Genomic DNA, 56,161 nt, shown 5'->3' with positions numbered 1-56,161 from the left:
TCCGGATGGCCCTCGGACACGGACTCGCTGGTGAAGAGATAGGACGCGCGCATCAGTAACCCCTTGTTCCGCCGCTAGCCGGCGGGCGTTTGCGATGTTTACTTTTGGTGATGTCAATCACGCCGACGCGAGATGACGTAGGATTCGTCGAGAAACCAGAGCCCATTGTACTTTCGCAGCACGTCCCTGGCGGCATCCAGAGTGCGGCCGTTTTGAGTCATTTCTGTCAATCGGTCGTCCTCAATCTGAGCGACATACACCGCCGCATTCCACGCTGCAAAGGCCGTCGAGGTCCCGATGGTGCCGGTGACCTCGTTGGGCAGCGCTTCCATATCATACCTGAAGATCGAACGGTTATCCGCGTATGCATTAAAATTTAAGTCGCGGCCCACCGATCCAAGTTCATACTTAACTGCACGCAGTAGCTCATGACGGCTGACCGAGAAAGGATTTTCTCCAGGCCAGATCGCCTGGATCATTTCCATGCCCGGATCCTGCCCATGGGAGTGGATTCCGATCAGCCTGCCGCCCGGCCGAAGCGCCCGTGCCAGCGGTGCAATGATCCGCTTGGCCCGGAAATTGACCGATGACAGGGCCCGGTAGGGCTGGGATGCGATGACGAGGTCGAAATTGGCCTCAGTCTGGCCCGGCCGCGGAATGGTCGAATCGAGCAGGAACCTGTGGTCCTCGCGATAGAGCACGAGGACGACCGGCCGCTCGTAGAGCGGCATGGCCGTGCGTGGGCTGATTGCAGCGCGCCAGTTCTGCTCCAGAAAAGGCCTCAGCTCCGCGATCTGCTGCTCGAACTCGCCCGACGAAGCGCCGCGGAGCGGCACCTCGTGCCAGACGGTGGCCGCCGCTGCAGCAGGCGAAGCCGGCGTCAGCCAAGGCGCCTCCGCGTAGAACATGTTGGTGAACACGAACACCGACGCCGGATGCTCGAAAATACGGTCCGGCACCTTCTCCAGCGTCAGGCGCAAATCCTCCAGGCTGAGCTCCTTGCCCGCGACGTAGAACGGCATGTGCGGAAAGCGCTGGTGCGTGGCGCGCAGCACCCGCGCCAGCACCGTGCCGTCGCCGACGCCGGCGTCGAACAGGCGCAGCGCCGGCGGGCGCGGATGGATCGAGGCAAGCTCCAGCGCGACGCGGTCCGCGATCACCCGCTTTTCGCTGCAGGTGTGGACGAACAGCAGGTATTTCTGGCGGTTCTCGAAGAAGCGGAAATTGCCGCGCGGATCGCGCTTCTCGGGGGGCACCTGAAGTCCCCGCGGCGGCGGCACGCCGCCGGCCATCGATGCGGCCATATAGGCCTGGATCCGCTCCAGCGTGTCGATGGTGATGCGCTTTCCCTCGCGCAGGCGATGCACCAGCTTCCCATCGTTCACCGCGCGCCGGCCGAACGTCGATTCCGCCATGTCCGCCTTGCGGCAGAAGTCGGTGATCTGGCTCAGGATTTCGTCGTTCTTCATGAGTGGGAGGTCAGTGGGCAGGAAGGTTGGGACCAATCTCTTAGCAAATTCTGCCCACTCAGGGAATAGCGGATGCGAGAGCCCGATGCTCACCGGGTGCGGTGAACCCCTGCACTTCGCCGGGCAACAAACAAGCGCTTCTCCTCTCGCATGAGACCACCACCATGCGCCGCCTCCTCGTCACGCTCAGCCTGCTCATCCTCGCGCAATGGTCCGTGCCGGCGGTGGCCCAGCCGCGCAACCAGCTCGGCCCGCTCTGCACCACCGAGACCACGCCGGCGGACAAGATGGTTGACGCCTGCACCAAGATCATCGCGCTGAAGGTCTTCAAGGGCGAGCAACTCGCCACCGTCCATTTCTGGCGCGCGGTGGGCTGAAACAAGAAGGGCGATTACGCCAAGGTCATCGCCGATGCGACGGAAGCGATCCGACTGAAGCCGAGCCAGGCGGCCTACAATCTGCGGGGATCGGCCTATTACGACAAAGGCGAGTACGAGATCGCGATCAGCGATTTCGACGATGCGCTGAAGCTCGGCCCGCCCAGCGGCACCATCTTCCACAATCGGGGCAACGCCTGGCGCGGCAAGCACGATTATGCCAAGGCGATCGCCGACTACGACATGGCGATCAAGGCCGATCCGAAATCGGCGTTCTCGTTCCAGAACCGCGGCATCTCCAAGGAAGCGCTCGGAGATCTCGACGGCGCGCTCGCCGACATCAACCAGGCGATCCGGCTCGATCCCTCGCTACCGCAGCCACTGATCAACCGCACCGCGATCTGGCGCGCCAAGGGCGATCTCGATCGCGCCATCGCCGACGGCAGCGAGGCGATCCGGCTCGCCAAGGAGAAGCCTCCGGTCAACATCATGACGCCGCCCAACAGCGTGCTGATCTCCGGCTACATCCATCGCGCGCTGGCCTATGAAGCCAAGGGCGATTACGCCCGTGCCGGCGAGGACTACAAGGCGACGCTGGCGATCGTGGCATCCGACGCCGGCAGCAAGGCCAACCAGGCCACCGCGAAGGTGCGCCTGTCGCTGCTGACGGAGCCGGCCGCGCCGATCCCGCGCGATGCGCCGTCCCCGACGACGCAGCCGTCGCCGTCCCCTGCTCCGCAGCAGACCGGCGCGGCACCGACACCATCGCCGGCCCCGGCCGGCCGCGGCACGCGCATGGCGCTGGTGATCGGCAACGGCGCCTATACCCACGTCAAGGCGCTGCCCAATCCACCCAACGATGCGCGGGCGGTCGCCAAGAGCCTGCGTGACATCGGCTTCAGCGTGTCGGAGGGCGTTGATCTCGATCGCGCCGCGATGCAGAAGATGACGCGCGACTTTCTTCGCGCGGCTGCCCGGGCGCAGGTGGCATTGGTCTATTATGCCGGCCATGGCGTGCAGGTCGACGGTCGCAACTATCTCATTCCGGTCGACGTCGCGCTCAAGCCGGGCGCCAGCCTGACGGAGGCGATGATCGACATGGACGCGATCATGGCCGGCCTCGACGACCAGGTCCGCACCAACATCCTGATCTTCGATGCCTGCCGCAACAACCCGATGGCGCAGCAGGTCGCATCTGCCAGAAACAATCGCGGCATCGAGGGCGCCTCGGGCCTCGCCGCGCCGACGAGTCTCGGCACCGGCGCGACATTGGGGGCCGGCACGCTGATCGCATTCGCCACCGCGCCGGGCCAGGTGGCGCTCGACGGCGAAGGCGCCAACTCCCCGTTCTCCGCCGCCCTGTCGCGCCATATCGGCACGCCCGGGCTGGAGGTGCAGCAGATGCTCACGCGGGTGCGGGCCGAGGTGGTCTCGACCACGAAGAACAAGCAGGTGCCGTGGTCGAATTCGTCGCTGCTGGGTGAGGTCTATCTGGCGGAGAAGTGAGGGCGAGAATGCGACTGGTTTTGAACGCCGCGCTGTTCGCCTAACACTCAGGTGTCATCGCCCGGCTTGACCGGGCGATCCAGTACTCCGAGACAAGTGTGGGTTAGATCGATGGGCCGCGGCGTACTGGATTCCCCGCTTTCGCGGGGAATGACAGTGAGCAAGCGGAGACTTACTGTCCCCACACTTCCTTCGCGATCTCGACCGCAAGGCTGAGCTTGGCCCACTGCTCCTCCTCGGAGAGGATGTTGCCCTCTTCCGTCGAGGCAAAGCCGCATTGCGGCGACAGCGCGAGCTGCTCCAGCGGGGCAAACTTGGCGGCTTCTTCCAGACGGCGCTTGATGTCGTCCTTCTTCTCGAGCTCGCCGAACTTCGAGGTGATGACGCCGACCACGACGACCTTGTTGCCCTTGGGCAGGAAGCGCAGCGGCTCGAAGCCGCCGGCGCGATCGCTGTCGTATTCCAGGAAGTAGCCGTCGTAATTGGTGCCGGCGAGCATGGTCTCGGCAACAGGCTCGTAGCCGCCCGAAGAAATCCAGGTCGAGCGGAAATTGCCGCGGCAAACATGCGTGGTCACAACCATGTCGGCCGGCTTCTCCGCCAGCGCATAGTTGATGATGCGGGCATAGATCTGCTGCAGGCCATCCGGGTTATCGCCGCGCTCGCGCGCCTTCTGCAATTCGTCCTGCGAGCAGAGATAGGCCCAGACGGTATCGTCGAACTGGAGATAGCGGCAGCCGGCGTCGTAGAACGCCTTGACGGCCTTGCGGTAGGTCTTGCCGAGATCTTCGTAGAAAGCGTCGAGATCGGGATAGACGTCCTTGGAGATCGACTTGCGCCCGCCGCGGAAGTGGAGCACCGCCGGCGAAGGGATCGTCATCTTGGCGGTGACGTGGGCCTGGTCGGCGACCTTCTTCAGGAAGCGGAAGTGGTCCAGCATCGGGTGACTATCGGGAAAGTCGAGCTTGCCGATAACGCGGACCGCATCGTGACGGGTCTGCACACCCGTGAACTGGATGCCGGTGTCGGGATGAAACAACTCGCAGCCGGTGAGCTTGGCCAGGAAATCGAAATGCCACCAGGAGCGGCGGAATTCGCCGTCGGTCGCGAGCTTCAGCCCAATCGAGGCCTGCTTGTGCACGACCTTCTCGATCTCCATGTCCTCGACCTTGCGCAGATCGTCGGCCGAGATCTCGCCCTTCTCCAGCCGGCTACGGGCTTCCTTGATCTTGGGCGGACGCAGAAGGCTGCCAACCTCGTCGGCGCGGAAGGGGGCTTTGGTTCGCTGCATGTGTCACTCCCTGGACATCTTAGTGGGCCCTCGCCCCGGCGACGCCGAGATGGCGTTCCAAGACAGAGGGGTCGGTCTTCAGCGCGGCGCTCGGAGCGTCGTGGACGATCGTTCCGCGCTCCAATATCACAACGCGGTCGGCGAGCCCCAGAATCTTTTGGGCGTTCTGCTCGACGATGATCGAGCAAATACCTCCGGACCGGGTGATGGTCCCGATCGCCTTCAAGAGTTCCTCGACGATGATCGGCGCAAGGCCCTCGGTCGGCTCGTCCAGCAGCAGGACTTTCGGATTGAGGGTGAGTGCGCGGCCGATCGCCAACATCTGCTGCTCGCCGCCGGAGAGCTGGTTGCCGAAATTGCTCCGCCGCTCCTTCAGCCGCGGAAACATCTCGTAGACTTTCTCGACCGTCCAGGGGCCGGGCTGCGCCACCGAGGTCATGTTCTCTTCCACCGTCAGCGAGCGGAAGATGTTGCGCTCCTGCGGCACCCAGCCGATGCCGGCGCGCGCCCGCTGGTCGGGCCGCATCGCCGTGACGTCGGTGCCGGCAAGTGCAATCGAGCCGGCGAAGCGGCGCGTGACGCCGACGATCGAGTTGATCAGCGTGGTCTTGCCGGTGCCGTTGCGCCCGAGCAGCGCCAGCACCTGTCCTTCGGCGAGGCGGAGCGTCATCTTCGGCAGCACCACCGCCTCGCCGTAGCCGGCACGAAGTGAATCGATCGCGAGCAGGTCAGACATTGACCGCCTCCTCGCCGAGATAGACGGCCTTCACTTGCGGATCGCGCGCGACTTGCTCGGGCGGGCCTTCGGTCAGCAGCGCGCCCGAGACCAGCACCGAGATGCGATCGGCAAACGAGAACACGAGGTCCATGTCGTGCTCGATCAGGAGCACAGTGACGTCCCGCGGCAGGCTGCCGACGACGGCGAGAATATCGTGGCGCTCGCTCTCGGGCACGCCGGCGGCGGGCTCGTCGAGCAGCAGCACGCGCGGCTTGGCCGCAATGGCGACCGCGATCTCGAGCAGCCGCTGCTTGCCGTAGGGCAGCGTCACGGTCTCTTCGTTCATGACGTCGAGCAGGTGGAAGCGGGAGAGCAGATCGGCGATCTCGCCATTGACGTCGCTGCGCGTGCCCATGCGCCGCCACCAGTCGCCGCCATGGCCGAGACGCTCGGACACCGCGAGCCCGATGGTCTCGAGCGGGGTCAGGTCCGGGTAGAGCTGGTTGATCTGGAAGGTGCGTGACAAACCGCGCAGCACGCGCTTGTGCACGGGCAGATCGGTGATGTCCTGGCCTTCGAGCAGGATGCGGCCCGAGTTCGGCTTCAGCACGCCGGTGAGCTGGTTGATGACCGTGGTCTTGCCGGCACCGTTGGGGCCGATCAACGCGTGGCGGGCGCCCTGCTCGACCTTCAGCGACAGATCGCGGGTGACGCGCAGGCCGCCGAACTGCTTTTCGAGATTCTGGGTTTCCAGCGCGATGGTCATGAATCGCTCTCCGGCACGGCGACGATCGCCTTGCGGCCCGCAATCTGCCTGATGATCAGGTTCGGCACATACAGCACCCAGCGATGCAGGCGCTGGCGGCCGACCAGCACGATCACGACCAGCACGAGGCCGATCCAGAACTGCCAGTATTGCGGCGTGATGGTCGAGAACAATTCCTGGAGCATGCGGAAGATCACCGCGCCGATCAACCCGCCATAGAGATAGCCGGTGCCTCCGATGACCAGCACCAGCATCAGGTCCGCCGAGCGTTCGAAGGCGAACACGTCGAGCGAGGCGATCGCGGTCGTCTGGGTGAACAGCGCCCCCGCAATGCCGGCATAGAACGCGGCGAGCGTATAGATCGCGATCAGGCGACGGTTGACGGGAATGCCAATGGCGGAGGCCCGCAGGGGATTGTTCTTGATGGCGCGCAGCGACAGGCCGAACGGGGAATGCACGACGCGGCGGGCGAACAGGAACAGCACGAACAACACGGCTAGCGAATAGAAGAAGCCGGCCTTGCCGAACATGTCGAACGGGATCTCGCCGAAGATCGGCTGCATCTCGATGCCCTGCAGGCCGTCGGTCCCGCCGGTGATGTTGGAGAAGCGTTCGGCGAGCGCTTCCAGCAGCAGCGCGATGCCGAGCGTCACCATCAGGCGCGTCAGGTCGACGCCGCGGATCACCAGAAAGCTGGTGGCGAAGCCGAGCACCATGGCGGCAAGGCCGGCGACGATCAGCGCCAGCACGGGCTCCTTGACGATGCCGTGAAGCGCCAGCAGCCCCGCGGCATAGGCGCCGACGCCGAAGAAGGCGGCATGGCCGAGCGAGACGATGCCGGCATAGCCGAGGATGAGATCGAGCGACATCGCGAACAGCGCGAGGCGCAGAATGTCGGTCATGATCAGATAGCGCGACGGAAATGCGAAACCGCAGGCCAGCACGATCAGCCAGAAGGCGATCTCGCCGTAGTGCCAGCGCGCCTGGCGCTGCGCATGATAGCCGACCTCGGAAGCAGCGCTCATCGGTGAACTCAACGCGCGGCCGTGCGGCCGAACAGGCCGTTCGGTCGCCAGATCAGGATCACGATCATCATGGTGTAGATCACGAAGGGGCCCATCTTCGGCACGTAATATTTGCCGGCGACGTCCCCGATGCCGAGCAGCAGCGAGGCGAGGAACGGGCCTGTTATCGAGGACGAGCCGCCGACGGTGACCACGATCAGGAAGTAGATCATGAACTTCAGCGGGAAATACGGATCGAGGCCGAGGATCTCGGCGCTGAGGGCGCCGCCGAGGCCGGCGAGCCCGCAACCGAAGGCAAAGGTGAAGGCGAACACTTGCGGGACATTGATGCCGAGACCGCTCGCGGCGCGGGGATCATCGACCGCCGCGCGCAGGCGGCTGCCGAAGCGCGTCTTCGCCAGCACCATTTGAAGCGCGATGGTCAGCAGGCCGCAGATCACGATGATCATGAGCCGGTAGCGACCGATGCCGACGCCGAACAGGTCGAACTGGCCCTGCAGCGCAGCGGGCAGATTGATGAAGACCCGCGAGGAGCCCTGGATGTAATCGACGGCCGCCACCGACATGAAGGTCAGGCCGATCGTGAACAGCACCTGGTCGAGATGGCTGCGGGTGTAGAGATGACGGTACAGCGTCCGTTCGAGCGCGATGCCGATTGCAGCCGAGGAGACGAAAGCGAGCGGCAAGGCGGCGAAGAACGGCCAGCCCATCCGGTTGACCAGCACCATGCAGATATAGCCCCCGGCCATCGCGAAGGCGCCGTGGGCGAGATTGACGAAGTTCATCAGGCCGAGCGTGACCGCGAGCCCGCAGGCGAGCACGAACAGCAGCATGCCGTAGGCGACGCCATCGAACAGGTTGGTGAGGATTGCGGTCATCAGCAGTCGAGGGTCATCTCAAATTGGCCAAGGGCCGTGCTGCACTCCCTCTCCCGCTTGCGGGAGAGGGTTGGGGAGAGGGTGCTTCAACACGAAGACTCCCCCAGAGGAGAGAGCCCTCACCCGGCGTTTTGCGCCGACCTCTCCCGCAAGCGGGAGAGGTAAGGCGAGCATGCCGAGAGAGCCCCGGGATGACGCGCTATCGCGCGTCACTTCTTGGTCTTGCCGAGATCCTTGACGGCCTCGAAGGTCGCGAACTCGACGTTGTAGAGTTCGCCATCCACCTTCTCGACCTTGCGGATGTAGATGTTCTGAACGATGTCGCGGGTCTCGGGGTCGATCGAGATCGGACCGCGCGGGCTCTCCCACTTCTGGCCCTTCATCGCCTCGATCAGCTTGTCGCCGTTGGTGTCGCCACCGGTCTTCTTCAGCGCCTCGTAGATCAGGTGGATGCCGTCGTAGCCGCTCACCGCCATGAAGCCGGGACGGTTGCCGAAGGCCTTCTTGTAGGCCGCGACGAAGTCCTTGTTCATCGCGGACGGATGCGCCGCAGAGTAGAGATGCGCGGTGACCGTGCCGAGCACGGCGTCGCCCATATTGTTGAGCAAATCGTCGTCGGTGACGTCGCCGGGCCCAATCACCTTGATGCCGGCCTTGTCGAGGCCGCGCTCGGCATATTGCTTCATGAAGTTGCCGCCCTGGCCCGCCGGCACGAACACGAAGATGGCGTCGGGCTTGGCATCCTTCATGCGCTGCAGGAACGGGGCGAAGTCGGGGTTCTGCAGGGGGACCTTGACCTCTTCGACCACCTCGCCGCCGCCGGCGGTGAAGTTTTGCTTGAAGAAGTTCAGCGCGTCATTGCCCGGCGCGTAGTCCGAAGTCAGCGTCGCGACCTTCTTGATGCCGTTCTTCACCGCCCAGTCGCCGATGATGGTCGAGGACTGCGCCAGCGTGAAGCTGGTGCGCACGATATAGGGCGAACGCTCGGTGATGATGGAGGTGCCCGCAGCCATCACGACTTCCGGGATCTTGGCCTGCGTTGCGAGCGGCGCTGCGGCGAGCGCGGCCGGAGTCACGCCGAAGCCGGCGATGAAATTGACCTTGTCGTTGACGATCAGCTCCTGCGCGGCGGTCTTGGTCTTGTCCGGGATCGCAGCGTCGTCCTTCAGGATGATCTCGACCTTCTTGCCGGCGACGGTGTCGCCCTTCTGCTGCATGTAGAGCTTGATCGCGTTCTCGATCTGCTTGCCGGTCGAGGCCTGACCGCCGGTCATCGGCAGGATCAGCCCGATCTTGACCGCGTCTTCCGCCTTGGCGGGCGCGACGGCCGCAAGTCCCGCGATGGCAACGACCGCTGCGGTGCGTGAAAAAATCCTGCGTTCGAACATCAAATGTCCCTCCCCTTCATTCCTCACCTCTTGTGCGCCGGACCGAGTGCCCGGTCCTTGCCGCGCTTCACTCACGGACAAGCCATGCCGTGCGGCCACATGGCGTCCTCTGCAACCCCGTTGTCAATCGGACGTTGGGCGACCATTCGGCGCAAGCCGCACGATCTGCCTCAACGACGGCGGGATGATATTTGTACGATTGTACAAATAAACTGGTCCTGTCAACGAAAAAGCCCCTGTGCGGGTATCGAACGACAAATACGCAATGTATACCGTACCAACTGCAGCCACCCCATCAAGCGCTAAGATCGCCTACTATAATACCTTATCTGTATACAGCTTCGCCCACCCTCGAATAGGCCAATTTTACATATTGAGAGCTATGGTTCGCCGCTGACGCCTATCCAGCGCTCCTCCATCCGTGCCCGATCGGCACGACCAGAGATGTCTATGAGTTCCCGCTCGCTTTCGATCGCCGCTGCAGTTGCCCTGTTAGCTCCCATTCTTGCGGGCTGCGGGACGGTCAATGAAAAGCTCTCCGCCGGCATGGGCGACTACGTCCCGCAATGGGCCGGCGGCCTGCCCGCCGATGCGCCGCCGCGACCCGGCACGCCGCAATACGACGCCTACATGAAAGAACGCGAGCGCAAGCGGCTGATGCCGGCGGCCGATCGCGAGAAGGAAGAACAGGCCCAGAAGGGCGCGCCAGGGACAAATCCGGGCAACGCGGTGCGCTAATCCACGAACACCACGGTCTTGCGGCCGTTGAGGATGACGCGGTCGTCGAGATGGTAGCGAATGGCCCGCGCCAACACGCGGCGTTCGATGTCGCGCCCTTTGCGGACCAGATCTTCCGGCGTGTCGCGATGGCTGATGCGCTCGACGTCCTGGTCGATGATCGGGCCCTCGTCGAGGTCGCGCGTGACGTAGTGCGCGGTGGCGCCGATCAGCTTGACGCCGCGCTCATGGGCCTGGTGATAGGGTTTGGCGCCCTTGAAGCCCGGCAGGAACGAGTGGTGGATGTTGATGCAGCGCCCCGACAGCTTTGCCGAGAGATCGTCGGACAGGATCTGCATGTAGCGGGCGAGCACCACCAGATCAGTCTTCGTCTTGCCGACGAGGTCCATGATCTGCGCCTCCTGCTCGCGCTTGGTCTCCTTGGTGACGGGCAGGTGGTGGAACGGGATGCCGCCGAAATCGAGCCCGGCATAGACCTCGCGCGGATGGTTGGAGACGATCGCGGTCGGAACCATCGGCAATTCGCCGGTGCGCCAGCGATAGAGGATGTCGACCAGGCAGTGGTCGGACTTCGACACCAGCAGCATCACCTTGCGATGCGCGGCGCGGTCGCGCATCTGCCACTCCATGCCGAAACGCTCGGCGATCGCGGCAAAGCCGGTCTGGAGCGCCGACAGCTCCACGGCAAGGTCGGCCGCGGTGAACACCACCCGCATGAAGAATTTCTTGGTCTCGACGTCGTCGAACTGCTGGGCGTCGAGGATGTTCTGTCCGTTATGAGCAAGAAACGTCGACACCGCCGAGACGATGCCGGGGCGATCCGGGCAGGACAGGGTCAGAACATATTGATGGTCGGGCAAGGCTCGGCTCTTGATGAAGGTTTGTGCAGCGGAACGATCCAGCGATTTGCGCCCTGCTCTAGCACCGACCCCGCCCTTGCGCCAATCCCAAGCGCGGAGTCAGGATGAACGGACAATTGCGAATTCTCACCGGAGCATCCCCATGGCCGACCGCTTGAACGGCTACCGCATCCTGATCCTGGAAACGCGCGAGGAGGCGCAGTTCTCCAAGCTTCTGGCCGAGCAAGGCGCCGAGGTCGTGCAGTGCCCGATGTTCACCATCCGCGATGTACCGGACCCGGCTCCAGTCGAGGCCTGGATCCGCCGTGCCATCGACAAGCCGTTCGACGATCTCGTGCTGATGACTGGCGAAGGCCTGCGCCGCATCATGAAGCTCGCCCGCGCCCGTGGGCTCGACGCCGCCCTTATCGCTGTGCTCGCCCAAGCGCGAAAATTCACCCGCGGCCCGAAGCCGGGCAAGGCACTGCGCGAGATCGGCCTCGAGGCGCAGCAGACCACTGAGAAGCCGACCTCCGAAGGCGTGATCGAGATGCTGGCCAAGCTCGACCTGAAGGGGCGGCGCCTCGGTCTCCAGCTCTATCCCGACAAGGACCACAGCGCGCTGACCGGCGCGCTGGCCGCGCAAGGCGCCACCGTCGATACCGTGCTGCCCTACGTCTACGATTCCAAGGCCGCCGATGCCAGCATCGTCGCCGCCATTGACGACATGGCAGAGGGACGCATCGATTCGATCGCCCTCACCAATCTCGGCCAGGTCCGCCGGCTGATCGAGGCTGCCAAGGCGCACGGCAGCGAGACGAAGCTGCGCGCAGGTCTCGAACGCACATTGATCGCATCGGTCGGCCCGGCGGTTTCCGGCGAGCTCGCAGCGCATGGCTTGCGCACCGACGTCTCGCCGGCTGACGAAGCCTATTTCATGCGTCCCCTGATCTCGGCCATGGCAAGTGCGTTGGCCGACAGGAAGGCGGCAAGCGCAGCGAGATAAGAGCCGAACGCGGAGGCGGCCTGCGGCGGCCGCGATTGACACCGGCATCGCCAGCGTTAGGTTGCGCGACCGCAAGAAGAAACAACAAACGTTAAGGGAATCGCCGTGACACGCGTCATCGCGTCGTGAGCGCCACCGCACGACCTTCGGCGCTCGCGCCATTCCGCATCCGCAACTACCGCTTCCAGTGGCCGTCCGACCTGCTCACCTCCTGGGCCTTCGAAGTCGAGACGCTGGTGCTCGGCTGGTACATCATCGTCCAGACCGGCTCGGTGATGCTGCTCACCGTGCTCGCTTCACTCCAGTTCGTCGGAACATTGGTCGCGCCCGTGTTCGGCATGATCGGCGACCGCATCGGCCATCGCGATCTCCTGGTTGTGATGCGTCTTGCCTATACGGCGCTCTCGTCGACCATCGTGGTCCTGGCGCTGAGCGGTCATCTGTCGCCGCTGAGCGTCATGATCATCGTCACGATCATGGGCTTGATTCGCCCCTCCGATCTCGGCGTTCGCGGCGCGCTGCTCGCCGATATCATGCCGGCCGAGCAGCTGGTGGGCGCCATCAGCGTTGCGCGCACGACCCAGGACAGCGCGCGCATTGCCGGAGCGTTGACGGGCGCCGGACTGTTCGCCGTGCTCGGTATCGGCCTTGTCTATGTGGCGGTCGCCTGCCTTTACTTCACCGCAGCGCTGCTCATGCTCTGCCTGACCCGACCGAAAAGGATCGTCACCACGAGCAATCTTCCCGCAAACAGCCACGCCGTTTCGCGGCTGTTTGGCGACCTCAAAGAGGGGATCGTCTATGCCTGGAACGGCCCGGGAATGCGCGCGGCGCTGTGCGTCGCCTTCCTGGCCAACCTCACCGCATTTCCCTTCACGGGCGGATTGTTGCCCTACATCGCGCGGGAGATCTTTCATACCGACCAGACCGGCCTCGGTTATCTCTCGGCGAGCTTCGCCGTCGGCTCGTTGATCGGGTCCATCACGCTCAGCCTGGTCGGTGGCGTGCGCATTGCCCGGCTTCTGATCGGCGCAACGCTGGCCTGGTACGCCATGCTGCTGGTGTTCGTCGAGGTCAGGACGATGCCGGTGGCGATGGCCTGCCTCGTCCTCGCCGGCATCGCGCAGAGCATGTCGATGATCTCGGCAGCCGTCATCCTGATGCGCACCGCGAGCGCACATCTGCGCGGCCGCGTCATGGGCGTGCGCATGATGGTGATCTATGGCTTGCCGATCGGACTGCTCGCGGCCGGCAGCCTGATCGACGTCATCGGCTATTCCGCGACGGGCTCGCTCTATGCCGTCGCAGGATTCGTCGCGATGCTGGCGATCGCGATCCGCTGGCGTGCCGACCTCTGGCCAGTGCACGCGCCGGCCAATGCGCGATGACGGCGTCTGCGCAACGACGTCAGACCTTCGCCGGCGGCGATCTCAGCGGAAGCAAGGCCGCCACACGCGAATCGCGCAAATAGAGACCGCCCCAGGCAAAAACGGCAAGATAGACGCCGAACAGCATATGGCTGAAGAGCGGGTTGCCGACCCGCAAGTGAACCGCCACGGTGCCGCCCATATAGGCGGTCAGCAGGATCGCACCGAGCACGGCCGTTCGCGGCAAGGCGTAGAGCGCGGTGCAGGCCAGCGCCACCACGCCCAGCGCGCGCGCCAGATCGGCCGAGGGAGGATAGCCGAGCTCGGCGGTCGCCTTGATCACGACGTCCAACGGGACGAGCTTCATCCCGGCATCAAACAGCATGAAGGCAATCACGAGCCCGCTCATGACGCAGCCGGCCACATGTCTCGACTTGTACATTGTCATCACCTACGACGCCTTCCCCTTGAGAAGCGCGACGATGGCCATCGCATGGCCGTGGCCAAGGCCGAACTCGTCCTTGAGCGCGGCCACGATGGTTCCCGCTTTCACGCCGGCCACCAGTCCCGTCCCGGTCGAAAAACCCCGGTCCTTGCCCCATTTGCGAAATTGGTCCGGGCTCTTGCCGGTCTTGGCCTGAATATTGTCGAGATAGGCCTTAAAACTCACCGCAGCGCTCCTCCGATGTTCGCTCCACCAGCGAGGCCGGAGCGATCCAGAGATATTGCGGTCAGGAAGTGGTCGTCTTGTACGAAAACGACAATTGCGGCCGCTCGCGCGAGAGGCGCGCAGGCGTCATGCCGATCAGTTGCCTGACCGCGCGGGTGAGATGGGCCTGATCGAAATAGCCGGCGCCCGATGTCGCGTCGAGAACGGAGCTGCCGCTCACCAGCAAGGCCGCGGCGTGACGCGCTCGCTGGATCTGCTGATGGCTGCTGAACGTCATGCCCGTAACGCGGCGAAAGTGGCGCTGAACCGAACGCCGGCTCATCCAGTCGACGTCGCCCTCGATCGCCGCATCGGTCGCGTGGCTGCGTGCGATGACACCCGCGCGGGCCATGCGAGCGACGAGACTTTCCGCATCGTCGTAGCCTGGAATGTCCCAGCTCAGACCCGAAAACAGAAAACGGCCGTTGGGCAGCACCGGCAGCTGCATGTTTTGATGGTCGATCAGTGCGCTGGTCGGTATCTGCGGCAGGTAGGTTCCCAGCCGAAACCGTATCGCGAGCCATTCGCCATTCGCGGGACATTCGACGAGTGTCCCGCGGGTGACCGGCCCTCGGAGCGTCACCGCCAGAAGCTCCGGGAGCCTGGTGACCACAAGCTCGATATTTCCCTCGGCCATCGACAGGAACGAGCCGCCACGCCGGCTCCGGCTCCGCCATACCCGCTCGACGTAAGGCAAGTCCGACGCGCGATGGTCGAACTCTATGAGCACGGAAGCACCGTAAATGCGCAGATCATCGTTCCTCGCCGTAGCTCCCGAGCCGCCCGATATCGAGGATGGTGATCCCGCCATATTCCAGCCGCAGCAGCCCCTCTTTCTCCAGCCGGTTCAGCGCGCGATTGGCGTTCTGGCGGGACATGCCGGACAGCGCGCCGATCTCCTCCTGGGTGATCTCCAGATGCGCGGTCGATTCAGGATAGAGAATCGGGTTGAACAGGGATGCGATGCTGCGGGCGAGGCGCGCGGTGGCATCGAGCGTGCGGTTGACCTCGAGCATGCCGATGAACTGGCCGAGCCGCTCGTTGAGCTGGCGCACCAGGAAGCGGTTGAAGCCGACGCTGTTCTCGAACAGCCACATGAAGGCGCTGCGTTCCATCAGGGCGACGCGGCTGTCGCGCAGCGCGACCACGTCGTAGCGGCGCGGCTCGTTCTTGAGCACGCTGCCCTCGCCGAACCAGGCCCCTGCCGTCAGCCCGGCAAGGCTGGTCTCCTTGCCGTCGCGCGAGACCCCGCCCATCCGGGCAAGGCCGCTCACCATGCCGGCCCAATAGGCAAAAATATCACCGCGCATGAACACACTCTCGCCGGTGCCGTAGGACCGCTCGGTGATTCCGGCACGCGCGACCTCGATCTCGGCTTGTGTGAGCTCGCGCGACCAGGCGGCAACGCGCTTCAGATGATCCTCTGAAATCATGATCTCGAAGCCAGCCGCACCGTTCTGTCACTCCATGCTTCTGTTGCACTGCAACAGAGTCGCTTCGGCTACCCATCCGACGAAAGATGGGCCCGACAAACTTTGTCGCAGAATTGTCAGGCCGGAGACATTTCAAAATAGCGCTTTCCCCTATTGAGGACCACCTCGGGCGATGCGGCTTTTGATCCCTCACGGGAACGAAGGTGGGCCGGTCCGGTCGAGACCAATAGCTGCATGGTCTGGCCGGCACGACCGTACTAGGATCGCCTGACAGGAACGGACGAAGAGCGCCAATCAAGCGCCATCACCGGGAGGGATTCGTTTGGTGGCTACCAGTCTCGAAGTGCGCGGCGTGTCCTTGCGATTCGGCGGCGTCCGTGCGCTGACCGATGTCAGCTTCGCCATCAGGGAAGGCGAGCTGTTCTCGATCATCGGCCCCAACGGCGCCGGCAAGACCTCGATCGTGAACTGTATTTCCGGCCGCTACAAGCCGACCGAAGGCCAGCTGTTCTATCAGGACCGCGACATCACCGGCCTGACGCCGAACGCCCGCGCCTCGCTCGGCATCGGCCGCACCTTTCAGAATCTCGCGCTGTTCCACCACATGAGCGTGCTCGACAACATCATGGTCGGCCGCCATCACCTGCTGAAGAACAATTTCCTCACGGGCTCGCTGTACTGGCTCACCGGCGCGCGCAAGGAGGAGCTCGAGCACCGCCGCAAGGTGGAAGAGATCATCGACTTCCTCGATCTGCAGTCGGTGCGCAAGGCCACGGCCGGCACCCTCTCCTACGGCCTGCGCAAGCGCGTCGAGCTCGCCCGCGCCATGGCGCTGGAGCCGCGCCTGATCCTCCTCGACGAGCCGATGGCCGGCATGAATTTCGAGGAGAAGGAGGACATGGCCCGCTACATCGTCGATCTCAACGAGGAGTTCGGGATGACGGTGGTGATGATCGAGCACGACATGGGCGTGGTGATGGACATCTCCCACCGCGTCATGGTGCTGGATTTCGGCAAGAAGATCGCCGAGGGCGATCCGGCGACCGTGCTCGCCGATCCCCACGTCAGGCGCGCCTATCTCGGCGAAGAGGACGAGGTGCTGGTCGATCCCGACGATGCCTCTCCGGCGCAGGAGAGCGCGGCATGATGGATTATGCGGGCCGCGTCGCGCAGGCCGACACCTATCCGAAGATGCTCCGGCTCAATGCCAGGGAGCACGGCAACGAGATCGCAATGCGCGAGAAGGATCTCGGGCTCTGGCGCATCTTCACCTGGAGCGACTATCAGGCCCGCGTGCGCGATTTCGCGCTCGGTCTCGTCGAGCTCGGCCTTGGTCGCGGCGATGTCATCGGCATCATCGGCGACAACCGGCCGGATTGGGTCGCGGCAGAAGTCGCAACGCATGCCATTGGCGGCCTCAGCCTGGGGCTCTATCGCGACGTGCTGGACGAGGAGGCTTCCTATCTCCTCACCTATGGCGAGGCGCAGCTCGTCTTCGCCGAGGACGAGGAGCAGGTCGACAAGCTGCTTACCCTCGCCGAACGCGTGCCGAAGCTGAAGCACATCATCTATTCCGATCCGCGCGGAATGCGGAAATACGACGACCCGCGCCTGATGTCGGCGGAGAAGTTCGCCGAGCTCGGCCGCGCCCGCGCCGCACGCGAGCCGGAGCTTTACGACAGACTGGTCGACGCCACCAAGGGCGAGGACGTCGCGATCCTCTGCACCACCTCCGGCACCACCTCGCATCCAAAGCTCGCGATGCTCGCCGCCGGCCGCGTGCTCGGCCATTGCGCGACCTATCTCGCCTTCGACCCCAAGGGCCCCGACGACGAATATGTCTCGGTGCTGCCGCTGCCCTGGATCATGGAACAGGTCTACGTGCTCGGCAAAGGTCTGCTCTGCCGGATGAAGATCAACTTCGTCGAAGAGCCCGACACGATGATGAACGATCTGCGCGAGATCGCACCGACCTTCGTGCTGTTCGCTCCCCGCGTCTGGGAATCCATTGCCGCCGATGTCCGCGCCAAGGTGATGGACGCAACGCCCTTCAAGCAGCGCCTTTTCGATGTCGGCATGAAGAGCGGCCTCGCCGCGCTCGAACAGGGCAAGCGCTCCGGCTTTGCCGACGCGATCCTGTTTCGCGCGCTGCGCGACCGGCTCGGCTTCACCCGGCTGCGCTCGGCCGCGACCGGCGGCGCGGCGCTCGGCCCCGACACCTTCAAGTTCTTCCAGGCCATGGGCGTGCCGCTGCGCACGCTCTACGGCCAGACCGAGCTGCTCGGGGCCTATACGCTGCACCCCGAGGGCAAGGTCGACCCGGATACCACCGGCGTGCCGATGGCCGACAGCGTCGAGATCCGCATCGACAATGCCGACGTCCACGGCGTCGGCGAGATCGTCGTCCGGCACCCCAACATGTTCCTCGGCTACTACAAGAACCCCGAGGCCAGCGTCGCCGAGATCAAGGACGGCTGGATGTGCTCCGGCGACGCCGGTTATTTCAACGCCAACAACCAGCTCGTCGTGATCGACCGCATCAAGGATCTCGCCGAGACTTCCCGCGGCGAGCGCTTCTCGCCGCAATTCATCGAGAACAAGCTGAAATTCTCGCCCTATATCGCCGAAGCCGTGGTGCTTGGTGCCGGCCGCGAGGCGCTCGCGGCCATGATCTGCATCCGCTACTCCATCATTTCGAAATGGGCGGAGAAGAACCGCCTCTCCTTCACGACCTACAGCGATCTCGCCTCACGGCCGGAGGTCTATGCGCTGCTGCAGAAGGAGGTCGAGACCGTCAACGCCACGCTGCCGCCGGCGCAGCGCATCTCGCGCTTCCTGCTGCTCTATAAGGAGTTAGATGCCGACGACGGCGAGCTCACCCGGACGCGAAAGGTGCGACGCGGCGTCATCAACGAGAAATACGCCGGCATCATCGATGCCATCTACCGCGGCGATGCCAACATCCCCGTCGACACCGTGATCCGCTTCCAGGACGGCACCACGCAGCGCGTGCGAACGACGCTCCGCGTGGTGGACCTCGGCGGGCACGGGCACATGGCGGAGGCTGCGGAGTGACACAGGTGATCGTCACGCGGGGCGCCGCCCTTCGCCTCTCCCCGCTTGCGGCAGGGCTATCCCGTATGCACTCCGTCATTGCGAGCGCAGCGAAGCAATCCAGACTGTCTCAGCGGAAAGATACTGGATTGCTACGCTGCGCTCGCAATGACGATGTGGGTGCAGCAGGAGACCATAAATGAACACCGCCTTCCTCATCCAGCTCCTGGTCAACGGCCTCGTGGTCGGCACGCTCTATGGCGTGGTCGCGATGTCGTTCGTGCTGATCTACAAGGCGACGCAGGTCGTCAACTTCGCGCAAGGCGAGCTGCTGCTGGTCGGCGCCTGGGTGTGCTGGGCCTTGCTCGCGAAATACCAGGTGCCGTTCTGGATCGGCATGCCGATCACGCTGGTGTTCATGTTCGTGTTCGGCATCGCGGTGCAGGTCCTGATCCTGCGGCCGATGATCGGCGAGCCCATCATTTCGGTGATCATGGTGACGATCGGCCTCTCCACCGTGCTGCAGGCGACGCTGAAATGGATGTTCGGCGTCAATCCGCAGCCGTTCCCGCGCGTGTTCGAGAGCCAATCGGTCAGCCTGTTCGGCCTGCAGATCCAGACCGTCTATGTCATGAGCCTCGTCGTGTCGGTCGCCATGATGATCGGCATGGCCTGGTTCTTCCGCGCTTCGAAGTACGGCCTTGCGATGCGCGCCACCGCGTTCAACCAGCAGGTCGCGCAGTCGCTCGGCATTTCCGTCAAGAGCGTGTTCGCGATGGCCTGGGCGATCTCGGCAACGGTGTCGGCCGTCGCCGGCGTCGTCGTCGCCGTGGTCAATGGCGTGTCCTCGGGCCTCGCCGCCTATGGCATCAAGGTGTTCCCGGCGGCGATCCTCGGCGGGCTCGATTCCGTCGGCGGCGCCGTGCTCGGCGGCATCATCATCGGGCTGCTGGAGAACGTCGCCCAATATGTCGACAGCGAGTATCTGCACTGGGGCAATCTCTATGAGATCGCGCCGTTCTACGTCCTCATCATCGTGCTGATGATCAAGCCCTACGGCCTGTTCGGCACCCACGACATCGAGCGGATCTGATCCATGGCCGGCCCTGCCCTCATCCCCGCTGGTGATTTCCGCACCACTTACGCCGCGGACACCACGATCTTCCCGACCACCACCAGCCGCAACTTCGCGATAGCAGGCGTCGCGCTGCTCTGCCTCGCGCCGCAATTCTTCAGCGGCTACTGGCTCAGCATTTTGATCCAGATCGGCATCTTCTCGATCGCGGCGCTCGGCCTCAATATCCTGGTCGGCTTCACCGGCCAGATCTCGATCGGACACGCCGCCTTCTTCCTGCTCGGCGCCTTCACCTCGGCCTACATCTCCAACAACGCGCCGATCCCGGTGTTCTTCGCGATCCCGCTCGCGGGGCTCGTGACGGCGCTGGTCGGACTGATCTTCGGCATCCCCGCCGCGCGGCTGAAGGGGCTCTACCTCGTCATCGCGACGCTGGCCGCGCAATATATCCTGCTCGACTTCTTCTCCCGCGCCGAATGGTTCTCGGGCGGCTCGGTGCCGGCGAGCGCCGAGCCGTTCTCGATCTTCGGTTATACGCTGCGGGGAGACCGGCAGTATTTCTACGTCGTGCTCGCCTATGTGCTGTTGAGCTACATCCTCGTCACCAACCTGATGCGCACGCGGGATGGCCGCGCGCTGGTGGCGATCCGCGACCATTATTTGTCTGCGGAGATCATGGGCATCAACCTCACCAAGTACCGCACGCTGTCGTTCGGCCTTGCCGCCTTCTTCGCCGGCATCGCAGGCGCGCTCTATGCGCATTACCAGCTCGTGGTCTCGCAGGAAGGTTTCGGCATCGAGCGCTCGATCCTGTTCCTCGCCATGATCATCATCGGCGGCACCGGCTCGATCATGGGCACGCTGATGGGCACCGCCTTCGTGGTGCTGCTGCCCGAGGCGATGGAGTTCGTCAGCCACTATCTCAAGGGCGGTGCGATCGACAAGGCGCTGTCGCTCAACAATAACATCACCTTCCTGCGCGAGATCGCGATCGGGGTGATCATCATCGCATTCCTGATGTTCGAGCCTGACGGGCTCGCGCATCGCTGGCGGCAGATCAAGGCGTACTGGAAACTCTACCCGTTCTCGCATTGAGCACGGGTAACTTCACTTAAACAATAAACAGGAGGAACCGACCCATGAAGATGAAGTCCCTTTTGAGCACCGCCTCGCTCGCGCTCGCGATTGCCGCATACTCGGCAGGCGCGCAGGCGCAGATCGCGATCGGGCATCTCGCCGATTATTCCGGCGGCACCTCCGACGTCGGCACGCCGTTTGGACAGGCCGTCGCCGACACCTTCGCCTGGGTCAACAAGAACGGCGGCATCGGCGGCAAGCAGGTCAACCTCGACACCAACGATTATGGCTACCAGGTGCCCCGCGCGATCGCGCTCTACAAGAAATGGTCGGCGCCGGACGGCAAGGTCGCCGCGATCATGGGCTGGGGCACCGCCGACACCGAAGCGCTGACCGGCTTCCTCGCCCAGGACAAGATCCCCGACATGTCCGGCTCCTACGCCGCGGCGCTGACCGATCCCGAGGGCGTCAGCGGCAAGGCCAAGCCTGCTCCTTACAATTTCTTCTACGGCCCGAGTTATTCGGACGCCTTGCGCGCGATGCTGATGTGGGCGGCTGAGGACTGGAAGGCCAAGGGCAAGTCCGGCAAGCCCAAATTCGTGCACATGGGTGCCAATCATCCCTATCCGAACGCGCCGAAGGCTGCCGGCGAAGCCATGGCGCAGGAGCTCGGCTTCGAGGTGCTGCCGCCGCTGATATTCGCTCTGACGCCCGGTGACTACAGCGCACAGTGCCTCAGCCTGAAATCCTCGGGCGCCAACTACGCCTATCTCGGCAACACCGCGGCCTCCAACATCTCGGTGATGAAGGCCTGCAAGACCGCCGGCGTGGAGATCCAGTTCCTCGGCAACGTCTGGGGCATGGACGAGAACGCCGCCAAGACCGCGGGCGATGCCGCCAACGGCGTGATCTTCCCGCTGCGCACAGCGGTGAGCTGGGGCGGCGATGCCCCCGGCATGAAGACGCTGATGGAGATCTCGAAGATGTCCGACGCCAGCGGCAAGGTCTATCGTCCCGTGCACTACGTCGCGGCCGTCTGCTCGGCGCTGTACATGAAGGAAGCGCTCGACTGGGCCGCCAAGAACGGCGGCGCCACCGGCGAGAACGTCGCCAAGGGCTTCCACCAGAAGAAGGACTGGGTGCCATCAGGCATGGAGGGCGTCTGCAATCCCTCGACCTGGACCGAGAAGGACCACCGCGGCACGCTGAAGGTGGATCTCTATCGCACCAAGATCTCGGGTGCGACCGATGGCGACCTCAACGATCTCATGGCCAAGGGCACGATCAAGCTCGAGAAGGTCAAGACCGTGGAGCTGCCGCGCAAGCCGGAACTGCTGGGGTGGTGAGCCACGCCGTTCGCCAAACACAACTGTCATCCCCCGCGAAGGCGGGGGATCCAGTACGCCGCGGCTTCGCGATGAATCTCCGGCGCCTCTGGAATACTGGGTCACCCGCCTTCGCGGGTGACGACGGCGGAGAATGAAGACGCATGTCCCAAATCATTGAAGCAACCCGCTCAACTCCCACCGCTGTGGCCCCCGCCGCCCTCCTCGCCGTGCGCAACATCGAGGTCGTCTACGACGACGTCATCCTGGTGCTGCGCGGCCTCAGCCTCGACGTGCCCAAGGGCGCGATCGTGGCCCTGCTCGGGGCCAACGGCGCCGGCAAGTCGACGACGCTCAAGGCGATCTCGGGGCTGCTCAAGACCGAGGACGGCGAAGTCACGCGCGGCGAGATCCTGTTCGAAGGCGAGCGGATCAACGGCATCGATCCCGACAAGATCGTCCGCCGCGGCATCTTCCAGGTGATGGAGGGCCGACGCATCGTCGCCGACATGACGTCGCTCGAGAACCTCAAGCTCGGCGCCTTCACCCGCAGAGACCGCGAGGTCGATGCCGACCTCGACATGGTCTTCAGCTACTTCCCGCGCCTGAAGGAGCGCACCGGCCTTGCCGGCTATCTCTCCGGCGGTGAGCAGCAGATGCTCGCGATCGGCCGCGCGCTGATGGCCCGCCCCAAGATGATCCTGATGGACGAGCCCTCGATGGGCTTGTCGCCGCTGCTGGTGAAAGAGGTGTTCTCGATCATTCAGAAGATCAACCGCGATCTCGGCGTCACCATCCTCCTGGTCGAGCAGAATGCGCGCGCTGCGCTCTCCGTGGCGAGCCACGGCTACATCATGGAGCAGGGCAAGGTCGTGCTCGACGGCAGCGCCGACGAACTCCGCGACAACGAGGACGTCAAGGAATTCTACCTCGGCGGCGCCGGCGACCAGCGCAAGAGCTTCAAGAACCTCAAGAGCTTCAAGCGGCGCAAGCGCTGGCTTTAACCCTCCAGCACCTGCTCCGCTTCCGTGACCGCGCAGAGAACATGGTAGAACGACGACGCAGGAATGGTGTCGATCAGCGATTTGCCGTCGCGGTCGAACTGGTCGTACCAGCCGCCCTTCACGGGATGGCCGAGATAATGCCGTTCGAGCCGCACCAGCGCCGCGCGCGCCTCGTCCGCCGCACCCGCCTCGCCGGACTCGGCCTGCGCGATCCAGGCCTTCGCGATCTCCGTCTGCGGCCACAGCCGGCGCGTGCTGCGGCGGATGTTGCCGCTCGCATCGCCCTCGTCGACGAGGCAGCCCGTCGCCTCGTCACGATAGCGCAGCGAGGTCTCCAGCAATTCCGCACGCCGCTGGCGGGTCGGGCAGCCTGTAATGCGTTCAAAACCCTTCAGCAGCCAGACCCATTCCGCCTGGTGGCCCGGCTCGACGCTGACCGGCTCGATCTTCGACCAGTCCTCCTCGAAATACTCCGACAATACGTGCTTCTGCTTGTCGTAGAGGTTGGCCAGGAACAGCGCAAAGAATTCCCCGGCACGGTTCTGGAACGACAGATCGTGGGTCGCCTCGAAGCACGCGATCATCGCCTCGAACAGATGCATATGCGGGTTCTGCCGGCGCGGCAGCGAGACCGGAAGGCCCTCGTGAACGCCACCATGCGGCGAGCGCAGATGGCTGTCGAGGAAGGCGAGCAGCGCATCGATCTCGGCGCGGACCTGCGCGTCCTGGTCGAGCGCATAGACGCTGGCGAGCGCAAACAGGATGAAGGCGTGGTCATAGGCATCGCGCCGGGCATCCAGCACCGATCCGTCCGCCGTCAGCCGGTGCACATAGCCGGGCCGGCCGTCGGGCGCCTTCGCTTTGGCCAGCAGGTGCTCCAGCCCCTTCAGCGCAATGGCGCGCCCGTCGGGATACCAACCCATCTGTGCCGCCTTGGCGTAGCACCAGATCTGGCGGGCCTGGACGAACACGCGCCGGGGCGCGGCCGCATCCGCCGCGCCGTCACGGTGCAACCGGTCGATGAAGCCGCCCGCGGCGTGATCCCAGCCGACCGTCGACCACAGCGGCAGCGCCTCGTCGATCATGCGGCGCTTCAGGCGTGCGACGACGTTCGACGCCTCGTCTGCCGCAATGAGTCCTTCGTCCGCCATCGGGTCCCTTTCAAGCCTCGCCAATGGCGGTCTGATAGCCATGCCGGTGGCGGTGCGCAACGGATGCCAACACGGAAAGAACAGCCATGACCGCCCATTACGACGCCCGCGAGACGCGTGAGCAAGCCGCGCGCGAGGCCGACCTGTTCGCCCGCCTTCCGGAGGTGCTGCGAGCCGCGATGGCCGCCCCGGCCTATGCCGCGCGGCTCAAAGGCTGCGATCCCGCCGCCGTGACCTCCAGGGCGGCTCTGGCGGACCTACCGGTGTTGCGCAAGTCGGAACTGCCCGCCCTGCACAGGGCCTCTGCGCCCTTCGGAGGCTTCGTGGCGGAGGCCCCGGGCTCGTTCGCCCGCCTCTTCACCTCCCCCGGCCCGATCTTCGAGCCGGAAGGGCGGCAGGCCGATCCCTGGCGCGGTGCAAGGGCGCTGTTCGCGGCCGGGTTCCGTCCCGACGATATCGTCCTCAATACCTTCAGCTACCATCTCACCCCCGGGGGGTTCATCTTCGATGCGTCGGCGCGCGCGCTCGGCTGCGCAGTGATCCCGGCCGGCCCGGGCAACACAGAACAGCAATTCGAACTGATCGCGGCCTACCGGCCGGTCGGCTACAGCGGCACGCCGGATTTCCTGAAGATCCTGCTCGATGCCGCGGCAAGTTCGGGGCGTGACGTTTCCTCGATCAAGCGTGCGGTGGTCTCGGGCGCTGCGTTCCCGCCCTCGCTCCAGGCCGAGATTAGGGGGCGCGGCATCGACGCCTACCAGGCCTTCGGCACCGCCGATCTCGGTCTCATCGCCTTCGAGACCGAGGCACGCGAAGGCATGGTCGTGAACGAGGATCTGATCCTGGAGATCGTCAAGCCCGGCACCGGCGATCCCGTGACGCCAGGCGACGTCGGCGAGATCGTCGTGACCTCGCTCGACCCTCACCATCCCTGGATCCGGCTCGCGCTCGGCGACCTCACCGCGGCCTTGCCCGGCACGAGCCCGTGCGGGCGTACCAATATGCGCATCAAGGGCTGGATGGGCCGTGCCGACCAGACCACCAAGATCAAGGGCATGTTCGTCCGGCCCGAGCAGATCGCCGAGATCGGCAAGCGCCACGCTGGCCTCGGAAGACTGCGCCTCGTCGTGACCCGGCAAGGCGAGACCGACGCCATGACGTTGAGAGCCGAAACCGCGGCCGCGAGCGAGGCGCTACGCGAAGAGATCGCCGGCACTTTGCGCGCGGTGACCAAGCTCGGCGGCACGGTCGAGCTGGTCGGCCCCGGCATGCTGCCGAACGACGGCAAGGTGATCGCGGACGAGCGCTAGCCTTCACCCGAAGAAGCCAATTCCCTGCTAACAGGGAATTTTACAGGGAAACCCACGCAAAACGCCGCCACCGCAACGTCAGAAACGGGCAGAAGCGCCCGTCAATTCAACCACATCGCGGTGTTGGGGCGCCCACACAGAACAGGGAAAATTTCGCGGGGGGATCAGGGAAGTGGCGGCGCCCGAACAGGGAAGCGTCGCCCGAGACGTCAGCTTCCGGCCGTGAAGGCACTGCGTCCTGGAAGACAACGCCAGCAGTGAGCACGCGCGGGCCTCGACTCAACGATGGGAATGAGCGGATGGAGCTCTGGCTTTCAGCCACATGACGGCCGCCACGCCATACGCAATCAGCCGCGGACCGCCGCTGTGAGCAACGTCAAGCGGCTTAGCCGCTCGTTCATAATTGCGAGCAGGCTCCCATGATGTCCGGCGGTCTGGACACCTATATGTAACCTGATATCATGCTTCTATGAAAGCGTACAAGCGCAATCAGATCGAGGACGCCATTGCGGCGGGGCTCGGCGCGAATGACGACAAGTCACGCGCGAACGTGGTCACGCGCCTGAAACGCCTGTTAGACACCGACCGTGCGTTGGACGTGCGTCCCCAATCGGACCTACCCGAACTGGCAAACTACGCGTTTGTGAGTGGCGACGCGCCGGGAAAGGGCGGCGAGGTTCAGTTTTCGGAATATGCGAGCTTTGCCTTGCTGATCGGCTTGCACATGCTCAATCACAGGTGGCCGCAGAGCTTTGTGGTCGAATCGTTGCGGCGCATCAGGCCGGCGCTGCAACGCCAGCATAAAAAGATCATGAGGCTTGATCCCGCCAACTTGTTCGATCCGGATCAGATCCGGCTGCAAGCCAAACCGGGGAGTCCAGCTTTGGCGACGCGCTCGCCGGTATTTTTGCTGATTTGGTCAGATCAACGGACGGCGGAAGACCCCGCCCCGGCCGTCGAGATTTTCGAGGACTATAGCGCGGCATTCAAGCGGGGGATTGAAAAGCCGGGCCGGTCCACCACTTGGATCGAACTCACCCGGTCCGCACACCTGTTATCAGAACAGCTCGCCAAAACGCGACCGCGCAAGCGAGGACGCAGCTAACCAGCCCGCATAGACACGGACCACGCACATCACACATTTAATTGAACCCCATATTCAAGCTTCAAACCAAAGTTGGCGCGGCTGGTGCATGGGCTGACCACGTGCTGAAGCGCGCATAGGCCGCGCAGACTGAATGCGCCGAAGGGCAAACCACAATGCACCCACGCTCAATTGAAACCTATGTCGCCGCTTCTAACGGGCTCACACCCGCGCAAACATCGGCGCTGCGGCGCAGACAAGATCACGAAGGAGTAAACCATGACCGCACCATCGAAACCCAACGAGGTCTTCACGCAAGTGGGACCTGTCGAGCGTCTACCCATCGAGGCAATTTCGCCGCCGCGGCGATTGCTCCGCAAACACACCGATCGCCACAAGAAACAATACGGGAAATGTATCGAGGCGTTGGGCTTGATCAGCCCTATTGTCATCGATGCTACGGGCGTAGTCGTGATCGGTTTGATCTGGTACCTTGGCGCGCTGCAGCTTGGCTTGCGCGAGCTCTCGGTCATCCGGGTCACGCATCTCACGCCCGCACAACTCGAACTCTACCGGATTGCCGAGCAGCGGCTCAGCGAGCTAGCGCCCTGGGACGATGGCGCGCTCGCAGAGACCTTCAAGGAGCTCTCTCAGCTCGACCTCGGGTTCAGTCTCGAGGTCACCGGCTTCTCCCAGGGAGAGATCGATTTTCGCATCGAGAACCTCGAGTCTTTGCAGCTCGAGCCGGCTCCGGACCCGGCCGACGTCGTTCCTGCGATTGTCTCGGCGCCGGTTTCGGCTCTCAACGATCTCTGGCAAGCCGGACCACATCGGATATTGTGCCAAAGCGCGCTGCAGTCCGATTCATTCTCCACCCTCATGGCCGGCGCGCGCGCCCGCGCCGTGATCACCGATCCGCCGTTCAATGTCCCCATTCAAGGGCACGTCTCCGGCAAAGGACGCATTCACCACCGCGAGTTTGCGATGGCGTCCGGCGAAATGTCCAACGAGGAGTTTACCGCTTTCCTAAGCGGCTATCTTCGCCGCTCGACCGAGCACCTCTCCCTGGGAGCCCTCCTCTACATTTTCATGGACTGGCGTCACTCCGCTCAGATTCTTGCCGCCGGCCAGGCCATTGGCCTCGAGCTCAAGAACATATGCGCGTGGGTCAAATCGAACGCTGGCATGGGATCCCTCTATCGCAGCCAGCACGAATTGGTCTTTGTGTTTAAGCACGGCAAAGTGTCCCATCGCAACAACGTCGAGCTCGGTCGACATGGCCGCTTCAGAACCAACGTCTGGCAATATCCCGGATGCAATAGCTTCGAACGGAGCGGCGAAGAAGGCAACCTGCTAGCCGTACACCCCACTGTGAAGCCGGTTCAGCTGCTCGCCGATGCGATCCTCGACTGCACGGAACGCAATGACATTGTTTTGGATAACTTCTTGGGCAGCGGCTCGACCTTGCTGGCTGCCGAGAGGGTGGGCCGCCGCCTCTACGCGACGGAGCTCGAGCCGCGTTACGTTGACGTCGCGATAAGGCGCTGGCAACGCCACACCGGCCAAAGCGCTGTCCATGTCCCAACCGGGCGCCTGTTCGACGAAATCGCCGCAGACAAGCAACGGGAGTGCGGGCAATGACCAAGCGCGAATCTGAAAACTATTCAGTTGGCTACGGAAAACCTCCGAAAGCGCGGCGCTTCAAGCCGGGCCGGTCCGGCAATCCGCGCGGTAGGCCCAAAAAATGTCTCAACTTACTCGAGCTATTTGGGCGCGAACTGAAGCGAACACGACCCATTGTCGAAGATGGTCAACGATTGCGCATCGAGACTGACAGGATACTGGTTAAGAAAGTGATCGATGTCGCGCTCAAGGGCGATGCGAAAACCTTGAAGTGGATGATGACACTGATTCAGCAAATTCGCGAAATCGAAAGTGCAAAGATCGAACGCGATTATGACGCGAGGTCGATAGAGGAGATAAGGGCCGACTTCAATCGGATGCGGGACACCGTGCTGGCCGAGTTTCCCCGCGCCAGGGGGGTCGCCGATTCTTTCCCGTAGTCCGGAGAAGATCCAGTTGCATGGCTGTCCGGGCCAGCGCGCAGCCCCGCGCTAAGTCGTCTCTGATCGATCGCGGTTGGTTAGGCGAGCCTCTCCATCACCCAATCGTGCAGCCCGAGCCGCATGATAGTCGAACCTAACTCGCGACCGGTCCAGACGTGAATGTCGGAGCGGTCGTCGGGGGCGCTCAGCGCCCCCTTTGGCGAATGACAAATGAAGAAGAACCGGTCGAACTGCTCAGTGGCGTCCATCCGGCGGATATAGGCATCCAAGATCTTTTGGCTGGCGGCAGACTTGACCTGAACTGCTGCCCGCTCGTTGATCACCGCATGCTCCAGCTCGAGGTCAACCAGCTTCTTGGTGCCGCCGAGCACGGAGACCCGATTCCAGCCGCTGCGCGCAAAGATGATGTCAACAAGGGTTTCGAAATCGGCCCAGTGCAGCATCTGCAAGGCCTGCCGTACAGGGAATCGTTCATTTCATACTTGTCGGAAGCATGGTCCCTTCTCGTTGCGGCGCATCCGATGTTAATTGGCTCCGTCGCATTAGGCTCAAGCTTCTTCCCCAACAGAGGATCGGCGCTTCAATGAGGATGTACGAGGCAGCGGCAAGACCGATGGAGAACAGGATGAGACCGATGACTGTTCCGCCGGCTGATAGCAGCCACGGCCCGTCAAAATTGGCGATCCATTTCACCAACGGATAGTGGACCATGTATAGCGAGTACGAAATCTTGCCCAGGAATTGCAAGACGGGCGAGAAGGATCGCCCTTCGATCTCGGCAGATACCACCGCGTGGATGAGCAATCCCGCGCCAAGCCCGTAGGTCGGTACGCGGGCGAACTGTGGATCGGTCGCTCCATGCACGAAGATCCAGTACCAGCCAGCAAAGAACAGGCCTGCTGAACAGGCTACGACACCGAGCGAAAAGCGTAGTCCGCGGCTTATCAGGAGATAGGCAATACCAACGCCAGCGCCGAATTCCAGCACCAGCGGGTGGGAGCAGATGCCGAGTTGGATTCGGAAGTAGAGAGCGACGATGACCATAGCGAGCCACGCGAAGAGGATTTCGAATAGCCGGTTCGGCTTGATCGCGAGAATGATCGCGACCGCAGCATAGAAGTGAAGCTCGAAAGCGAGTGACCATGCTGGCCCTATGTACCAGTTCGGATATGTCCATGCGAAGATCGTTCCGACGTCGAGTGCCGGACGTTCGCCCGGCGCCAGTGCGATCCAGTAGGAGCTGGCGAACGCCGCCAGCAACGCGAGCCAATAGACCGGATAAATTCGAACGGCTCGTCTGAAAACAAAATTCCAGGGGTTGCGTTGTGCCGCGGCCGTTGTTGCGATGATGAAGCCGGAGATAACGAAGAAGACGTCGACACCGCTTGCAAGAATGGTCAGCGCGCCTTCGGCAAGTTCATAACCTACCATATCGGGCCTCGCACTGACTGCATGCCCGCAGACCACCAACAGCGCAGCAATGCCGCGCATTGCCTGTACACCCGTGAACACCTGCGGCGTCTTAGAAGTTTGGCGTATGGCCGAACCATTGCAGTATGTCTCGCCGCGCGGCGGGGATTCTGCCGTTACAACGGATTGAGGGGGGCGTTGCATTTGGTGATCTGCTAGGCGCAGAAGGAACCGATCACGCATTGGCCGTCGCCATAGTAGCAGTAGGGAGCGGCAGCAGTGCCGGCTTCACTACCTTGTGGTTGCGGGACAAGCGGCGTCCAAGGCGATGAACGGCAACTATTGTCAGCAAAGCGATGGCGGCGCCGGCGATGACGTCGACAAAGAAATGACCGCCTCCGATTGGCGTCGCAGCCAGCATGACCGCGTTCCACAGCGCGCCCGGAATCCTCAACCACCGAATGGGCCACATCGCCCACACATAGAGGACAGCTAAAACGGCGTGAAAACTGGGAAAGGTCAGAACGGGAGCTAAGGCGTACACGTCAACCACCCTGGTGACGCCCTCCCGGATTAATGGCAGCTCGCGCAAAGTCGCGTAATAGCAGACCGGCTCGAAGTTCGGATGGTCGGAGAGATGTAGTCCGACGGTCTCATACGCTCCCGTCGCAGGAACGAGCGTCGAGATGAAGGTGGTTGCGATCAGAGCCACGGCGAGGCCGAGCACAAATTCTGTGCCTCGCTGATGGAATCCGAACAGCGGCAGGAGGATGACTAGTAGAAGCATCTGCTTATTGATGGAATCATATGTGAGCGCGAATGCATGCAGCAAACCCGGCCTCTTATCCACAAAGTGAACATAGGCACGGAAATCCAATCCCAGCATGCGGTCGAAAGCCAGCAGCCTGGATTCCTGCATTGGCAAATCCGCGGAGGCCGCAATGTAGCCGAGGGATACAAGAAGGATGAGAAACAGGACGGTCTGCGCTGGCAGCAGCAGTGTTGCGTAGACCCTGGGGCTGGCGGTCGAGGATGTGGCGTTGAAATGCCCCACAAAGCCGTAAACCGCTGCCACACCTCCTACTGTGAGATATCCGCCCCACTTGACGCTGAAGCCGGTCAGGAGAACGCCGGCGCCGAATATTGCGGCAAGTGCAGCGATCAGCGCCCAGTTCAGCCGAAGGAGTGAGAGTGACAGGTCAAACGACGGCGGTTCGGGCGACGAATGGAGGGGCGATTGCGGCAGGGCCTCATCGCTTTGTTCTGTCATTGGGCATTCTCGCGTTGCAGGAGAACGCTTCTGACAGAACAACTCTTAAAAGAGTCACAATTCATGAGTGTGTATTTCGTCAATACATCTCTACATTAGAATTTCGGGAAAACTTGGCAGCGCAAGTTGCCGTAGACAGATCCTAACAGCACCGCTGTTTCGCAATGTCCATTTCAGGTCTTGGCTGTGTGAAAACGCACCGGCCGTCGAATGCGAAGAATAAGTTGTTCGTCGAAGGCCGATGTAGCGCTCATGCTCGCAAGCAATTTCAAGTGAAATGGCGCACAAAAGAACGTGGTTCTAGCCGGCTTTCGACTGTTCGCGTTTTTACACAGCCAGAGTCAAAACGCGAAGAACTGAGGTTGAGCAAATCTGAGCGGTCTGGCCCAACGAGCGGACTTCCGACCGCCAAGGCGCAACTTTGCAGATGCGCCACTTGCAGACATGGGCGGTAAGCGCCCACGGCATGCGTGAAGTGCCAGGCGAACACCATAAGCACCGCCACTGCCCGAACGTGGTCAAGCCCAATAAAGTGCAAGCCGGATGATGACCTCAAGCACCCACCTCGAGCATCGAACGTTAAGTGCGCGGAAACCCGGTTGGCGGCAGCGGTTCGAGCGACGCATGGAGAGGCGATTGCGGCAGGGCCTCATCGCTTTCTTTTGTCATTGGGCAGTCTCGCGCTACAGGAGAATGCTTCTGGCAGAACAACTCTTAAAAGAATCTCAATTACTGACTGTGCATTTCGTCAATGCGTCTCTGAAATAGTATTTCGGCGGGCCGATCGAATTTGTCCAGTCTGGGATAATCCAAGTTCGGGATCACCAGGGGCTCGGCACCGAAGCAGCCCAGGCGCTGAGCCCATCACCTTCGATGCGCGGTCGAGGAGCTTTGCCGCAGCCCGGCCAATGTCCAGAACGAAGCCAACCGACCTTGCCTTACTCGCGCGCGAAGCCGAGCGAGCGAAGCGTCCGCTTCTGCTGCACCAAAGCGGCCCGGTCGTAGCGCTCCAGCCCTTGAAGCCCCTTAAGATCTGCCAGCAGTGGACCGGTCAGAAGCGCAACCAACATTGCCTGCCGCAAGCTGCGGATGCGCAGCAGCGCGAGTTTGGACCGTGCAAGCGCCATCGCCGCGTCCAGCGTGACCTGATGCCCGAGCCCGGAAGCAATCGCAACGGCAAGATTCGCCGCCTCGGCAGGATCGCTGAGATCGCGCCGCGCCAGCCCATGACGCAGCGCGTTGCGGCTGGACCTCGTCTTGCCACCCGCCGTTTTCGGTCCCGTGCTGCGACTGGCGTTGCTGCGATTGGCTTCGATTTGTCGAACTGACGTCATGTCAAAGCTCCTCGGCCGGGGGCCGGTTGTGGCGCCCGAACGCTGGCTCCAACGCATTGACAGATCAAGGGTTTTGGCCCGCTGTTTTAGCAAAAATGCTGCAGAAAGCACTGGCATTCCCGCGCAAAAGGAGCGTTAATCACCGGACCGGCCTTTCGGCCCTTGGCCCCGGTCTTTCCCCTCGCAGTGGCGGGGGTTTTGGCGGTGCGGCGGCAAGCCGCGTGTGCCAACCCAGGAGAGACCGGTGACCACGATTGCAACCGACGGCGCCGAGGCGCCCCGTTCCGTCATCACGTTGAACGGCCACGATCGCCGCGCCTTCATTGGTGGCTCAGACGCGCGCATCATCATGGGCCATGACCAGGACGAGCTGCTGCGCCTGTGGCGAGAAAAGCGCGGCGAGATCGCGCCGCAAGATTTGTCGCGCAACCTGGTCGTGCAGCTCGGCCTCGCCACCGAAGCGCTCAACCGCGCCTGGTACCAGGCCGCCACCGGGCACGCGATCACCGACGTCCAGAAGCGGGTGCGGCATTCCGTCCATGGCTGGATGGCGGCCACGCTGGACGGCCTCGTCGCCCCGACCGGCGCGGTGTTCGAGGCCAAGTTCATGCTGCCCTGGGGCTTTACCGAAGAGGCCGCGGCGGAGAAACACATGGCGCAGCTGCAGCACAACATGTGGGTGGTGGCGGCGCGCGCGGCCGTGCTCTCGATCATCACCGGCGGCGGCAAATGGGTCGAAATCACCGTGCATGCCGACCCGCTCTATCAGCACCTGCTGCTGACGGCGGAGAAGAAGTTTTGGCGCTGCGTGCAGAGCGGCGAGCCACCGCTGCTGTTTGGGATCGAGACCCCACGGCCGCGGCTTGCTGCCGTCAAGGTCGTCGACATGAGCGCGTCCAATGTCTGGGCCGAATGTGCGGCGATCTATCTGCGCACCCGCGACGCCCATGCCGAGCACGAACTCGCCAAGGCCGAGCTCAAGAGGCTGCTGCCGGAGGATGCCAAGGAGGCGTTTGGCCACGGCGTTCGCGCCAAGCGCTCCAAAGCCGGCGCGATCAGTTTTGATCCGGTTGAGATGGAGGCCGTCCATGCACCAGGCCAGTGAGCATATCGGCGCGATCGCGGCGGCGCTGGCCCGCGCCCAAGCCGAACTGACCAACCCGGAAAAGACCCTGACCGCTCAGCTCCGCTCGCCGTTCCTGCGCGATGACGACCGCACCTTCCGCTACGCCTCGCTGGCGAGCGGCCTCGACATCGTGCGCAAGACCTTGAGCCAGCAGGAGATCGCCACCATCCAGACCACCCGGGTCGAGGCAACCAGTGGCCACATCCACCTCACCACCCTGCTCGCCCATTCCTCCGGCGAGTGGATCTCCTCGGACTGGCCGGTCTGCGCCGCCCGCGACATCGAGGCGCCGCATCGCATGGGTGCGGCGCTGACCTACGCCCGCCGCTACGCCCTGTTCGCGCTGGTCGGGATTGCCGGCGAGGATGATCTCGACGCCCCGGATACGGTCGGTCCCCCCGCTCCGCCCACCCTCAAGGCCGCGCCCGGCAAGGGTGTTCTCAACCATGCGCCGGTGCTGCGGCCGGGCGAGTCCGCCGCACTCCGGGAGCAGCTGTTGCGCCAGCTCGAGGCGCTGCCGGCCAGCGCCGATCTGCTCGGCTGGGCCAAGGCGAGCCTGCCGCTCAAGAACAGCCTGCAGGAGCCGGATGCCCGGCGCGTCGAGGCAGCCTATCAGGCCAAGCTTGAGGACGCGGCCCGGACTCAGGCCGAGCAACCCGCCGTCCTGGATGGCGCCCCACCCCTGCCGGCGGCGTCTGCTGCGGACGCCGAGGCCGCGCTGCAGCCCGCGCATCCCGAGACTGGGCTCGCGCACCCCAAGGAGCCGCCGCGCAAGCGCAGCAAGGCGCACCTGCTGTTTGTCCGGGAGCAGCCCTGCCTGGTGTGCCGGCAAACCCCGTGCGATGCCCATCATCTGACCTTCGCCCAGCCGCGGGCGCTCGGGCGCAAGGTCAGCGATGAGTTCACGGTGCCGCTGTGCCGCGTCCATCACGAGGAGCTGCATCGGCACGGCAACGAGCGGGCGTGGTGGGCCAACCTGCAGATCGCCCCACTGCCGGTCGCGCAAGAGCTGTGGGCGGCGAGCCCGGTCCATGGTCGAGCCGAGGGCGCGGCCGGCGCCGCAGCCATCCTCGCCAACCTCGGCGCGGAGGCCGCATCCCGATGAATGGCCCGTTCCAAACCGCATGCGAGCTGACCGCCACGGCACTCCCGGCCGAGTTTGCGGCCTTGGCGCCGCCGCCCCTGCTGCTGCCCGGCGAACATCTCGACCATTACCACGCGCTGCGCCAGGCCATCTTTGCGGACCTTGCGCCCCGATCCGCCATTGAGTGGCTGCTCGCCATCGATGTGGCCGAGCTATCCTGGGAAATCCAGCGCTACCGCATGCTGCGGCACAAATTGCTCCAGACCTCTCGCCAAAAGGCGATCGCAGCGGCGCTGCGGCACATCGACATGGTCGGGATCGATCCCGACTTCGAACCCCAGGCCGAATACTACACGCAGCAAAATGCGCTGAGCTGGCGCACTGACCCGATCGCTGCGACCGAGATCGAGGCGCGGCTGGCCGCCTACGGCTTCGATCAAGCCGCCGTCACCACCGAAGTCTACGTCCAGGCGCGCGAGATCCTGGTGCTGTTCGAAGGTCTGCTCAACGCCGCCCAAACCAAGCGCACGTTGCTGCTGCGCGAGATCAGGCATCAGCGCTTCGTCAGCGCACCGATGCGCCGGCCCCGCCTCTAAAGGAGATCGAGCTAGATCGTCACCGGCAGACCGGGGTAGAAGTAAGCAGTTCGGGAAGCGCCGCGCATCGCACATTCGCATTGCGAGGCGGACCGGCTGTATCTTGACCGGCGATCGCGCCGATCAGAGCCGCGGATGCCATTCGCAAGCGCAGCAATCCGACTCACAGGGCAAGAGTTTCGAGACCGACAGCTCAAGTTGTTCTATGCGCTGGTAGCTCGGGTGCTGATGAGGTGAAAATGAGTAATGCGCTCATCGTTCACAAAGCTCATCTGCCAAAATCGCTCCTCAGCGGGCTGGCAGCGCAATATGTCCGCATGTCAACCGACCGGCAGCAGTACTCCATTCAAAATCAGGCGGCCGTCATCGCCGCCTACGCCCACGCGCATCATTTGACCCTGGTGCGAACCTACAAGGACGAAGGCGAGAGCGGGTTGCTCATCAAGAACAGGACTGGGCTCCTCCAATTGCTGGAGGATGTCGAGAGCAGCCAGGCCGACTTTGGTCATCTCCTGGTCTACGACGTAAGCCGATGGGGCCGTTTCCAGGACGTCGATGAAAGCGCGCATTACGAGTTCGTTTGTCGGCGCGCTGGCATCAAGGTCGCTTATTGCGCTGAGCAATTCGAGAACGATGGGAGCATGCTGGCGAGCATCGTCAAGAACATCAAGCGCGTGATGGCCGCCGAGTACAGCCGCGAGCTGTCAGCGAAGGTCTACGCCGGTCAGTGCCGCTTCGCGCGGCTCGGCTACAAACCTTGTGGACGTGCCGGCTACGCACTCGTGCGGGAGCTCGTCGACGAAAAGATGCAGACGAGACGAGTGATGAAACAGGGGGAACGGAAGTACCTTCTGACCGACCACATCCGCATTCGACCGGGTGCCCCCATGGAGATCGCGGTCGTAAAGTGGATTTTCGAAAGGTTCTTGGAGGTTAAGTCGGAGACAGTGATCGCTTGGGAGCTCAACCAAAAAGGGCTCGTCACGAGTACCGGCGTGCCATGGACCCGCGCCGCGGTTGGCACTGTTCTCAGAAACGAGAGCTACATCGGAAACCTCATCTTCAACCGGAAGTCCCAAAAGCTCCGACAGGCCGCGGTGAGGAATCCGCCTGACCAATGGATCAGATGCAAGGACTGCATCGAGCCCATCATTGATCGCGAGATCTTCTTCACCGCTAGAAGCATTATAGAGAACCGGCGCGTTGATCTTTCTGAGGATGAGATGCTGGTTCGGCTGCGCAAAACTCTTCTTAAAGAGGGCCGCTTGACGCCGACCATTATCGATCGAACTCCGGGACTGCCCTGCTCCGCGACCTGCCAGACTCATTTTGGCAATTTTCGAAATCTGTATCGATTGCTCGGCTATAGCCCGAAGCGAAACTACGAATTTCTCGACGCCCGCCCTGTCTGGTCCGAGCTGAGGGCAAAGCTCGTCGAACAGGTCGCTGCTGCGATCAAGGCGGCAGGCGGACGCATCAGTTCAGGCGGCTGGAGCCATTGCCTGCGCGTGAACGGGTCGGCCTGCCTTTCCGTGAGGGCTGCCCGTTGGACACCGCCGCAAAAGCCAACCCATGCACCGCACTGGAGCATCGAGCGCGAGGCATGCCTCCCTGGCGGCTGGATTGCCGCCATCCGCCTAGCCGAGCACAACAAGACAGTGCTCGACTACGTGTTGTTGCCGACCGATGGCAAAGTGAAACGCACGATCCGCTTTTCCGAGGCGGCGCGAGCGCGGCGAGGAATTGCGCGCTTCAAGACCGCCAAGGGCCTCGTCCAAGCCATCACGAGGCGATTGACAAAAGCGGATCCTACTACCCAGACGCCCCCGACGCGGCAGCGTGGGCGGGCGAAAGCGATGCCATCCAAGTCCAGAAAGATCCACCGACGACGCTGAGGTCCGACCAACCGCATTTTGGGACCTTGTGCCCACGCCCGGGGTAAGCTTTGATGCACGCGTTTAGGATGTGCTATTATGAGCGTTAGGTCGATTGTCGCGAAAATCCTAAGAGACGAACTTACGTCCGTGGGCATCCGGTCACTGACCGTCCAGGAGTCGGAGAGGATCGCTGCGCGCATTTTCGAGCGGATCACTGAGCTTGAGCTGGAGCTTGCCGCGCGTGACTTCGCCTCCATGAGCCGTGATCGCAACTAGCTTTGTCGTGCTTTCTCGAGGTGTCGTTTCGACCAGCAACCTGGCAAGGATTGAGGCGACTTGAGCCATGCCCGACCTCCGTTGGCAAATGCGAAACAGAGATCACGCCAGTGTCGAAAAGAACGGCGTTGCAGGGGCTGGCTGCGGGTGGGTATCTCAACTATAGCCTGCTCTAACGCCAACGTCCGTCTCGAGCCGCAGACTGTGCAAAAAACGGGCAGCATTCCCGTGAACGCGGGCGAGCCGCTGCGCTATGCTGAGGGGCGACTACGAAACTAGTCACAATCTCAGTTAATTCCCCGCTGGCTCTCGAGGCCGAAGGGTTTTTCTATGAAGATCAACGCGAGGCGCCAATTTAGACTCTCGATATTAACTTGGCTTTAAGACCTGTTGTATGGTGGCGCAGGGTCATATAGACAGGGCCTGTGTCAGCGTCAGTTGCGTTTGAGATCCATGATTACGTACAAACAGTATCACATCCAGCGATTTGAGCATGGCCATAAACGCTGGGTTGCCCGCATCACGCGGACGGACGGTCAAAACATCCGCACCATCCTGCCGGCCTCTGAGCATCCCTACCTTGACACGAAGCCCGCGTCCTCCGCCGAGGAAGCCGAGGAGCTTGCCAAGGAAGGCATCGACTTTGGCGGCATGGTTTAGGCGCTCCTTGAGAGCTTAAGCCTCTGCTGTTGCAGCGAGATCTCGCAAAACCCGCGAAGAAATTGAACGCCTTGGGGGTAAGTTGCAGCGTCCACTCCGCTCCATGGCGCGAGCAGAGAGAGCCCTTCGGTTCCTCCGGGCCTAGCCTTGTTTGGGAAGCGATAGCCGGCAGCTTACAGCAGCATTCCCCGCTTTCCGAGCCACGCCAGTGCCGTCGAGCAAGCGGCCGAAAGCAAGGCGGTCCAAAACCAGGAACGCCCACGGGCGGCGCTGATTGAGCGCAGATACAGGAAAGCTCCGAGGATCTTTCCGTAATTCCTTCGGAATTCTCCGTTAAGCTTAGCTACTTCCGGCAGATCGGAGCAAACCTTGCGTTGCCCGGCCATTGGCTGGACTCCATTTACGACTGGACCAGCACCCTATGAACCACTGTTTTGCCCGACGATGCAAGTTCCATTTCGGGTTTTCGGCACGCTGCAGGTCGTCGACCGCCAGACGCCTGGTATCGAGCAAGCCGCCAACCAAAAATGCTGACCCAAGTAGCTCAGTCGCTTATCTCAAACTTGAATCGGGCCAGCGAGGAAGCTCATCGGCGGACCGGGATCGAGGCAGGTTCGGCCGCACTATCGCGTACAGCAGGAAAAGGCCGATGGTGATGGCCACCGCCAGCAGAGGAAAGATGTCGTTCATGCCGCCTCCAAGTCTTCGAACTAAATGATAGCAGTGATGCATCTACCCGTCCAAACGCGACGATGTTCTCCGGCTTGAGCCCGACTGTTGAATTCCTGCTTCAATACCAGCCCAGCTTGAGGTCTCATCCATTGTTCCGCTAGATGCGTTTGAATCCTTCCCGCTGCCGCGAGAGAGGGGCCTTCTCATAAGATCTTGAAGCGATCAGAACTCCTCCGCAACTGCATCGAAGCCGGCGAAACCAGAACCATCGGAATCGTCCCAACCAGATAAACCAAGCCGATGAGCGTTGCGGCTCGGTATTGCTTTTTCAGCACTTGTTTGCGGGCCGCTACTCTTCGCTGTGTTTGCGCGATGGGGTTTCTGTTGATTGGAAGCCAGCTTCCCTCCTCGGTTTTGCTAGCTCGCAATCGACCGAACTTCTGATCGCAAATCGACAGCATCAATCCTCCGTTCCCGCGCCGCCACGATGCGACAGTGGTTGATGCGGAGGATCATGGGACCAAGCTGTTAACAGCGGAGCGATAAAAGTATGGAGGTTAGACCCATTGAAGAGATAGGCTGCGATGCCAGCTGCCTGCGCCGCAGCAAGATCAGTCTGCTTGTCCCCGACCATGAAGCTATCATCGATATCCACTGGGTAGCGCCCGAGCAGAGCTCTAATCATCCCGGGCTGCGGCTTGCGACAGTTGCAGAGGATACGGTATCGCTCAATCAGCCCATCGGGGTGGTGCGGGCAGAACTCGAACGCATCGATATGTGCACCGACGATAGCAAGTTCACGCGACATCCATTCGTGCAAATTGCGAACATGCCGCTCCTCATAATAGCCCCGCGCAATTCCTGATTGGTTCGTTACGACAAAAGCAAAATACCCGGCGTCGTTGACTGCCTTTACGGCTTGTTTGGCTCCTTCCACCCACCGGAGCTTGTCCGGATCAAAAGCATAGCGGTCGTCCTCGTTGAGGACGCCATCGCGATCAAAAAAGACTGCCGGACGCTTCAAAGCTCACTGGCCACGAGGGAAAGGATCCTCCCGATCTTCCGACAATCCCTCCTTCATTTCAACAGATCCCGCGGTTGGAAAACATCCTTGTCTGCCCCGCGCCTTCTGCATCCTATTTGCCCTCAATGCGCAAAATTGGCTTCGTTTTGTCGCTTTGTTACTGGTCAGCCTCCCTCGTCCTTGCTTTAAGCGCGTGAGAACAAGAACCATGCCCGTCGCACGAGCAACAATGTTGCTGTAGAAATCACTGGCATTCTCCTGCAATTAGACCGTTACTGAGTCGGCCGGGCGCCAACTCTGATTATCGCGCCAGTATCTCGCCTCGCGGACGCGGGTCGGACGCGGGGGGCAGTGCGGCATGTTCAGCCGCTTGTTCTTGCGTAGCAGATACCGGGGACACCGGTTCAAACGAATGGCGCAGACGCGCCGAATCATGTCGTTAGTTTACACGCGAACGACCGCCGCCATTTCATCGGCGACCCCGCATCATCGTGGGGATGACCAGGAGAGCCTCATCCGACTTGGCGTGAAAAGCGGTGCGAAGCAGAGCCTGAGGATCCTCAGACAATTTGATCGTTCAGCTCGGGGCGGTCACTGAGGTTTTGAACCGGAAGTGATATCAGCGCTCGAGCTCAGCTGCAGTGCAACATGTGGCTCATCGCAATGCGGTGCTCTCGATCGAAATCTCCCTCGGGGGCATCCGGCGACATTTTCGTGCCAACAGCCCCTCCCCCGTAGGTCGGCCTCGCGTTCCCAAAGGAGCCACCCCGTCGACGAAGCAAGGATCGCCTTGCCTTCAGTCCCAGCCAAGATTGCCTAGTTGCCAGAAGGGCCCCGCTAATGCGCGTCACCTCAAATTTTCTCAAACGGGGCCTTTAGGACGCAAAGTCAGCGACGAGTTCCCCGTCCGTTGCGCCGATCGCATCGTCAATCTCTGCATAGGCATGGAAACGAAAGAGGGTGGTGGACCCCCGCAAATTTCGCCGTTGCCGATCTTTGCGCCCGCAATCTGAGGCGCAAGATCAATGAATGGTGCTATCAGCCCACCTCAAATCGCAGCTGTCGAGCGCATCGCCGTCACAATTCGCGGCGCTGTGCCCTCCACCTTAACTATTGCCAGGCGAGACGTTGATCACTATCGCGCACTTCAGTCTGCAATCTTCCGCTACGCTGATCCGCAATCCGCCTCTGAATGCCTGCTGGCTATCAACATGGCCGAGCTCTCCTCGGAGACGCAGCGCTACCGGATACTGCGGCATAGGCTTCTGAACACCTACCGCACAAAGGCGGTCGAGATGACGCTTCACCGCGTTGATTGAACAGGCAACTCGTCGCCACTTCCAACTATTGTTCTACATTGTTCAGAATGCAGTGGATTAGCGAAAGTATGGAAAAACTGCAGCCCAGATTGACGCGCCTCTTCAAGCCCATGGCTTCGACCAACACGCCGTCAGCAGACCCGAGAGGTCCGCTCGCTAAAGCACTGCTCAATGGACCCAAGGCGCGGCGGTTGTCTCTAGTGAGAGAGCTCAACGCGTTTGGGGGCACAATGACCGTGACGCGGTGACGCTTCTTGAGAGAAAGATCGTGCCAGCAGCTCACCAAGGAAGGTAGAAAGCGATGAACAATGCGGCGCCAACTAGAACGGCTAACCAGAGGAGGCTCTTGAGGGATAACAATATGCTACCGGCCCTGGCGCGTAATTCCTCAGAGAACCGTCGGGAGCGCGCTTGAAGATCTGATTCCATGCCCCCCACCCCGTTCATCGCACCACTTGGACGCCTAGCGGCTGCAAGGAACGCGCTGGTCTCAACAGCCATTCTATATTGTTCCGCGATTTCCAGAAAAGCATTTCTTTCAAGCTCCGTCGAGGCGGCCTGCGCTTGCTCCAAGCAAATCATCCGCATTCGCCGGAACTCTTTAAGTTGCCTCTTCACGTGCAATGTGCGCCTAGGCCTTTGCAGATAGACTACATTCGCGTTGGTACGACCTTTAGATTTCTTAGATAAGCTAGTGAATTCAGCTCAATGGAGATCGGTGGGGTCGCGATCTTTGTTCAAACCGTCTATTCGTGGCTAAGTTCCATATGCCCAGAACTCTTGTCGAAGTCATAAGCCGGCGGAAGCCCCCAACGACTTATAGTCCTCATAAGCTAGCCCTAAGCCTTGTTCTAGCGAGACCGCGGCATGCCAGCCGAGTTCAGCCAGCCGGGTGACGTCGAGCAGCTTGCGCGGCGTACCGTCGGGACGCGAGGTGTCGAAACTGATCCCGCCGCTGTATCCGACGGTTTCGGCCACGAGGCGCGCGAAGTCGGCGATCGTGATGTCCTCTCCGGTGCCGATGTTGACCAGTTCGGCGCCGGAATACGTCTTCATCAGGTGCACGCAGGCATCGGCCATGTCGTCGACATAGAGGAACTCGCGCCGGGGCGTGCCGGTGCCCCACACCACGACGTTCGTCGCGCCCGAGAGCTTCGCGTCGTGGAAGCGCCGGATCAACGCGGCGACCACGTGACTCATTTCAGGGTGATAATTGTCGCCGGGACCGTAGAGATTGGTCGGCATCACGCTGATGAAATCACAACCGTATTGGCTGCGATAGGCCTCCACCATCTTGATGCCGGCGATCTTGGCGATCGCATAGGGTTCGTTGGTCGGCTCCAGCGGCCCCGAGAGCACGTAGTCTTCCCGGAGCGGCTGAGGCGCCAGCTTCGGATAGATGCAGGACGAGCCGAGAAACATCAGCTTCTCCGCACCATTGTGATGCGCGGCGTGAATCACGTTTGCGGCGATCGTAATGTTGTCGTAGATGAACTCGGCCCTCAGCGTATCGTTTGCGACGATGCCGCCGACCTTGGCGGCGGCGAGGAAGATCACCTGCGGCCGCATCTGCGCGAACCAGCCGAACACGGCCGTCTGGTTGCGGAGGTCGACCTCGTGCCGGTCCACCGTGACGAGCCTCACGTCCTCCCGTTGGAGCCGACGCACGAGCGCGCTACCGACCATGCCGCGATGGCCGGCGACGTAAACATTTTTGCCCTTCAGCTCAAATGGCGCGCTTGCCATGGGCTGTGTCCCGTTTCGCCTCGGCAAGGTCGCTCGCCACCATCTCCTCGACGAGCTGAGCGAAGCTCCGCTTCGGCTTCCAGCCGAGCACCTGATGCGCCTTACTGGCGTCGCCGATGAGAAGATCGACCTCGGTCGGTCGGAAGTAGGTCGGATCGATCCTGACGACGGTCTTGCCGCTCGCTGCATCGACGCCTGTCTCCTCGATTCCCTCGCCCCGCCATTCGATACGGCGGCCGACCTGCGCGAACGCAAGTTCGACCATCTCCCGCACCGAGCGCGTCTCGCCGGTGGAGAGCACGAAATCGTCAGGCTTGTCGGCTTGAAGGATCATGTGCATGCCCTCGACATAGTCGCGCGCGTGCCCCCAGTCGCGCTTGGCCGAGAGATTGCCGAGATAGAGCGTATCCTCGAGACCGACCTCGATGCGGGCGACGCCGCGGGTGATCTTGCGAGTCACGAACGTCTCGCCGCGGATCGGGCTCTCGTGGTTGAACAGGATGCCGTTGGACGCGAACATGCCGTAGGCTTCGCGGTAGTTCACCGTGATCCAGTAACCATAGAGCTTGGCCACGCCATAAGGCGAGCGCGGGTAGAACGGCGTTGTCTCCTTCTGTGGAATCTCCTGCACAAGGCCATAAAGCTCGGAGGTCGAGGCTTGGTAGAACCGCGTCTCCTTCTCCATGCCGAGGATGCGAATCGCCTCCAGAAGCCGCAGCACGCCAATCGCATCCGCGTTCGCGGTATATTCAGGACTCTCGAAGCTGACCGCAACATGGCTCTGCGCGGCGAGATTGTAGATCTCGGTCGGCCTGATGTTCTGCACCAGACGGATCAGATTGGTCGAGTCCGTCATATCACCATAGTGCATCAGGAACGGCACGCTGCCGACATGAGGGTCCTGATAGAGGTGATCGACCCGCGCGGTATTGAATGAGGACGAGCGCCGTTTGATGCCGTGCACGATGTAGCCGAGCGACAGCAGGTATTCGGCCAGATAGGCGCCGTCCTGGCCGGTCACGCCGGTGATCAGAGCAACACGTTGAGTCATGGCCGACTTTGTTCCCGCAGTATTTGAAAGAAATGGATGCACACAGAACGCCGGGCGAAGCGCATGCCCTTGCCTCTTCTTGGCCATATCGCCTCGGGCGGGTCAACCCGGGACACGGGTGGAAACCGGGGTTAACGGCGGCGCGGAGACGGATTGGACCTGGAACATAATCGTGATACTGAGCACACAGAGCGATTGGGCCGGGCGGCGGTTTCGCAGCCATCTTAAGAGACACAAACTCGAGCAGAATGCCCCCAGACAGAAAGAGCGCAGCAATCGACCAGGCGCTGCGCCCGGAGGAGACTGACATCCATCGGCTACACGATTGGATGCCACGTGAACCGGCGGCCCGGGGTGTGCATATCAATGCTTTCGAGTATTGGCCGTTTCATTTCGACGGCCCTATTAAATGTTACCGGTGCGTCAGCGAACGCCGCAAGCCGCAGCGCGGCATGATCATCGACCTTCTGAGCAGGTTGCCCGTCGAGACGAGTTGGAGCTTCCTGGTCTGTGACAGGCCGTCGGACGTCGAAGCCGCGGACGCCGCGGGGCTCCCGGGCGACACCTTTCTGGGCGGAAACCTCCGGGGCTTCGTCTTGCCGCTTTTGGCGATCGGATAACAACGTGGCGAAAGGTCCCAGCTTCATTCTCGCGACGGAATTCTATCCGCCGGACCCAAGCACGACGGCGATCTATCTCGGCGCGATCGCCGATGCGATCGCGCTCGACATGCGGACGGTCGTCCTCTCTGGGACGCCGGGCTCCACCAAGCCGAAATCCGGCAAGGACACGCCCGAGGTCATCGAGATCGCAAACTGGAGGCCGCCTAAGCAGGCGCTCGTGAGGCGCTTCATCGCAAGCTGCGTGCTGGCGATACGCTTGTTCTGGGCCGTCTACAGACGCGCAACGGCAGGTGACGTCGTTATGTCGGTCACGAGCCCCTTCACCCTGCCCTACGCGATCACACTTGCCGCAAGGTTGCGCGGGGCCAAGACCGCGCTCCTTATCTACGATCTCTATCCGGAGGCTCTGCTGGCCGCCGGCATGGCCCGTCAAACGTCCTTCATCACGCGCGCCTTGCGCATTGCTAACGGCTGGCTGTTCAGCTCCCTGAACGCGATCTTCGTGATCGGCCGCGACGTGCCGCCGCTGCTGCTGCGCTATCCGCGAGTGCGCGCAGACAACATCCATTTCGTGCCCAACTGGACATTGCTACCGATCGGCTTCCGCCATCCCGATCATGGCAGCGATTTCAGGAAACCCTATTCCGCGCCATTCATCGTCGGTCTTTGCGGTAATCTCGGCTTTACGCATGCGCCTCGCACCGTATTCGACGCCGCACGGCATCTGCAACATAAGAAGCACGTCCACTTTGTCCTCTCCGGTTGGGGCGTCGGCTGGAACGAGCTGAAGGCCCTTCAGGCCTCGGACAATCTGGCTAACGTGACCCTGCTCGATCCCGTACCCGAGGAGCAGCTTGCCGAATTTCTGGCGGCGGCCGACGCCTGGATCATTCCCTACCGGCGCAACGTCGCCGGCGTCTCAATCCCAAGCCGCCTCTACAACCTTCTCGCGGTCGGGCGAGCCGTCATCGTCGGAACGGAGCCGAATTCGGAGGCCGGACTTGCTGTGACGGAGGAGGACATTGGGTGGGTCGTGCCCCCCGAGGACCCCATCAAGTTGGCGCAGGCAATCTCCGAGGCAGCATCTGACCGCGCGGCGACGCTTGAGCGAGGCCGCAAGGCGGCTGTCGCCGCGCTGAACTACAGTGAGCAAGCCTCGACGTTGCGCTACCGGGAAATCATGAAGCGCCTGCTGGAGGATAGAGTCTAGAAGTTCTTGATCAGCCTGATGACTTCGTCCTGCTGCTCGCGCGTGATTTCCGCAAACATCGGCAGCGAGAGGATCTTGTTCTGATTGTCAAAAGCCCTCGGAAACTGTTCGGGCTTGTGTCCAAGTCGCGCATAAGCGGGAAGCAACGGCAAGGCCGTCGGATAGTTGATCCCCGTCTGCACCCCGTTCTCGTTCAGATGCGCCGCGAGCGCATCGCGCTTGCGATGCTTGATCGTGTAGAGATGGTAGACATGTGTTCGACCAGGCGCGACGCGGGGCACCTCCACGCCGTCGAGCTGATTGAGACCGGCATCGTAGATTGCCGCAGCATCCTGACGCGCCTTGGTCCAGGCTTGCAGATGCTTCAGCTTGGCGGACAGGATCGCCGCCTGCATTCCGTCGAGCCGGCTGTTGATGCCTTCGATCAGGTGCCTGTGCTTCACCAGACCGCCGTGGCGAGCCAACATGGTCATGTGCTCGGCGAGCGCGGCATCACCGGTCACAACAGCGCCGGCGTCGCCGAACGCGCCCAGATTCTTGCCCGGATAGAATGAATAGGTTGCGGCCGCCCCGAACGTCCCGACCGGCTGATCCTTGTACCGCGCCAGATGGGCCTGGGCGCAGTCCTCGATGACCCAGAGGCCGTGCTTGCCCGCGATGGCCATGATCGCGTCCATGTCGGCCGGCTGGCCGAACAGGTGCACCGGGATAATGCCGACGGTCCGCGGCGTGATCGCCGCTTCGATCGCCGCGGGGTCGATCGTGAAGGTCTCACTGTCGGTGTCGCAGAACACGACCTGCGCGCCTGCATGCGTGATCATCGCGGACGTCGATATCCAGGAATGCGCGGTCGTAATGACCTCGTCGCCCGGCTTGACCTTCAGTGCCGCCATCGCAAGGTAGAGCGCGTCGGTGCCGTTTGCACAGGATACGCAATGTTTGACGCTCGCGGCAGCAGCAAACTCGCGCTCAAAGGCGTCGACATAAGGCCCGCGAATGAACGCGCTGTCGCGGATGACCGCGGCGATGGCACCATCGATCTCGTCCTTGATCGACTGATACTGGAGTCCGAGGTCCGCGTAAGGCACTGGCATGATTGCTATTCCCTAGCTCTTGCTCTTGAGGCGGCGGGCGGGATTTCCGGCATAGCTGCCGGACTCGGCGATGTCTTTCGTGACCACTGACCCGGCTCCAATCACGACGTCGTCGGCGATGGAGACCGGCATGATCGTGGCGTTCGAACCGATCGAAACCCGATTGCCGATCTTCGTCGAGCGCCACAATTCCCGACGCCCGCGCGCAGGCCCACCGGTTGCAAATGTGTCGTTGATGAACATCACCCCGTGCCCGACGAAGCAATCTTCTCCGATCGACACAAGCTCGCAGATGAACACGTGCGATTGCACGCGGGTGCGCGCCCCGACGACAACGCCAGCCTGTATCTCGGTGAAAGGCCCGATGAAACAGTCGTCCGCGATCTCGCAGCCATAGAGATTGCAGGGCTCGACCATTTTGACGCGGTCACCGAATTTGACGTCGCGCACGCCAACCTGGTGAACTTGCGGCTTGCCGCTCACGAGAGCACTCCGAGTTTGCTCCGCCGCGGCTCGAAGCGAAGCGCAACTTCCTGCCCGGTCTCGATCGATTCGTAGAGAGCGGAAATCAGCTCCAGGCTCTTGCGGCCTTGCAGGCCGTCGACCAACGCAGCGCGCTGATTCAGGAGGCAATCGACCACGTGCTGGTAGTACGCCTGGTGGCCGAAGCCGTAGACGTTGGGCGGGTTGACCGAGAATTTCTCGACGACGACCTGATCGCTTGGCAGCGCGTCGACGAAATTCCAGTGCCTGATCTGATTGACCGCAAAGCCCGCGATCTCGACCGTGCCCTTTTCGCCGAGGATCGACAGCGAGCCTTCGAGATCCTTTGGCCGGACCGCCGTGGTCGCTTCGATGATGCCGAGGGCACCGTTGCGGAATTTCAGCGTCGCCACCGCGGTATCTTCGGTCTCCACCTTCACGAGAGCCGTGGTTGCCCGCGCATGGACACTCACCACGTCGCCGAAGAACCACTCCAGCATGTCGATGTGGTGACTGGCCTGATTCGTCAGCACGCCGCCGTCATAGGCCCAGGTGCCACGCCATGCATCCTGATCGTAGTAGGCCTGGTCGCGGCACCAGCGCACGCGTACGGTACCGAGGATCAGCCGGCCAAATCTACCGGCCTCCAGCGCCTCGCGCGCCTTCACCACTGGAACGTTGAAGCGGTTCTGTTTCACGACAAAAAGCTTTACGCCGGCTTCGTCGCAGGCGCGGATCATGTCGTCGGCATCCTGGAGCCGCAGCGCCATCGGTTTCTCGACCACGACATGCTTGCCCGCGCGCGCGCAGGCAATGGCGTGTTCGGGGTGCATGCCGCTGGGCGTCAGGACCGCGACGGCGTCCATGTCGGAGCGTGCGAGAAACTCATTCAGGTCGTCATAGGAGGGAACTGCAAACTTTGTGGCGACAGTATCGGCGCGGGCCTTGACCTTGTCGCAGACCGCGACGAGGCGCGCCCCCTCAATTTGACCATTACCCAACAGCTCCGAGTGACGCTTTGAGATGCGTCCGCAACCGAGCAGGCCAAATCTGATCATTCAAATCATCCTCACGATCGGCACTGCCACACGAAACACTCAATCCCGACAGCGCTGTGCAGCCAAAGCCTATATTCGAAAATTCCGTTATCAATCAAGCCAATAATGCGCTTCGACAAGCGGAGCAGGAACTCCAGGCCAGCAACCGGCCACAGACTGGCATGGCCTCTGTGGCCACACCCCGCCTTACATGATACTGAGCGCGCGACACTCCGCGGGACCGAACCTCACAAATGAAAACAGCCGTTGTTTCAGTGCCGTCGCTGTCGGGCCTCCGATCCCCGCTGGTCATCCTCATGGTGTGTCATGTCCTGGCTTCCTGGGTATCGCTGATTTTCGTGGGTGAGTACTATCGGCGTCTTTTGCCGCTGGCTGAGAATAGTCTTCCCCACGTCCTGGCCGCAGCCGCCACCGCCGCTCCGTTTGCCTTGCTATCAGTCGTATTCGTAAGGCAGCGCTTCAGCTTCGGGTATGCACTCGGCTTCTATCTCTTCACGCTCATCCTGAACTATCTTTGGCTTGTCGAATTCTCGACGTTTCATTACGATCATCGCATATCGGCAATTTCGGCCTTTGTTTCCGGCGCCGCGTTTCTCATCCCGGCATTGTTCCTGAACGTTCCGGCCTTTCCTTCCCGACTGAAATTGACGACTGAGCGATTCCACAAGCTCCTATGGGTCATTTTGGCCATATCGATAGTTGTCCTGGCGATTGGAGCCGCCTTTAACAGGCAATTCGTCAGTCCGCTCCACATTTATGAATTTCGCGAGCAGATCGTGCTTCCAAGACCTCTCCTGTACGCCATAGGCATCGTCTGTGGAGCTCTGTTGCCGTTTGCGTATGCCAGCTTCTATCAGCTCAAAAGGTACGGCTATGCCGCGCTCAGCCTGCTGCTCCTTGGCCTGTTTTATCCGATCACGCTGACGAAGCTTGCGCTGCTTGCGCCAGGGTGGCTGCTGTTTCTCACGCTGCTGTCGATCTATTTCGAGTCTCGAAAGGCGATCATTCTCTCGTTGCTGTTGCCAGTGTCGGTCGGACTTCTGCTGGTGCTTGCTTACAATCTTGGTCTGCTGGCGGAGTATCCGTTCCTTGTCTATTTTGGCACGGTCAATTTTCGAATGATCGGAATGCCCGCGAGTGCCCTCGACTTCTACAACGATTTTTTCTCGACTCACGAGCCCACGCGCTTTTGCCAGATCGGCCTGATCAAGCTGATCGCATCGTGCCCGTATACGGAACAGCTTTCCGTCTACATGCAGGACAGCTATCACCTGGGATTTTTCAATGCGTCGCTGTTTGCGACCGAAGGCATCGCATCAGTCGGCCCACTGTTCGCGCCTGTCACGGCCCTCTTATGCGGGCTTGTGATCAGCCTAGCTAACCGCGCTTCCGCCGAACTCCCTGAACGCTTCGTGCTGGTGTCGGGCGGATTGCAGCTTCATATTTTCCTGAATGTGCCGTTCACAGTCGCGCTGGTAACCAATGGCGCCGCCATCCTGTTTCTCCTGTGGTGCGTTACTCCGCGCGCCGCACTGCAAGATGCCGAAGCCATGCCCTCCGAGAGCCGGAACGATGCAATTCTCTGATATTTTCAAGAACCCAGGATCAAGATTGATACTTGCATTTCTTGCAGCTCACACGCTCGTCTGCGGCATCTCGCTCGCTATGGTCCTGCAGCTATACGGGTATCTACGTCTTTTCACCTGGAGCGCCTCGCACATTGGCGAAGCAGTGCTCCTCGCGCTTCCCGTTGCCGCACTGGCATGCATGATGGCCTTCGCACGATTCAGTTTTGGCTATTTACTTTCATTCTATCTTTTCACCATTACACTGGGTTACGTTTTCCTCATACCTTTTTCGGAATTGCCATACGATCATACGCTCCCGGCTATTTCAGCGATAGCCTCTGCTGCGGCCTTTCTGGTTCCCACCCTTTTTCTCAAACTTCCGATCAATCCAATACAGACGATCTCGGTGAAAGGCCTTCGACGGCTGATCGTAGCGATTGCCGCTACAAGCCTCGCGATCGTCGCAATAGGCGCTTTCTTCAACTTCAAACTGGTGGGACTCGCAGACATCTATGAATTCCGCGATGAATTGAGATTTCCAATCGCGCTTCAATATGCGATAGGAATGGCGTTAGGTGCGTTGCTGCCGTTCGCCTTTGCCTGCTGCATCGAGATGCGAGCTCGCCTTGCTGCTATGGCAATACTGCTTCTCCTCGTCGCCTTCTACCCAGTCACCCTCACGAAGACGGCTCTGTTTGCGCCGGCCTGGCTGTGCTTCCTCTGGTTAATCGCTACCCGTCTTGAGCCGCGGTTTGCAGTCATCGTATCGCTGCTCGGGCCGGTCGCGCTGGGTATTGGCATGACGATGCTGTCCGAGCACGGACTGGTGCCTCGGTCGCTCTACCTGAACTACTTCGGCACGATCAACTTCCGGATGATTGCGTTTCCATCGATCGCAATCGACGTCTATAATGACTTCTTTTCCCGACATGAGCTTACGCAGTTCTGCCAGATGTCCTGGATGAAGCGTATGGTGGGTTGTCCCTACAATGAACAACTTTCGCTCGTGATCGCGAGGAATTATCCGGTCGGCAACATGAACGCATCCCTGCTCGCCACTGAAGGAATCGCCTCCGTCGGCAGCGCTCTGGCGCCGGCAAGCGTGTTCTTAGGCGGACTTATTCTGTCGATCGGAAATCGAGTCTCCGAGGGCCTTCCTCCCCGATTTGTAATCTTGTCCAGCGGGATCGTAACGCAGACCTTCCTCAATGTGCCGCTCTCCGTTCTAATGATAACGAACGGCGCCGTCGTTTTATTCTTACTTTGGTATGTCATGCCACGACCTCCATTCAAGGCAATTGATTGAGGTGTTGACACTTAGTTGTGTTCTGAGAGGAATGGACGGAACACAACCAGCCCGCGCGAAAATGGCGCGCAAGGTGATTCACCAGCCGATTAGCGCTCGTCGTACACTCGTTGAAGTACTGCCTCCAATTGCTTGCCATACCGATCGGGTGACATCGCACGAATCCGATTCTGACCTCGAACTCTCAGTGAGTCCGCAAGATGAGTGTTTGTTGCGATTGCTGAGATGCTGTTTGCTATTGCATTAATTGATAGCGGATCGAACAAGAGACCGGCATCTCCCACTTGGTCAGGCAAAGAGAGGATGTTCGCAGCAGCTACCGGCGTCCCCAACTGAAAGGCTTCAAAGATTGGGATACTAACGCTCTCATACAGCGAAGGCATGATAAGAGCGGTCGCAAGTTGATAAACCGCCTGTAAATCGTTTTGGCCAATATAGCCGAGATGTAAGATTGCCTGCTTTAGTCCCGTCGCCTCGATTTGGCGTAAAACCGAAACGTACTCTTCTCCCTTGTTGCCCGTCAGTACAAGTTTCAACTCTGGGGCGACTGAAGTCACCAGCTTGAAAGCATCAATTAGGCGAGCATGATTCTTGTGGCGCCAAAATTGGGCTGGGTAGAAGACAAAGCGATCAGGCAAATGGAGCCGGACGCGTGCCTCCTCCAACTCAGAGCGCGCCATTGCGGCCCTCAGCCGCGCAAGTGGTGGGGCTACTACCACTTCAATACGGTCACGAGGGACGTCGAAAAATCGGACAATATCGTCCCTCACGTGACTCGCTTCGCAGATTATTCGGGTTGCGCGGCTGGAGAGGGCGGCGTGGACATAGTGACGCCAAACTCGCTGCCCCCACGAGAAGTACCCTGGAAAATGGTATTCTTGCACGTCGTGCAAGGTGTAGACGAACGGTTTCCTAGTCTGTAACAGAGCCAAGGAATAGATCGGCGAAAGAATAACGTCCTCATCGGGAAAAGGATCAGCAAGTCTGACGCCGAGCATGAATGCAGATAGACGCGCCAGCTGGTCCAGGCGCTTCTCTGTGAATCGCCTTACGGGATAACCCAAACGAGCGTAGTCACCATTGGAAGGGTCACCGTAGATTGTTATCTCGAACTCGCGGAGGTATCGAAGCGCCTCGAGCGTGGAAAGTGTATATTGGTACGTCCCCCCCAATTCGGGCTTTGAAAGAGCGACTACGCCAAGCTTGATCAATGCTTCCTCTTGTTGCGTAGGGTTCGAAGTACGGACGCCAAATGCTTCTTGTTACCTACTGATAGAAAGTTGGATTTCGCCAAGCCGATGCCTGATTTGGCATAAACGCGTTCTGCTGCCGGAAACGGGCCAGAATTATTCTTCTCAATACGGTCAACATCACCTCGCAATATCCAGTCCCGCCACCCGCCGAACCTAAAGAAGGAAAGAGTGTTGATTGGCTCGAAATTCGCATGCCAATTTGGAACTCCGTTCTTGGTTAACTCGTCCATGAGTGTCTTCTTTTCGGCTCCAAATGCCGCCTCGTCGAGGCGGAGCACAACCTGGGTGAACGCACAGTGAGAAATTTCTTTTTCCGCTCCGAGGACTAGCGTTAGCCCAGGAAGATTCGCCAGCACATGCTTGAATTCCTCAACCGTTTCCCGGAGGTCCGCCAAGTGCTTTGGAAACCCTCGCAACTGTTCGCGGGCGACGCCAGCAAGAATTTCGGACATGCGGCCGTTCCAAGCCAATTGAGTGGTATCGCGAACACCGAATTCGATTGTGCGGTCGCCCCAGTGACGCAACGACCGTAGCTCCCTCGCGAGCGCTTCGTCGTTTGTCACGATCATCCCCCCCTCTCCTGTCTGAATCGGCTTAATGCAACCGAACGAAAAGACTCCAACATCTCCTTGCGAGCCAGCGGGAGCTCCATCCGCGACCGCGCCCAGCCCGAGACAGGCATCTTCTAAGAGTACAAGCCCTCGCTCGCGCGCCAGCGAGCGCAGCATTGCAATGTTCTCTGGATTTCCCCACATATGGGTAGCAATCAAAGCTTTCGTTTGCGGACCTATGCGGCTTCGGAGATCACCGCAATCGAGCATAAATGTCTCCTCAGAAATGTCCGCAAAGACCGGCGTTACACCAGCATTCATGACCGCCATCGCTGTGGCCGAGCATGTGTCGATCTGGTGGATCGCCTCGTCGCCCGGCTTGAGTCCGAGCGCGCGGAGCGACATTTGTATCGCTACCCCTCCGCTCCCGACAGCTACTGCGTGCCGAGTGCCGACGGCTTCACTAAAGTCGGCCTCGAGGCGTTCGTGAGCGAGCCCCCGTCCGTAGGCCATGTTCCATTGTGAGCTACGCAGGATTTCAGTAACGGCGGCCACCTCGTTGGCGAGGGGGCGAGGGTAGACACCGAAGGTTACGCCCATGAAACGTTTCGCGATGCGGACGAGGAAATGATAGATCGAAGGAAATCGTCCGCGAACTTTCACGAGAAGAGGAAGAAGATACCCAAGCATGACTATTCGCTATTTGGCGATCGCGACAAACGAGTACAGCCGTCCGGGGCGATTAGATCGCTTCAACTGCCAGATGCCCAGCTTCACAACGATAGATTTCGGCAGCATACAACTGAGAATCTTGCCCGGTGTTGAACCGCAGATTTTGGCCGCCAGAATTTCCGGTGTATTGGGATGCAAATTGATTGGTGAGTCGTAGGGACCCATCTCCAGCGCAACTTCAAATCCGGCTCTAACCAAGGACGCCCGGTAGTCGGCTAACGTGAATGCATTTTCGCCGCCGTACAGTTGGTGGTCAACTTGGGCGTTCAGAAAATCCCGCAAGCTGGATCCATAATCATCCACGACGTGCTCTCGACACGCCAACAGTAAGCCACCAGGACGCAGCACGCGGGCGCATTGGGCCACCATGGCATTCAGATCCTGAGCGTGATGAAGTCCCTGTCTCACATAGACGACGTCGAAGCTCTCAGCTTCAAAAGGCAATTCTTCGCCGAAAGCATCAACAATGCGGGCATTAAGTCCTGCCTTCGACAAACAAGTCTCAATGGCGCCCCGGCCGACCGACGCCGACGAATCCGGCTCGACCGCAACGACATTAAACCCCGCGCGGGTTAGGGCATATGTAGCAATCCCGTTGCCGGCTGGCATATCCAAAATATCACGTGCGCCCGATCTATACTTCTCGATCAGGCTCAAAGTCTCCGCGAACTCCGCGCTCTCGGCAAAGCGTCGACAGTTTTCCCGCAGGTCCGACGTCAAATAGGCGTCGTAGATAAGCTGATCGTACTTGGGTTCACTTCTAAGGATCTCGATAGCTTCTTCCCAAGTATAGGAGGGGGTTCTAACCTTTCCAATCATGAGTTCCTCCCCTGCTCACGGGAAGCCTCTCGAACGAAGGCACAAAAGACGACCCGATAGTCACCTTGACGCATGGCAGGCAGCTCATCCAAACCCACAAATCGACGAGCCGGATCTCTTCCGCTTTGCGATATGCTCGGCGAAGACCAGCCATCAACTACGACGCTCTCAAGCCGCCAACCTTTGAACAGCCGCTGAATCAAATGAATATCGAAACACCAGTGATTATTGAACGCAAGTTGGCTCGGACCACTAGGCACGCTGATGAGGAGTTCCCCGTCGTCTGACATCACGCGATCCAGTTCCGAAATGAGATTAGGGATCCCATTTGCGTCTATGCGATCGCCGTATCGTCCCAGCCCAACCAAGTTCAAAGTGACAGCCGAGGTAAAACAATCAAAAGATCCTGCCGAAAACGGCAGTGGCAGCGTAACGTCATGGATAAGATAATGCACCGCACTGAACTGGTCACCACAGTCCGCTAGAACGAGAGCTGAAACGTCGTGAAATGCCGATAAAATTGCATTTTGCTTCTTGGGGCTTCCAATATCGAGTACTCGGCGCCGTTTGTTGGTCCGAGCAAGTCGGGCTGCGACCCAATAACCGAAGGCGTCGTAATGGGAAAATAGTTCCGTTGGATCGCCCCACGCGTCTCCGACGACCCTAACAGGTACCCCCTTTAGCGGACTATCCGCAGACATGGACGCTAGGTATGCACTAAGTCGCCGGTACATGAACGGAATACGCAACTTCCTCACGAATCTGGCGGCACGTAGCGTCTGTACAGCCTCGTCGAGCATCATTTCACCTGCTTGAGCAAGTCGGCCACCGCCCGACCAACCCGCTCGACGTCCTTCTGAGTAAGCTCACAAAAACTAGGAAGATTCAGCCCGGTCCTCGACTTTCGCAGCGAGATCGGGAGTGGCTGTTGCCTGTACATCGGCAGTGATGAGATAGTGTAGAAATATGGACGCGAATCGATTCCCATATTTTTGAGTTCGCTCATAAATGCATTACGGCTCTGCTCGTTGAACGAGTCGACCTCCAAGCAGACCATCCAGAACGCACTCTTCGCCCAATTTCGCACTTTATTTAGTCGCACCGCTTCACCCGTCGGAATGACTGAGTGATACCAAGCCATGATCTTGGCACGCTGCTCAAGGAACTCGTCAATTCGCTCCATCTGCGCAACGCCAAGTGCAGCTTGAAGATTAGTCATGCGATAGTTGTATCCGAGTTCCTCGTGAAAGTATCTACGTTCCGAACTCATCGCGTGATCGCGAAGGCGTTTTGCCCGCTTATAGAAGGCGCGATCGTTAGTCGTCAGCATGCCGCCCTCGCCGGTAGTGACGATCTTGTTGCC

At 61.3% G+C, this 56,161-nt stretch carries 56 protein-coding genes and 1 pseudogene (2 of these 57 running past the window's edge); 24 read left to right on the top strand and 33 right to left on the bottom strand.

Annotated elements, in window-relative coordinates; translation table 11 throughout:
• Together metK and ACNJYD_RS13130 are read right to left on the bottom strand one after the other, a co-directional pair.
• Positions 1-53, bottom strand: partial view of a methionine adenosyltransferase gene (gene metK / locus ACNJYD_RS13135; protein WP_172785319.1) — the 5' end (the start) only. The gene continues 1,144 nt to the left of window position 1, outside the view; 53 of the gene's 1,197 nt are visible here — the first part of the coding sequence; its start codon is at positions 51-53; its stop codon lies beyond the left edge, outside the window.
• A 60-nt stretch (positions 54-113) separates the two neighbouring features.
• A complete protein-coding gene (locus tag ACNJYD_RS13130; protein ID WP_057028724.1) occupies positions 114-1,469 on the bottom strand; it encodes a hypothetical protein in 1,356 nt (451 codons plus the stop codon).
• A 164-nt stretch (positions 1,470-1,633) separates the two neighbouring features.
• On the opposite strand from ACNJYD_RS13130, the pseudogene ACNJYD_RS13125 reads away from it, so the two are divergent.
• Positions 1,634-3,352, top strand: a pseudogene (locus ACNJYD_RS13125) (caspase family protein).
• Positions 3,353-3,524: 172 nt separating this feature from the next.
• On the opposite strand, the gene ACNJYD_RS13120 reads toward ACNJYD_RS13125, so the two are convergent.
• From ACNJYD_RS13120 to ACNJYD_RS13095, 6 genes are all read right to left on the bottom strand, one after another.
• Positions 3,525-4,643, bottom strand: coding sequence for a cobalamin-independent methionine synthase II family protein (locus tag ACNJYD_RS13120; protein ID WP_439366587.1), 1,119 nt, complete (start codon positions 4,641-4,643; stop codon positions 3,525-3,527).
• A gap of 19 nt (positions 4,644-4,662) precedes the next feature.
• Positions 4,663-5,379 carry an ABC transporter ATP-binding protein gene (locus tag ACNJYD_RS13115; RefSeq protein WP_439366586.1) on the bottom strand — a complete coding sequence of 239 codons (717 nt, stop codon included), beginning with the start codon at positions 5,377-5,379 and terminating at the stop codon, positions 4,663-4,665.
• The gene (locus ACNJYD_RS13110) at positions 5,372-6,127 is read right to left on the bottom strand and encodes an ABC transporter ATP-binding protein (RefSeq protein ID WP_212260197.1); all 756 of its coding nucleotides are present in this window, start codon (positions 6,125-6,127) and stop codon (positions 5,372-5,374) included. Before ACNJYD_RS13110 ends, ACNJYD_RS13115 begins: the two co-directional genes overlap by 8 nt.
• Complete coding sequence (locus ACNJYD_RS13105; protein ID WP_439366585.1) at positions 6,124-7,152, bottom strand: branched-chain amino acid ABC transporter permease; 1,029 nt, start codon at positions 7,150-7,152, stop codon at positions 6,124-6,126. Before ACNJYD_RS13105 ends, ACNJYD_RS13110 begins: the two co-directional genes overlap by 4 nt.
• Positions 7,153-7,160: 8 nt before the next feature.
• Positions 7,161-8,030, bottom strand: a complete 870-nt coding sequence (locus ACNJYD_RS13100; protein WP_028137574.1) for a branched-chain amino acid ABC transporter permease — start codon at positions 8,028-8,030, stop codon at positions 7,161-7,163.
• Between the two features lie 209 nt (positions 8,031-8,239).
• Positions 8,240-9,418, bottom strand: coding sequence for an ABC transporter substrate-binding protein (locus ACNJYD_RS13095; protein ID WP_212260194.1), 1,179 nt, complete (start codon positions 9,416-9,418; stop codon positions 8,240-8,242).
• Between the two features lie 444 nt (positions 9,419-9,862).
• Between ACNJYD_RS13095 and ACNJYD_RS13090 the strand changes: the two genes are divergently transcribed.
• Entirely contained in the window at positions 9,863-10,156 is a 294-nt protein-coding gene (locus tag ACNJYD_RS13090) for a hypothetical protein (RefSeq protein WP_260379982.1), read from the top strand.
• Here ACNJYD_RS13090 and purU read toward each other — a convergent pair.
• Complete coding sequence (gene purU / locus ACNJYD_RS13085) at positions 10,153-11,016, bottom strand: formyltetrahydrofolate deformylase (protein ID WP_172785327.1); 864 nt, start codon at positions 11,014-11,016, stop codon at positions 10,153-10,155. The genes ACNJYD_RS13090 and purU overlap by 4 nt on opposite strands.
• Positions 11,017-11,158: 142 nt before the next feature.
• On the opposite strand from purU, the gene ACNJYD_RS13080 reads away from it, so the two are divergent.
• A complete protein-coding gene (locus tag ACNJYD_RS13080; protein ID WP_439366584.1) occupies positions 11,159-12,001 on the top strand; it encodes a uroporphyrinogen-III synthase in 843 nt (280 codons plus the stop codon).
• Between the two features lie 125 nt (positions 12,002-12,126).
• Positions 12,127-13,389, top strand: a complete 1,263-nt coding sequence (locus tag ACNJYD_RS13075; RefSeq protein ID WP_439366583.1) for an MFS transporter — start codon at positions 12,127-12,129, stop codon at positions 13,387-13,389.
• A 19-nt stretch (positions 13,390-13,408) separates the two neighbouring features.
• Here the strand turns inward: ACNJYD_RS13075 and ACNJYD_RS13070 are convergent, their stop codons facing one another.
• The 4 genes from ACNJYD_RS13070 to ACNJYD_RS13055 all read right to left on the bottom strand — a co-directional run bounded on the left by ACNJYD_RS13070 (position 13,409) and on the right by ACNJYD_RS13055 (position 15,510).
• Complete coding sequence (locus ACNJYD_RS13070; protein WP_433996086.1) at positions 13,409-13,810, bottom strand: DoxX family protein; 402 nt, start codon at positions 13,808-13,810, stop codon at positions 13,409-13,411.
• A gap of 9 nt (positions 13,811-13,819) precedes the next feature.
• Positions 13,820-14,038: a DUF4287 domain-containing protein gene (locus ACNJYD_RS13065; protein WP_212260189.1), complete on the bottom strand. Its 219-nt coding sequence runs from the start codon at positions 14,036-14,038 to the stop codon at positions 13,820-13,822.
• Positions 14,039-14,099: 61 nt separating this feature from the next.
• A complete protein-coding gene (locus ACNJYD_RS13060; protein WP_439366582.1) occupies positions 14,100-14,525 on the bottom strand; it encodes a helix-turn-helix transcriptional regulator in 426 nt (141 codons plus the stop codon).
• Between the two features lie 304 nt (positions 14,526-14,829).
• On the bottom strand, positions 14,830-15,510 hold the full coding sequence (locus ACNJYD_RS13055) for a Crp/Fnr family transcriptional regulator (protein ID WP_212260187.1): 681 nt from the start codon (positions 15,508-15,510) through the stop codon (positions 14,830-14,832).
• A gap of 325 nt (positions 15,511-15,835) precedes the next feature.
• Here ACNJYD_RS13055 and ACNJYD_RS13050 point away from each other — a divergent pair, with 325 nt between their 5' ends.
• The 6 genes from ACNJYD_RS13050 (at position 15,836) to ACNJYD_RS13025 (ending at position 23,045) form a co-directional block, all read left to right on the top strand.
• On the top strand, positions 15,836-16,657 hold the full coding sequence (locus tag ACNJYD_RS13050; protein WP_172785334.1) for an ABC transporter ATP-binding protein: 822 nt from the start codon (positions 15,836-15,838) through the stop codon (positions 16,655-16,657).
• Positions 16,654-18,585, top strand: a complete 1,932-nt coding sequence (locus tag ACNJYD_RS13045) for a long-chain fatty acid--CoA ligase (RefSeq protein WP_439366581.1) — start codon at positions 16,654-16,656, stop codon at positions 18,583-18,585. Before ACNJYD_RS13050 ends, ACNJYD_RS13045 begins: the two co-directional genes overlap by 4 nt.
• Positions 18,586-18,763: 178 nt before the next feature.
• Positions 18,764-19,657 carry a branched-chain amino acid ABC transporter permease gene (locus tag ACNJYD_RS13040; RefSeq protein ID WP_018643253.1) on the top strand — a complete coding sequence of 298 codons (894 nt, stop codon included), beginning with the start codon at positions 18,764-18,766 and terminating at the stop codon, positions 19,655-19,657.
• 3 nt (positions 19,658-19,660) lie between these two features.
• Positions 19,661-20,734 (top strand): branched-chain amino acid ABC transporter permease, encoded by a 1,074-nt coding sequence (locus tag ACNJYD_RS13035; protein WP_172785336.1) that lies wholly within the window; start codon positions 19,661-19,663, stop codon positions 20,732-20,734.
• Positions 20,735-20,778: 44 nt separating this feature from the next.
• Positions 20,779-22,062, top strand: coding sequence for an ABC transporter substrate-binding protein (locus tag ACNJYD_RS13030; protein WP_172785337.1), 1,284 nt, complete (start codon positions 20,779-20,781; stop codon positions 22,060-22,062).
• 143 nt (positions 22,063-22,205) lie between these two features.
• Positions 22,206-23,045, top strand: coding sequence for an ABC transporter ATP-binding protein (locus ACNJYD_RS13025; protein WP_439366580.1), 840 nt, complete (start codon positions 22,206-22,208; stop codon positions 23,043-23,045).
• On the opposite strand, the gene ACNJYD_RS13020 is transcribed toward ACNJYD_RS13025, so the two are convergent.
• A complete protein-coding gene (locus ACNJYD_RS13020; protein WP_439366579.1) occupies positions 23,042-24,196 on the bottom strand; it encodes an AGE family epimerase/isomerase in 1,155 nt (384 codons plus the stop codon). The two genes, ACNJYD_RS13025 and ACNJYD_RS13020, sit on opposite strands and share 4 nt — an antisense overlap.
• 86 nt (positions 24,197-24,282) lie before the next feature.
• Here ACNJYD_RS13020 and ACNJYD_RS13015 point away from each other — a divergent pair, with 86 nt between their 5' ends.
• The 4 genes from ACNJYD_RS13015 (at position 24,283) to ACNJYD_RS13000 (ending at position 28,653) form a co-directional block, all read left to right on the top strand.
• Positions 24,283-25,506 carry a phenylacetate--CoA ligase family protein gene (locus ACNJYD_RS13015; RefSeq protein ID WP_439366578.1) on the top strand — a complete coding sequence of 408 codons (1,224 nt, stop codon included), beginning with the start codon at positions 24,283-24,285 and terminating at the stop codon, positions 25,504-25,506.
• Positions 25,507-25,975: 469 nt separating this feature from the next.
• Complete coding sequence (locus ACNJYD_RS13010; RefSeq protein ID WP_439366577.1) at positions 25,976-26,611, top strand: hypothetical protein; 636 nt, start codon at positions 25,976-25,978, stop codon at positions 26,609-26,611.
• A gap of 258 nt (positions 26,612-26,869) precedes the next feature.
• Complete coding sequence (locus ACNJYD_RS13005) at positions 26,870-28,231, top strand: DNA modification methylase (protein WP_439366576.1); 1,362 nt, start codon at positions 26,870-26,872, stop codon at positions 28,229-28,231.
• Positions 28,228-28,653: a DUF5681 domain-containing protein gene (locus ACNJYD_RS13000; protein WP_439366575.1), complete on the top strand. Its 426-nt coding sequence runs from the start codon at positions 28,228-28,230 to the stop codon at positions 28,651-28,653. The genes ACNJYD_RS13005 and ACNJYD_RS13000 overlap by 4 nt, the downstream gene beginning before the upstream one ends.
• Positions 28,654-28,733: 80 nt before the next feature.
• On the opposite strand, the gene ACNJYD_RS12995 is transcribed toward ACNJYD_RS13000, so the two are convergent.
• From ACNJYD_RS12995 to ACNJYD_RS12980, 4 genes are all read right to left on the bottom strand, one after another.
• Positions 28,734-29,099 (bottom strand): restriction endonuclease, encoded by a 366-nt coding sequence (locus tag ACNJYD_RS12995; RefSeq protein WP_439366574.1) that lies wholly within the window; start codon positions 29,097-29,099, stop codon positions 28,734-28,736.
• A gap of 28 nt (positions 29,100-29,127) precedes the next feature.
• Positions 29,128-30,309: an acyltransferase family protein gene (locus ACNJYD_RS12990; protein WP_439366573.1), complete on the bottom strand. Its 1,182-nt coding sequence runs from the start codon at positions 30,307-30,309 to the stop codon at positions 29,128-29,130.
• Positions 30,302-31,336, bottom strand: a complete 1,035-nt coding sequence (locus ACNJYD_RS12985) for a phosphatase PAP2 family protein (protein ID WP_439366572.1) — start codon at positions 31,334-31,336, stop codon at positions 30,302-30,304. The genes ACNJYD_RS12990 and ACNJYD_RS12985 overlap by 8 nt, the downstream gene beginning before the upstream one ends.
• Positions 31,337-32,274: 938 nt before the next feature.
• A complete protein-coding gene (locus tag ACNJYD_RS12980; protein ID WP_439366571.1) occupies positions 32,275-32,781 on the bottom strand; it encodes a hypothetical protein in 507 nt (168 codons plus the stop codon).
• Positions 32,782-32,923: 142 nt separating this feature from the next.
• On the opposite strand from ACNJYD_RS12980, the gene ACNJYD_RS12975 reads away from it, so the two are divergent.
• From ACNJYD_RS12975 to ACNJYD_RS12960, 4 genes are all read left to right on the top strand, one after another.
• The gene (locus tag ACNJYD_RS12975; protein ID WP_439367475.1) at positions 32,924-33,775 is read left to right on the top strand and encodes a YqaJ viral recombinase family protein; all 852 of its coding nucleotides are present in this window, start codon (positions 32,924-32,926) and stop codon (positions 33,773-33,775) included.
• Complete coding sequence (locus ACNJYD_RS12970) at positions 33,759-34,901, top strand: ERF family protein (RefSeq protein WP_439366570.1); 1,143 nt, start codon at positions 33,759-33,761, stop codon at positions 34,899-34,901. Before ACNJYD_RS12975 ends, ACNJYD_RS12970 begins: the two co-directional genes overlap by 17 nt.
• The gene (locus ACNJYD_RS12965) at positions 34,898-35,476 is read left to right on the top strand and encodes a hypothetical protein (RefSeq protein WP_439366569.1); all 579 of its coding nucleotides are present in this window, start codon (positions 34,898-34,900) and stop codon (positions 35,474-35,476) included. The genes ACNJYD_RS12970 and ACNJYD_RS12965 overlap by 4 nt, the downstream gene beginning before the upstream one ends.
• 239 nt (positions 35,477-35,715) lie before the next feature.
• On the top strand, positions 35,716-37,371 hold the full coding sequence (locus tag ACNJYD_RS12960; RefSeq protein WP_439366568.1) for a recombinase family protein: 1,656 nt from the start codon (positions 35,716-35,718) through the stop codon (positions 37,369-37,371).
• Between the two features lie 141 nt (positions 37,372-37,512).
• On the opposite strand, the gene ACNJYD_RS12955 is transcribed toward ACNJYD_RS12960, so the two are convergent.
• Positions 37,513-37,698 carry a hypothetical protein gene (locus tag ACNJYD_RS12955; RefSeq protein WP_172785349.1) on the bottom strand — a complete coding sequence of 62 codons (186 nt, stop codon included), beginning with the start codon at positions 37,696-37,698 and terminating at the stop codon, positions 37,513-37,515.
• Positions 37,699-38,082: 384 nt separating this feature from the next.
• Here ACNJYD_RS12955 and ACNJYD_RS12950 point away from each other — a divergent pair, with 384 nt between their 5' ends.
• Entirely contained in the window at positions 38,083-38,289 is a 207-nt protein-coding gene (locus ACNJYD_RS12950; RefSeq protein WP_172785350.1) for a hypothetical protein, read from the top strand.
• Positions 38,290-38,462: 173 nt separating this feature from the next.
• On the opposite strand, the gene ACNJYD_RS12945 is transcribed toward ACNJYD_RS12950, so the two are convergent.
• The 4 genes from ACNJYD_RS12945 to ACNJYD_RS12930 form a co-directional block, all read right to left on the bottom strand.
• The gene (locus tag ACNJYD_RS12945) at positions 38,463-38,675 is read right to left on the bottom strand and encodes a hypothetical protein (protein ID WP_172785351.1); all 213 of its coding nucleotides are present in this window, start codon (positions 38,673-38,675) and stop codon (positions 38,463-38,465) included.
• A 166-nt stretch (positions 38,676-38,841) separates the two neighbouring features.
• Positions 38,842-38,979 (bottom strand): hypothetical protein, encoded by a 138-nt coding sequence (locus ACNJYD_RS12940; protein WP_172785352.1) that lies wholly within the window; start codon positions 38,977-38,979, stop codon positions 38,842-38,844.
• Between the two features lie 185 nt (positions 38,980-39,164).
• A complete protein-coding gene (locus tag ACNJYD_RS12935) occupies positions 39,165-39,425 on the bottom strand; it encodes a hypothetical protein (protein ID WP_172785353.1) in 261 nt (86 codons plus the stop codon).
• On the bottom strand, positions 39,422-39,985 hold the full coding sequence (locus ACNJYD_RS12930) for a D-glycero-alpha-D-manno-heptose-1,7-bisphosphate 7-phosphatase (RefSeq protein WP_439366567.1): 564 nt from the start codon (positions 39,983-39,985) through the stop codon (positions 39,422-39,424). The genes ACNJYD_RS12935 and ACNJYD_RS12930 overlap by 4 nt, the downstream gene beginning before the upstream one ends.
• A gap of 1,025 nt (positions 39,986-41,010) precedes the next feature.
• Between ACNJYD_RS12930 and ACNJYD_RS12925 the strand changes: the two genes are divergently transcribed.
• Positions 41,011-41,304 carry a hypothetical protein gene (locus tag ACNJYD_RS12925; protein WP_172785355.1) on the top strand — a complete coding sequence of 98 codons (294 nt, stop codon included), beginning with the start codon at positions 41,011-41,013 and terminating at the stop codon, positions 41,302-41,304.
• Positions 41,305-42,093: 789 nt separating this feature from the next.
• On the opposite strand, the gene fcl is transcribed toward ACNJYD_RS12925, so the two are convergent.
• Together fcl and gmd are read right to left on the bottom strand one after the other, a co-directional pair.
• Entirely contained in the window at positions 42,094-43,050 is a 957-nt protein-coding gene (gene fcl, locus ACNJYD_RS12920; protein ID WP_274069397.1) for a GDP-L-fucose synthase, read from the bottom strand.
• Complete coding sequence (gene gmd / locus ACNJYD_RS12915) at positions 43,031-44,101, bottom strand: GDP-mannose 4,6-dehydratase (RefSeq protein ID WP_172785356.1); 1,071 nt, start codon at positions 44,099-44,101, stop codon at positions 43,031-43,033. Before gmd ends, fcl begins: the two co-directional genes overlap by 20 nt.
• Positions 44,102-44,553: 452 nt before the next feature.
• Between gmd and ACNJYD_RS12910 the strand changes: the two genes are divergently transcribed.
• Both ACNJYD_RS12910 and ACNJYD_RS12905 read left to right on the top strand, forming a co-directional pair.
• Complete coding sequence (locus tag ACNJYD_RS12910; protein ID WP_439366566.1) at positions 44,554-44,721, top strand: hypothetical protein; 168 nt, start codon at positions 44,554-44,556, stop codon at positions 44,719-44,721.
• Between the two features lie 4 nt (positions 44,722-44,725).
• On the top strand, positions 44,726-45,934 hold the full coding sequence (locus ACNJYD_RS12905; RefSeq protein WP_172785358.1) for a glycosyltransferase family 4 protein: 1,209 nt from the start codon (positions 44,726-44,728) through the stop codon (positions 45,932-45,934).
• Here ACNJYD_RS12905 and ACNJYD_RS12900 read toward each other — a convergent pair.
• Genes ACNJYD_RS12900 through ACNJYD_RS12890 form a run of 3 tightly spaced genes read right to left on the bottom strand, consistent with a single transcriptional unit; the run spans position 45,931 to position 48,569 of the window.
• The gene (locus ACNJYD_RS12900) at positions 45,931-47,028 is read right to left on the bottom strand and encodes a DegT/DnrJ/EryC1/StrS family aminotransferase (protein ID WP_439366565.1); all 1,098 of its coding nucleotides are present in this window, start codon (positions 47,026-47,028) and stop codon (positions 45,931-45,933) included. The genes ACNJYD_RS12905 and ACNJYD_RS12900 overlap by 4 nt on opposite strands.
• A gap of 12 nt (positions 47,029-47,040) precedes the next feature.
• Positions 47,041-47,511, bottom strand: coding sequence for an acyltransferase (locus ACNJYD_RS12895; RefSeq protein WP_172785360.1), 471 nt, complete (start codon positions 47,509-47,511; stop codon positions 47,041-47,043).
• Positions 47,508-48,569, bottom strand: a complete 1,062-nt coding sequence (locus ACNJYD_RS12890) for a Gfo/Idh/MocA family protein (protein ID WP_172785361.1) — start codon at positions 48,567-48,569, stop codon at positions 47,508-47,510. Before ACNJYD_RS12890 ends, ACNJYD_RS12895 begins: the two co-directional genes overlap by 4 nt.
• Before the next feature lie 233 nt (positions 48,570-48,802).
• Between ACNJYD_RS12890 and ACNJYD_RS12885 the strand changes: the two genes are divergently transcribed.
• Positions 48,803-50,155 (top strand): hypothetical protein, encoded by a 1,353-nt coding sequence (locus ACNJYD_RS12885; protein ID WP_439366564.1) that lies wholly within the window; start codon positions 48,803-48,805, stop codon positions 50,153-50,155.
• Positions 50,142-51,443, top strand: coding sequence for a hypothetical protein (locus ACNJYD_RS12880; RefSeq protein WP_172785363.1), 1,302 nt, complete (start codon positions 50,142-50,144; stop codon positions 51,441-51,443). Before ACNJYD_RS12885 ends, ACNJYD_RS12880 begins: the two co-directional genes overlap by 14 nt.
• An 89-nt stretch (positions 51,444-51,532) precedes the next feature.
• Here ACNJYD_RS12880 and ACNJYD_RS12875 read toward each other — a convergent pair whose 3' ends face one another.
• The 5 genes in view from ACNJYD_RS12875 to ACNJYD_RS12855 are tightly spaced (at most 9 nt apart) and all read right to left on the bottom strand, a layout consistent with a single transcriptional unit that may run on beyond the window.
• Entirely contained in the window at positions 51,533-52,654 is a 1,122-nt protein-coding gene (locus ACNJYD_RS12875; RefSeq protein WP_172785364.1) for a glycosyltransferase family 4 protein, read from the bottom strand.
• Entirely contained in the window at positions 52,651-53,937 is a 1,287-nt protein-coding gene (locus ACNJYD_RS12870) for a DegT/DnrJ/EryC1/StrS family aminotransferase (protein ID WP_439366563.1), read from the bottom strand. The genes ACNJYD_RS12875 and ACNJYD_RS12870 overlap by 4 nt, the downstream gene beginning before the upstream one ends.
• A 9-nt stretch (positions 53,938-53,946) precedes the next feature.
• Positions 53,947-54,798 carry a class I SAM-dependent methyltransferase gene (locus ACNJYD_RS12865; RefSeq protein WP_439366562.1) on the bottom strand — a complete coding sequence of 284 codons (852 nt, stop codon included), beginning with the start codon at positions 54,796-54,798 and terminating at the stop codon, positions 53,947-53,949.
• Positions 54,795-55,601, bottom strand: a complete 807-nt coding sequence (locus tag ACNJYD_RS12860; RefSeq protein WP_172785367.1) for a DUF268 domain-containing protein — start codon at positions 55,599-55,601, stop codon at positions 54,795-54,797. The genes ACNJYD_RS12865 and ACNJYD_RS12860 overlap by 4 nt, the downstream gene beginning before the upstream one ends.
• Positions 55,598-56,161, bottom strand: partial view of a DegT/DnrJ/EryC1/StrS family aminotransferase gene (locus tag ACNJYD_RS12855; RefSeq protein ID WP_439366561.1) — the 3' portion only. It continues 483 nt past the right edge of the window; the window shows 564 of its 1,047 coding nt (coding positions 484-1,047); its start codon lies beyond the right edge, outside the window; it ends in the stop codon at positions 55,598-55,600. The genes ACNJYD_RS12860 and ACNJYD_RS12855 overlap by 4 nt, the downstream gene beginning before the upstream one ends.

It is taken from the genome of Bradyrhizobium sp. SPXBL-02 (assembly GCF_051853065.1).
GTDB lineage: Bacteria > Pseudomonadota > Alphaproteobacteria > Rhizobiales > Xanthobacteraceae > Bradyrhizobium.
This window is presented reverse-complemented; position numbering and strand designations above follow the sequence as displayed.

Coding starts and splice junctions, on each gene's coding strand:
- ACNJYD_RS13070 (WP_433996086.1), bottom strand. CDS start 13,810: ATGTACAAGTCGAGACATGTGGCCGGCTGCGTCATGAGCGGGCTCGTG.
- ACNJYD_RS12870 (WP_439366563.1), bottom strand. CDS start 53,937: ATGCTTGGGTATCTTCTTCCTCTTCTCGTGAAAGTTCGCGGACGATTT.
- ACNJYD_RS13045 (WP_439366581.1), top strand. CDS start 16,654: ATGATGGATTATGCGGGCCGCGTCGCGCAGGCCGACACCTATCCGAAG.
- fcl (WP_274069397.1), bottom strand. CDS start 43,050: ATGGCAAGCGCGCCATTTGAGCTGAAGGGCAAAAATGTTTACGTCGCC.
- ACNJYD_RS13120 (WP_439366587.1), bottom strand. CDS start 4,643: ATGCAGCGAACCAAAGCCCCCTTCCGCGCCGACGAGGTTGGCAGCCTT.
- ACNJYD_RS12990 (WP_439366573.1), bottom strand. CDS start 30,309: ATGCGTGATCGGTTCCTTCTGCGCCTAGCAGATCACCAAATGCAACGC.
- ACNJYD_RS12880 (WP_172785363.1), top strand. CDS start 50,142: ATGCAATTCTCTGATATTTTCAAGAACCCAGGATCAAGATTGATACTT.
- ACNJYD_RS12965 (WP_439366569.1), top strand. CDS start 34,898: ATGAATGGCCCGTTCCAAACCGCATGCGAGCTGACCGCCACGGCACTC.
- ACNJYD_RS12955 (WP_172785349.1), bottom strand. CDS start 37,698: ATGGCTCAAGTCGCCTCAATCCTTGCCAGGTTGCTGGTCGAAACGACA.
- ACNJYD_RS12885 (WP_439366564.1), top strand. CDS start 48,803: ATGAAAACAGCCGTTGTTTCAGTGCCGTCGCTGTCGGGCCTCCGATCC.
- ACNJYD_RS12945 (WP_172785351.1), bottom strand. CDS start 38,675: ATGGCCGGGCAACGCAAGGTTTGCTCCGATCTGCCGGAAGTAGCTAAG.
- ACNJYD_RS12865 (WP_439366562.1), bottom strand. CDS start 54,798: ATGATTGGAAAGGTTAGAACCCCCTCCTATACTTGGGAAGAAGCTATC.
- ACNJYD_RS13000 (WP_439366575.1), top strand. CDS start 28,228: ATGACCAAGCGCGAATCTGAAAACTATTCAGTTGGCTACGGAAAACCT.
- ACNJYD_RS13115 (WP_439366586.1), bottom strand. CDS start 5,379: ATGTCTGACCTGCTCGCGATCGATTCACTTCGTGCCGGCTACGGCGAG.
- ACNJYD_RS13105 (WP_439366585.1), bottom strand. CDS start 7,152: ATGAGCGCTGCTTCCGAGGTCGGCTATCATGCGCAGCGCCAGGCGCGC.
- ACNJYD_RS13025 (WP_439366580.1), top strand. CDS start 22,206: ATGTCCCAAATCATTGAAGCAACCCGCTCAACTCCCACCGCTGTGGCC.
- ACNJYD_RS12860 (WP_172785367.1), bottom strand. CDS start 55,601: ATGATGCTCGACGAGGCTGTACAGACGCTACGTGCCGCCAGATTCGTG.
- ACNJYD_RS13015 (WP_439366578.1), top strand. CDS start 24,283: ATGACCGCCCATTACGACGCCCGCGAGACGCGTGAGCAAGCCGCGCGC.
- ACNJYD_RS12970 (WP_439366570.1), top strand. CDS start 33,759: ATGCACCAGGCCAGTGAGCATATCGGCGCGATCGCGGCGGCGCTGGCC.
- ACNJYD_RS13030 (WP_172785337.1), top strand. CDS start 20,779: ATGAAGATGAAGTCCCTTTTGAGCACCGCCTCGCTCGCGCTCGCGATT.
- ACNJYD_RS13100 (WP_028137574.1), bottom strand. CDS start 8,030: ATGACCGCAATCCTCACCAACCTGTTCGATGGCGTCGCCTACGGCATG.
- ACNJYD_RS12890 (WP_172785361.1), bottom strand. CDS start 48,569: ATGATCAGATTTGGCCTGCTCGGTTGCGGACGCATCTCAAAGCGTCAC.
- ACNJYD_RS12940 (WP_172785352.1), bottom strand. CDS start 38,979: ATGAACGACATCTTTCCTCTGCTGGCGGTGGCCATCACCATCGGCCTT.
- ACNJYD_RS13110 (WP_212260197.1), bottom strand. CDS start 6,127: ATGACCATCGCGCTGGAAACCCAGAATCTCGAAAAGCAGTTCGGCGGC.
- ACNJYD_RS13010 (WP_439366577.1), top strand. CDS start 25,976: ATGAAAGCGTACAAGCGCAATCAGATCGAGGACGCCATTGCGGCGGGG.
- ACNJYD_RS13095 (WP_212260194.1), bottom strand. CDS start 9,418: ATGTTCGAACGCAGGATTTTTTCACGCACCGCAGCGGTCGTTGCCATC.
- ACNJYD_RS13005 (WP_439366576.1), top strand. CDS start 26,870: ATGACCGCACCATCGAAACCCAACGAGGTCTTCACGCAAGTGGGACCT.
- ACNJYD_RS12925 (WP_172785355.1), top strand. CDS start 41,011: ATGAATGGTGCTATCAGCCCACCTCAAATCGCAGCTGTCGAGCGCATC.
- ACNJYD_RS13060 (WP_439366582.1), bottom strand. CDS start 14,525: ATGCAGCTGCCGGTGCTGCCCAACGGCCGTTTTCTGTTTTCGGGTCTG.
- ACNJYD_RS13035 (WP_172785336.1), top strand. CDS start 19,661: ATGGCCGGCCCTGCCCTCATCCCCGCTGGTGATTTCCGCACCACTTAC.
- ACNJYD_RS12910 (WP_439366566.1), top strand. CDS start 44,554: ATGATCATCGACCTTCTGAGCAGGTTGCCCGTCGAGACGAGTTGGAGC.
- ACNJYD_RS13055 (WP_212260187.1), bottom strand. CDS start 15,510: ATGATTTCAGAGGATCATCTGAAGCGCGTTGCCGCCTGGTCGCGCGAG.
- ACNJYD_RS12960 (WP_439366568.1), top strand. CDS start 35,716: ATGAGTAATGCGCTCATCGTTCACAAAGCTCATCTGCCAAAATCGCTC.
- ACNJYD_RS13130 (WP_057028724.1), bottom strand. CDS start 1,469: ATGAAGAACGACGAAATCCTGAGCCAGATCACCGACTTCTGCCGCAAG.
- gmd (WP_172785356.1), bottom strand. CDS start 44,101: ATGACTCAACGTGTTGCTCTGATCACCGGCGTGACCGGCCAGGACGGC.
- ACNJYD_RS12995 (WP_439366574.1), bottom strand. CDS start 29,099: ATGCTGCACTGGGCCGATTTCGAAACCCTTGTTGACATCATCTTTGCG.
- ACNJYD_RS12900 (WP_439366565.1), bottom strand. CDS start 47,028: ATGCCAGTGCCTTACGCGGACCTCGGACTCCAGTATCAGTCGATCAAG.
- ACNJYD_RS12985 (WP_439366572.1), bottom strand. CDS start 31,336: ATGACAGAACAAAGCGATGAGGCCCTGCCGCAATCGCCCCTCCATTCG.
- ACNJYD_RS13020 (WP_439366579.1), bottom strand. CDS start 24,196: ATGGCGGACGAAGGACTCATTGCGGCAGACGAGGCGTCGAACGTCGTC.
- ACNJYD_RS13040 (WP_018643253.1), top strand. CDS start 18,764: ATGAACACCGCCTTCCTCATCCAGCTCCTGGTCAACGGCCTCGTGGTC.
- ACNJYD_RS13090 (WP_260379982.1), top strand. CDS start 9,863: ATGTCTATGAGTTCCCGCTCGCTTTCGATCGCCGCTGCAGTTGCCCTG.
- ACNJYD_RS12950 (WP_172785350.1), top strand. CDS start 38,083: ATGATTACGTACAAACAGTATCACATCCAGCGATTTGAGCATGGCCAT.
- ACNJYD_RS13080 (WP_439366584.1), top strand. CDS start 11,159: ATGGCCGACCGCTTGAACGGCTACCGCATCCTGATCCTGGAAACGCGC.